Annotated in this window: 47 protein-coding genes; 29 read left to right on the forward strand and 18 right to left on the reverse strand. The window is 28.4% G+C overall.

All coding sequences use genetic code 11. The annotated features are described in order from the left end of the window. Positions 1 to 166 precede the first annotated feature (166 nt). Positions 167 to 547 (reverse strand): DUF6483 family protein, encoded by a 381-nt coding sequence (locus tag K0040_RS12845; protein WP_074916532.1) that lies wholly within the window; start codon positions 545 to 547, stop codon positions 167 to 169. Between the two features lie 191 nt (positions 548 to 738). Here K0040_RS12845 and uvsE point away from each other — a divergent pair, with 191 nt between their 5' ends. After that, complete coding sequence (uvsE, locus tag K0040_RS12850) at positions 739 to 1,698, forward strand: UV DNA damage repair endonuclease UvsE (protein WP_228109181.1); 960 nt, start codon at positions 739 to 741, stop codon at positions 1,696 to 1,698. A 292-nt stretch (positions 1,699 to 1,990) separates the two neighbouring features. On the opposite strand, the gene K0040_RS12855 is transcribed toward uvsE, so the two are convergent. Continuing rightward, the gene (locus tag K0040_RS12855; RefSeq protein WP_228109182.1) at positions 1,991 to 2,371 is read right to left on the reverse strand and encodes a DUF4363 family protein; all 381 of its coding nucleotides are present in this window, start codon (positions 2,369 to 2,371) and stop codon (positions 1,991 to 1,993) included. Between the two features lie 11 nt (positions 2,372 to 2,382). Continuing rightward, entirely contained in the window at positions 2,383 to 3,039 is a 657-nt protein-coding gene (locus tag K0040_RS12860; protein ID WP_228109183.1) for a DUF421 domain-containing protein, read from the reverse strand. A 107-nt stretch (positions 3,040 to 3,146) separates the two neighbouring features. On the opposite strand from K0040_RS12860, the gene K0040_RS12865 reads away from it, so the two are divergent. After that, positions 3,147 to 3,608 carry a C-GCAxxG-C-C family (seleno)protein gene (locus K0040_RS12865; RefSeq protein WP_228109184.1) on the forward strand — a complete coding sequence of 154 codons (462 nt, stop codon included), beginning with the start codon at positions 3,147 to 3,149 and terminating at the stop codon, positions 3,606 to 3,608. A 126-nt stretch (positions 3,609 to 3,734) separates the two neighbouring features. Continuing rightward, positions 3,735 to 5,171: a tRNA (N6-isopentenyl adenosine(37)-C2)-methylthiotransferase MiaB gene (gene miaB / locus K0040_RS12870; RefSeq protein ID WP_228109185.1), complete on the forward strand. Its 1,437-nt coding sequence runs from the start codon at positions 3,735 to 3,737 to the stop codon at positions 5,169 to 5,171. A 779-nt stretch (positions 5,172 to 5,950) separates the two neighbouring features. On the opposite strand, the gene K0040_RS12875 is transcribed toward miaB, so the two are convergent. Next, on the reverse strand, positions 5,951 to 6,562 hold the full coding sequence (locus tag K0040_RS12875; protein ID WP_148556744.1) for an NUDIX hydrolase: 612 nt from the start codon (positions 6,560 to 6,562) through the stop codon (positions 5,951 to 5,953). A gap of 123 nt (positions 6,563 to 6,685) precedes the next feature. Between K0040_RS12875 and K0040_RS12880 the strand changes: the two genes are divergently transcribed. From K0040_RS12880 to K0040_RS12935, 12 genes are all read left to right on the forward strand, one after another. After that, positions 6,686 to 7,957 carry a nickel pincer cofactor-dependent isomerase, group 22 gene (locus K0040_RS12880; RefSeq protein ID WP_228109186.1) on the forward strand — a complete coding sequence of 424 codons (1,272 nt, stop codon included), beginning with the start codon at positions 6,686 to 6,688 and terminating at the stop codon, positions 7,955 to 7,957. A 500-nt stretch (positions 7,958 to 8,457) separates the two neighbouring features. Then, positions 8,458 to 11,301, forward strand: a complete 2,844-nt coding sequence (gene mutS / locus K0040_RS12885) for a DNA mismatch repair protein MutS (RefSeq protein WP_228109187.1) — start codon at positions 8,458 to 8,460, stop codon at positions 11,299 to 11,301. A gap of 60 nt (positions 11,302 to 11,361) precedes the next feature. Then, positions 11,362 to 13,341 carry a DNA mismatch repair endonuclease MutL gene (gene mutL, locus K0040_RS12890; protein ID WP_228109188.1) on the forward strand — a complete coding sequence of 660 codons (1,980 nt, stop codon included), beginning with the start codon at positions 11,362 to 11,364 and terminating at the stop codon, positions 13,339 to 13,341. 12 nt (positions 13,342 to 13,353) lie between these two features. Then, positions 13,354 to 14,295, forward strand: a complete 942-nt coding sequence (gene miaA / locus K0040_RS12895) for a tRNA (adenosine(37)-N6)-dimethylallyltransferase MiaA (protein WP_228109189.1) — start codon at positions 13,354 to 13,356, stop codon at positions 14,293 to 14,295. Between the two features lie 67 nt (positions 14,296 to 14,362). Next, the gene (gene hfq, locus K0040_RS12900; RefSeq protein WP_074916554.1) at positions 14,363 to 14,611 is read left to right on the forward strand and encodes an RNA chaperone Hfq; all 249 of its coding nucleotides are present in this window, start codon (positions 14,363 to 14,365) and stop codon (positions 14,609 to 14,611) included. 150 nt (positions 14,612 to 14,761) lie between these two features. Next, positions 14,762 to 16,042: a methionine gamma-lyase family protein gene (locus tag K0040_RS12905; protein ID WP_228109190.1), complete on the forward strand. Its 1,281-nt coding sequence runs from the start codon at positions 14,762 to 14,764 to the stop codon at positions 16,040 to 16,042. A 207-nt stretch (positions 16,043 to 16,249) separates the two neighbouring features. Next, positions 16,250 to 17,347: an SIR2 family protein gene (locus tag K0040_RS12910; protein ID WP_228109191.1), complete on the forward strand. Its 1,098-nt coding sequence runs from the start codon at positions 16,250 to 16,252 to the stop codon at positions 17,345 to 17,347. Between the two features lie 26 nt (positions 17,348 to 17,373). After that, complete coding sequence (locus tag K0040_RS12915) at positions 17,374 to 18,075, forward strand: DUF554 domain-containing protein (protein ID WP_074916557.1); 702 nt, start codon at positions 17,374 to 17,376, stop codon at positions 18,073 to 18,075. Between the two features lie 104 nt (positions 18,076 to 18,179). Beyond that, positions 18,180 to 19,046: a kinase gene (locus K0040_RS12920; protein ID WP_074916558.1), complete on the forward strand. Its 867-nt coding sequence runs from the start codon at positions 18,180 to 18,182 to the stop codon at positions 19,044 to 19,046. Between the two features lie 600 nt (positions 19,047 to 19,646). After that, the gene (nuoE, locus tag K0040_RS12925; RefSeq protein WP_228109192.1) at positions 19,647 to 20,156 is read left to right on the forward strand and encodes an NADH-quinone oxidoreductase subunit NuoE; all 510 of its coding nucleotides are present in this window, start codon (positions 19,647 to 19,649) and stop codon (positions 20,154 to 20,156) included. A 14-nt stretch (positions 20,157 to 20,170) separates the two neighbouring features. Continuing rightward, positions 20,171 to 21,919 carry an NADH-quinone oxidoreductase subunit NuoF gene (locus tag K0040_RS12930; RefSeq protein WP_228109193.1) on the forward strand — a complete coding sequence of 583 codons (1,749 nt, stop codon included), beginning with the start codon at positions 20,171 to 20,173 and terminating at the stop codon, positions 21,917 to 21,919. Positions 21,920 to 21,936: 17 nt separating this feature from the next. Further along, positions 21,937 to 25,434 carry a molybdopterin-dependent oxidoreductase gene (locus K0040_RS12935; RefSeq protein ID WP_228109194.1) on the forward strand — a complete coding sequence of 1,166 codons (3,498 nt, stop codon included), beginning with the start codon at positions 21,937 to 21,939 and terminating at the stop codon, positions 25,432 to 25,434. A gap of 74 nt (positions 25,435 to 25,508) precedes the next feature. On the opposite strand, the gene K0040_RS12940 is transcribed toward K0040_RS12935, so the two are convergent. The 3 genes from K0040_RS12940 to K0040_RS12950 form a co-directional block, all read right to left on the reverse strand. Beyond that, positions 25,509 to 26,543 (reverse strand): ABC transporter substrate-binding protein, encoded by a 1,035-nt coding sequence (locus K0040_RS12940; RefSeq protein ID WP_228109195.1) that lies wholly within the window; start codon positions 26,541 to 26,543, stop codon positions 25,509 to 25,511. Between the two features lie 100 nt (positions 26,544 to 26,643). Continuing rightward, positions 26,644 to 27,621, reverse strand: coding sequence for an LCP family protein (locus tag K0040_RS12945; RefSeq protein ID WP_228109196.1), 978 nt, complete (start codon positions 27,619 to 27,621; stop codon positions 26,644 to 26,646). Between the two features lie 54 nt (positions 27,622 to 27,675). Further along, entirely contained in the window at positions 27,676 to 28,683 is a 1,008-nt protein-coding gene (locus K0040_RS12950; RefSeq protein WP_228109197.1) for an LCP family protein, read from the reverse strand. A 238-nt stretch (positions 28,684 to 28,921) separates the two neighbouring features. Between K0040_RS12950 and K0040_RS12955 the strand changes: the two genes are divergently transcribed. The 4 genes from K0040_RS12955 (at position 28,922) to K0040_RS12970 (ending at position 33,776) form a co-directional block, all read left to right on the forward strand. Beyond that, positions 28,922 to 30,001 (forward strand): BMP family lipoprotein, encoded by a 1,080-nt coding sequence (locus K0040_RS12955; protein WP_228109198.1) that lies wholly within the window; start codon positions 28,922 to 28,924, stop codon positions 29,999 to 30,001. Between the two features lie 130 nt (positions 30,002 to 30,131). Continuing rightward, complete coding sequence (locus K0040_RS12960; protein WP_228109199.1) at positions 30,132 to 31,676, forward strand: ABC transporter ATP-binding protein; 1,545 nt, start codon at positions 30,132 to 30,134, stop codon at positions 31,674 to 31,676. Next, positions 31,669 to 32,817: an ABC transporter permease gene (locus tag K0040_RS12965; protein WP_228109200.1), complete on the forward strand. Its 1,149-nt coding sequence runs from the start codon at positions 31,669 to 31,671 to the stop codon at positions 32,815 to 32,817. The genes K0040_RS12960 and K0040_RS12965 overlap by 8 nt, the downstream gene beginning before the upstream one ends. Further along, positions 32,817 to 33,776, forward strand: a complete 960-nt coding sequence (locus K0040_RS12970; RefSeq protein ID WP_228109201.1) for an ABC transporter permease — start codon at positions 32,817 to 32,819, stop codon at positions 33,774 to 33,776. Before K0040_RS12965 ends, K0040_RS12970 begins: the two co-directional genes overlap by 1 nt. Positions 33,777 to 33,813: 37 nt before the next feature. Here the strand turns inward: K0040_RS12970 and K0040_RS12975 are convergent, their stop codons facing one another. Both K0040_RS12975 and K0040_RS12980 read right to left on the reverse strand, forming a co-directional pair. Continuing rightward, the gene (locus tag K0040_RS12975; RefSeq protein ID WP_228109202.1) at positions 33,814 to 34,632 is read right to left on the reverse strand and encodes an ABC transporter permease; all 819 of its coding nucleotides are present in this window, start codon (positions 34,630 to 34,632) and stop codon (positions 33,814 to 33,816) included. Then, complete coding sequence (locus K0040_RS12980) at positions 34,622 to 35,371, reverse strand: ABC transporter ATP-binding protein (RefSeq protein ID WP_228109203.1); 750 nt, start codon at positions 35,369 to 35,371, stop codon at positions 34,622 to 34,624. Before K0040_RS12980 ends, K0040_RS12975 begins: the two co-directional genes overlap by 11 nt. A gap of 517 nt (positions 35,372 to 35,888) precedes the next feature. On the opposite strand from K0040_RS12980, the gene K0040_RS12985 reads away from it, so the two are divergent. The 3 genes from K0040_RS12985 to K0040_RS20710 all read left to right on the forward strand — a co-directional run bounded on the left by K0040_RS12985 (position 35,889) and on the right by K0040_RS20710 (position 37,297). Further along, on the forward strand, positions 35,889 to 36,386 hold the full coding sequence (locus K0040_RS12985) for a cupin domain-containing protein (RefSeq protein WP_228109204.1): 498 nt from the start codon (positions 35,889 to 35,891) through the stop codon (positions 36,384 to 36,386). Between the two features lie 491 nt (positions 36,387 to 36,877). Then, positions 36,878 to 37,069 (forward strand): iron chelate uptake ABC transporter family permease subunit, encoded by a 192-nt coding sequence (locus K0040_RS21495; RefSeq protein ID WP_369123730.1) that lies wholly within the window; start codon positions 36,878 to 36,880, stop codon positions 37,067 to 37,069. Between the two features lie 99 nt (positions 37,070 to 37,168). Then, the gene (locus tag K0040_RS20710) at positions 37,169 to 37,297 is read left to right on the forward strand and encodes a hypothetical protein (protein WP_265588880.1); all 129 of its coding nucleotides are present in this window, start codon (positions 37,169 to 37,171) and stop codon (positions 37,295 to 37,297) included. A gap of 101 nt (positions 37,298 to 37,398) precedes the next feature. On the opposite strand, the gene K0040_RS12995 is transcribed toward K0040_RS20710, so the two are convergent. Beyond that, the gene (locus K0040_RS12995) at positions 37,399 to 37,692 is read right to left on the reverse strand and encodes a DUF1540 domain-containing protein (protein WP_228109205.1); all 294 of its coding nucleotides are present in this window, start codon (positions 37,690 to 37,692) and stop codon (positions 37,399 to 37,401) included. Between the two features lie 197 nt (positions 37,693 to 37,889). On the opposite strand from K0040_RS12995, the gene K0040_RS13000 reads away from it, so the two are divergent. Next, a complete protein-coding gene (locus tag K0040_RS13000) occupies positions 37,890 to 38,177 on the forward strand; it encodes a phage holin family protein (protein WP_228109206.1) in 288 nt (95 codons plus the stop codon). A 142-nt stretch (positions 38,178 to 38,319) separates the two neighbouring features. After that, complete coding sequence (locus K0040_RS13005; RefSeq protein ID WP_228109207.1) at positions 38,320 to 39,231, forward strand: alpha/beta hydrolase; 912 nt, start codon at positions 38,320 to 38,322, stop codon at positions 39,229 to 39,231. Between the two features lie 58 nt (positions 39,232 to 39,289). Here the strand turns inward: K0040_RS13005 and K0040_RS13010 are convergent, their stop codons facing one another. Next, the gene (locus K0040_RS13010; protein ID WP_228109208.1) at positions 39,290 to 40,243 is read right to left on the reverse strand and encodes a glycosyltransferase family 2 protein; all 954 of its coding nucleotides are present in this window, start codon (positions 40,241 to 40,243) and stop codon (positions 39,290 to 39,292) included. Positions 40,244 to 40,393: 150 nt separating this feature from the next. On the opposite strand from K0040_RS13010, the gene K0040_RS13015 reads away from it, so the two are divergent. Next, positions 40,394 to 41,026, forward strand: coding sequence for a hypothetical protein (locus K0040_RS13015; protein ID WP_228109209.1), 633 nt, complete (start codon positions 40,394 to 40,396; stop codon positions 41,024 to 41,026). A gap of 150 nt (positions 41,027 to 41,176) precedes the next feature. Continuing rightward, positions 41,177 to 41,896, forward strand: coding sequence for a purine-nucleoside phosphorylase (gene deoD, locus K0040_RS13020; RefSeq protein ID WP_228109210.1), 720 nt, complete (start codon positions 41,177 to 41,179; stop codon positions 41,894 to 41,896). A gap of 47 nt (positions 41,897 to 41,943) precedes the next feature. On the opposite strand, the gene lexA is transcribed toward deoD, so the two are convergent. From lexA to K0040_RS13035, 3 genes are all read right to left on the reverse strand, one after another. After that, positions 41,944 to 42,576 (reverse strand): transcriptional repressor LexA, encoded by a 633-nt coding sequence (lexA, locus tag K0040_RS13025; RefSeq protein WP_228109217.1) that lies wholly within the window; start codon positions 42,574 to 42,576, stop codon positions 41,944 to 41,946. A gap of 106 nt (positions 42,577 to 42,682) precedes the next feature. Then, positions 42,683 to 43,846: a tyrosine-type recombinase/integrase gene (locus tag K0040_RS13030; protein ID WP_228109211.1), complete on the reverse strand. Its 1,164-nt coding sequence runs from the start codon at positions 43,844 to 43,846 to the stop codon at positions 42,683 to 42,685. A gap of 374 nt (positions 43,847 to 44,220) precedes the next feature. Beyond that, positions 44,221 to 44,481: a stage V sporulation protein S gene (locus K0040_RS13035; RefSeq protein WP_039677848.1), complete on the reverse strand. Its 261-nt coding sequence runs from the start codon at positions 44,479 to 44,481 to the stop codon at positions 44,221 to 44,223. Between the two features lie 272 nt (positions 44,482 to 44,753). Here K0040_RS13035 and K0040_RS13040 point away from each other — a divergent pair, with 272 nt between their 5' ends. Next, positions 44,754 to 45,083 (forward strand): PH domain-containing protein, encoded by a 330-nt coding sequence (locus tag K0040_RS13040; protein ID WP_228109212.1) that lies wholly within the window; start codon positions 44,754 to 44,756, stop codon positions 45,081 to 45,083. Between the two features lie 61 nt (positions 45,084 to 45,144). Here K0040_RS13040 and K0040_RS13045 read toward each other — a convergent pair whose 3' ends face one another. After that, positions 45,145 to 45,741: a hypothetical protein gene (locus tag K0040_RS13045; protein ID WP_228109213.1), complete on the reverse strand. Its 597-nt coding sequence runs from the start codon at positions 45,739 to 45,741 to the stop codon at positions 45,145 to 45,147. Between the two features lie 213 nt (positions 45,742 to 45,954). Here K0040_RS13045 and K0040_RS13050 point away from each other — a divergent pair, with 213 nt between their 5' ends. Continuing rightward, the gene (locus K0040_RS13050) at positions 45,955 to 46,221 is read left to right on the forward strand and encodes a hypothetical protein (RefSeq protein WP_018590962.1); all 267 of its coding nucleotides are present in this window, start codon (positions 45,955 to 45,957) and stop codon (positions 46,219 to 46,221) included. A gap of 22 nt (positions 46,222 to 46,243) precedes the next feature. Here the strand turns inward: K0040_RS13050 and K0040_RS13055 are convergent, their stop codons facing one another. From K0040_RS13055 to K0040_RS13065, 3 genes are all read right to left on the reverse strand, one after another. After that, complete coding sequence (locus tag K0040_RS13055) at positions 46,244 to 46,981, reverse strand: cadherin repeat domain-containing protein (RefSeq protein WP_228109214.1); 738 nt, start codon at positions 46,979 to 46,981, stop codon at positions 46,244 to 46,246. Positions 46,982 to 47,113: 132 nt separating this feature from the next. Continuing rightward, a complete protein-coding gene (trmB, locus tag K0040_RS13060) occupies positions 47,114 to 47,770 on the reverse strand; it encodes a tRNA (guanosine(46)-N7)-methyltransferase TrmB (protein ID WP_228109215.1) in 657 nt (218 codons plus the stop codon). A 67-nt stretch (positions 47,771 to 47,837) separates the two neighbouring features. Beyond that, positions 47,838 to 48,170 carry a hypothetical protein gene (locus K0040_RS13065; protein WP_018590959.1) on the reverse strand — a complete coding sequence of 111 codons (333 nt, stop codon included), beginning with the start codon at positions 48,168 to 48,170 and terminating at the stop codon, positions 47,838 to 47,840. A gap of 558 nt (positions 48,171 to 48,728) precedes the next feature. Here K0040_RS13065 and K0040_RS13070 point away from each other — a divergent pair. Further along, entirely contained in the window at positions 48,729 to 49,853 is a 1,125-nt protein-coding gene (locus K0040_RS13070; protein WP_228109216.1) for a tyrosine-type recombinase/integrase, read from the forward strand. Positions 49,854 to 50,587: the final 734 nt, after the last annotated feature.

Genomic DNA, 50,587 nt, shown 5'->3' on the forward strand with positions numbered 1-50,587 from the left:
GATATTTCTTTTTCCTTCGCTAAGCTTTTGTTTTCTTTTTCCCATAATAAAACAGCCTCCTATAATAATTAAATATTATCATAGAAAGCTGTTGAATTTTGTTATTTACAGAGTTTTTTTCACACACACTTTTTATAAAGAAAATTATATATGGTTATTTTGTAACTTAGAATAAAAACTCTACCATAGAGGACACTCCGTATTCTTTACAAATAGATTTTATTCCTTCAGAAATTTCGTCTCTAGAATAATCATTTGACTCTAAATAATCATCGCCAAAATCATTAAGATACAAATAAAATGACATTGCCATTTCAAATTGTTTCATATCAGAAGTATTTATTTCATCGAATAACATATCTTCAGCGTCATTTATCTTTCCTTGATTTACAAGTTCTAATAACCTCACATATAAATAATCTATTCTAGAATATTCGTCGTTTTCTGGTAGTTCGTATTCCATCTCACTTTTACCAAGCACAATATGAGCAATGGATTTAACTAAATCTTTTACCATTCTTAAAATATAATCCTTTTCAAGTTCCATACATTTCACTCCTATTTTTATATATAAATATTATTATTATCATTTTAAATAAAATTGTATCATAATAATAAAATTCACGCTATTTTATAAAATATTATACTCCTTTAGGAAAAATTATTAAAGTAAATATTTGAATACTATCTGTCTATAGTGAAAAAAATATAAGTAAACAAATTTTTGAGGAGAGAATTATGAGAATTAGATTAGGTTATGTGGCAATTGCATTAAATCTGAAAAATATTACATCTTCAAGCACAGTGACCTTTGCTAACTATAATAAATTAAAATGTGAAGATGAAAAGCTTAGAAAACTAAAAAGAGTAACATTTTCTAATATAGATGATTTGGAGACCATATTAAAATACAATATTGAAAACAATATACATTTTTATAGATTAACTTCAAAATTAATACCTTTATCTACACACCCAGAAGTAAGCTGGGATTATGAAAAGTATTTTAGCAAAGAATTAAGGACAATAGGAAATATAATTAAATCATCAAACATGAGATTAGATGCCCATCCAGATCAATTTAATGTGATAAATAGTGTTAAAGATAATGTGGTACAAGACACCATAAGAAATCTTAATCACGCAGTGGATTTATTTGAACTTATGAAGTATGATGCTGGAAAATTAGTAATTCATACAGGAAGTTCAGCTGGAGGAAAAGATGAGAGTATACATAGATTTATTTCAAACTATAAAGCTTTTCCCAAAAGAGTAAGAGAGCGTTTGATTTTAGAAAATGATGATAAAGTATTTACTGCTAAAGACGTGCTTGAAATTTGTGAGGAAATTAATGCACCTATGGTAGTAGATATACATCATCATAATTGCAATAATAATAAAGAAAGTATGGCACATTTACTTCCTCATATATTTTCTACATGGGATAGTGAAAGTCTGCCACCTAAAATTCATTTTTCTACCCCAAAAGAAGGAGAACTAGATAGAAAACACGCGGATTATATAGATGCTAATGATTTTTGTAGTTTTTTAGATTTAGCAAAAGAAAATGTAAATAGAGATTTTGATGTTATGATAGAGGCTAAAAAGAAAGATCAAGCCTTATTTAAATTGATGAATGATTTGAAAAAAATTAATTATCACTGCAAGTTTATAGATAATAGCACAATAGAAATATGATATTATTTCCTAGTAGGATATAATATAAATATATTATTAATAACAAAATCGTAAAACACTACCTATAAAGAAACTCGTTATTTTTGTAGATAGTGTTTTATATAATTTGTTTTAAAAGCTAAAATTCGCTACGCTCATAGCGTCAACGAGATATCCTTGCTTTCGCTTCGGATAACTCCGTTACTTAAAATTATTAGCTTAAAGTGCTTATAGTGTAAGATGGCAATACTTAAATTTAAAATTTTTATATTCACTACGAATAACTTAAAGTTTCCTTAAAAATTGTATGTATTTAAAAAATTCGATTAAGATTACAACACTCATCTTCCATTAGGTTTTCTAGAACCATTTTTATTTTTTCGATTTCTTGAAGACTTATCATTTTTTCCTCTAGACATATACTTTGATTAAGAACTTCTAGCGATGCAAATATTTCATTAAAATAACCATGATTTACTAGTTTATACCATACACTTTTTTCTTCATCTAAATTCATTTTAGTATCTTTTAAAATATATAACGCTTGTTCCCATTTATCTTCTTTTATTTTTTCTTCTATTACATTGACTTGATCTATATAATTTGAAGAAAACTCATTGATTTTCTCATGATTAAATAATCCTAATATGATGAACAATATTGTCCATGCAAGTACAAAATAAGAGGATTTCATAAAAATACACCTCACTCATATTTTTTTTGAATAAATATTTTGTCATATTCATCTAATACACAAATAAGAACATCTTTAACATCATTAATATGATGAGATTTAAGAATATTTAATAGCCATTCATCATCTTTATTAATTAGCTTTAAATTACTTTTAAGAGTTTTACCATCATGTATCAATGATATGGGTAGATGATTATACTCTCGACTTGGAGTAGTATTATAAGTTGTTGTTGGAACAACGCTCAAATTACCATCAGTTTCTAATATGGCATACTGAACATATTTAATATTAAAATATCCTTGTACACGAAGTTGTTCTAATAGTTCGTTAATAGTTATCTTTTCTTTTTTTAGTGCACTATAATCTATTTTACCTTTATTAATTAGTATAGAAGGTTTACCTGATACTAATCTCCCAATAAATTTTGATTTAAGTCCTAAAATAGAGATTAAAGTTTGCATAAAAACTAAACCTGTTAGAGCAGCTATTCCATAAAGCATGGGAATATCGTTGTTTTCCATAGGAGTTGAGGCTACTTCTGCTATTAGTAAAGTTATTACTAAATCAAAACAATTCATTTCAGCTATTTCACCTTTACCCATAATTCTTAGCGAAACTAAAACGGCAATATATAGTATTATACTTCTAATAAATACAACTAACATATTTTCTCCCTTCTTCCACAATATAATAACTTATTATTTGTAAAATTTAATCCTTTATGTATAATTTAGGTATATAGAATAAAAGTATGTATTAAGAGGGGGATAAAATGGTAGAAAGTATTAATATAAAAAATACTGTTGAGGATGCAAAACATATATTTAATAATGGTTTTGCATGCTCAGAATCTGTAATTTATGCTATTAGAAAAAATTTTAACCTAGATTTACCTGATGATGTAATTGCCATGTCATCAGGATTTCCTTGGGGACTTGGAAGAGCATATTGTATTTGTGGAGTTCTGGCTGGAGGTACAATGTGCCTTGGGTATTTTTTTGGAAGAAGGAATCCAAATGATCCTAAAATAAATAAATGTTTTGATTTAACAAAGGAATTTAGTGATGCATTTGTTGAGTTTGCAGGATATCAATGTTGTGGGAAAATAACAGAAGGACTAGATAGAGACAACAATGGACATAAAAGCAAATGCACTAATATAGTAGCTATGGCAACACAAAGAGTATGTGAAATTGTGTGTAGAGAGTTGGAAATAGAAATTATAGAAAACTAAATATAGTAAATTGGTCAAAAAATAGGGATAAAGCACTAGGATATATATCCTGGTGCTTTTTACTAGTATATTTAAGAAAAATTATGGTATAATTGAATTTGCATTATTTACTAAGGAGGAAGACAAATGGGAAAAAGAAAACAAGTTCAAGTTCCTGTGGAAAAGATAGAAGAGCAAAATAGATTTATTGAAGCAATAGGAGAAAAAAATAATAGATATTTTGCTATAAATAAAAGAAAACCTAAATATATGATCCAAACTTTTGGATGTCAAATGAATGAACACGACTCAGAAAATTTAGCAGGAATGTTAGAGGCTATGGGTTACGAAGCTACTTTAATGACTTCTGATTGTGATTTAATAATATATAACACTTGTGCAGTAAGAGAAAACGCTGAACTTAAAGTTTATGGTAACTTAGGTCACTTAAAATTAGCTAAAAGAAAAAATCCTGATTTAAAAATTGCTGTATGTGGATGTATGATGCAACAACCTCATGTTGTAAAAGAAATAAAAACTAAATATAAACATGTAGATTTAGTTTTTGGTACACACAACTTATATAAATTTCCTGAACTATTAACTCAGACTATGGATAGTCAAACTACACTAGTAGATGTTTGGGATGTAGATGGAGAAGTGGTTGAAGGACTTAGAAGTAGTAGAAAATTTGAGCTTAAAGCCTTTGTAAACATAATGTATGGATGTAATAACTTCTGTACTTATTGTATAGTGCCATACACTAGAGGAAGAGAAAGATCTAGAACCCCAGAAGACATAATAAATGAAATAAAAGAATTGGCAGCAAATGGGACTAAAGAAATAACACTACTTGGTCAAAATGTTGACTCTTATGGAAAAACTTTAGAAGAGCCTATAACATTTGCACAGTTACTTAGAATGACAAATGAAATAGAAGGATTAGAAAGAATAAGATTTATGACTTCTCATCCAAAGGACATATCTGATGAAGTTATATATGCCATGAGAGATTGTGATAAAGTATGTGAATTCTTACATTTACCAGTACAATGTGGTAGTACAGGTCTTCTTAAAAAGATGAACAGACACTACACTAAAGAAGACTATTTAAGAATAATAGAAAAAGCTAAAAGTGAAATACCAGGAATTGCTTTTTCTACTGATTTAATGATAGGATTCCCAGGAGAAACTGAAGAAGATTTATTAGATACTATAGATGTGGTTGAAAAGGTTAAATACGACAATGTATTCACATTTATATACTCTAAAAGAGAAGGTACTCCAGCAGCTAAAATGGAAGATCAAATTCCAGAAGACGTAAAACATGAAAGATTTAATAAAGTTTTAGCTAAAGTAAATGAAATACTAGTAGGTCTTAACAAAGAATATGTAGGCAAAACAGTTGAAGTTTTAATAGAAGGAAAAAGTAAAACTGATGATAGTAAATTTACAGGAAGAACTAGACAAAATAAATTAGTAAATTTCACAGTTAAAAATCCAGAAGAAAACTTAGTTGGAAAGTTGATGAACGTAAAAATAAGTTCAGCCACAACATTTTCATTAGTTGGGGAAGAAGCTTAATATAAAAAGGTGCAAAATTTAATAATTTTGCACCTTTTTATATTAAGCTTCTTTTAATTATAATTTTTAGGATGATTTTAATTTATAGTTAGATAATATTCAAGTCACAAATGCTTGCTCACTTGATCCAGATGGTAAAAATATAATATATATCAAAAGGTTTTATGAAAAAATTGCACCAGCTAGTACTGTAAAAACCATTATGGCTCTCACCATGTTAGACTATTGTAACATCAATAAAAAAGTGAATCTAGATGATTAGGTTAAATTTGTATTTAGTGATGACTTAAGGTCTGACTCAAAAGATGATATGTAGTAACTATAAAGGAATTACTAGAGGGTCTATTACTACCTTCGGCAATAATGCAGCCTACGTCTTGGTAAAATAAACAAATAAAAAAATATCTGCTAGTTAATTACCAATTGAAGAAAACATATCAAATTTCATACTAATAAGAAGGCAGTTCTAATTGGAGTTAAAAATTCAAATTTTATTAGACGGGGTTAAATTAAAGGATAAATATTCGGATGGTAATAAAGTTAGATATGAAAATGCAAATGAGCTAATAAATCCCTATAGTGAGTATTGCTATTTTAAGGTTTAAGGTTTAAAAGCAGAAAGTCCATTAGATGCTGGAACAAGTATATTTTCTGCTACAGTGATGAATGATAAAACTTATATTTGTGTTGTTATAAGATTAATAAATAAAGGAAGATGGTTAGATAGTTTATGTCTATATCAAATTATAAAATAAGGCCCACAATATAGTTATGAGGCCTTATTTGTTTTTTATAAAGTTTAAAAAATTTTCTAAAATCCTAGCAGTTATACCCCAAATAACATAATCCTTATATTCATAAAACCAAACAGGATATTCACCTATGGCAAACTCATATTTTTCTTTATTTGGTATTTTTTCATAAGGAAAATTTTCATTTGGAACTACTTTTACATCATTTGTATAAATATTTGCATCGTAATTTATTAAGTAATCAAGGGGAACTAAAAATATATGATCCACTTCATCTTTATTAATATCTAAGTTTTTTATGTCTTTAATTTCACCTAAATAAGGATGAATAATTAAATTTGCATGTGATACATAAATATCTAAAGGAGATATGATATTAATGTTATCTTCAGTTGTTCCTATCTCTTCACAAGTTTCTCTTATACAAGCCTCTTTTGGAGTTTCATTTTTTTCAATTCTTCCTCCAGGGAAGGAAATTTCCCCAGGCTGACGCCTCATTTTTCTTGATCTTAGTTCAAACAAAATAGAGTATTTTCCATTTTCTTTTACTAAAGGTATTAATACAGAAGCACGATTCATATTTTTATAGCCATTTATATAGGGCTGATAATTATTAAATTTGTCAATTATGTCTTTCAAAATAAAGCCTCCTAAAATTAAACATATTATTAATATAATACTATAATAACATTATAGAGTTAAAGATATTAAAAAAATTTATGTTATACTAAAATAATAATGATGAGCTAATGGGGGGATTTGATGGATAAAATTAATAACATACTAGAAGAAATAAAACTTCCTGAAGTTATAAAAGTAAAACAAATATTTAATAAAACAAGTATAAATAACGTGGAAGAAGAAATAAAAAGATTATTAAGTGAAGGAAACTTTAAAAACAAAATTAAAAAGGGAAAAACTGTAGCTATAACTGGGGGAAGTAGAGGAATTAGTAATTATAAAATTATAATGAAAACCATAGTTGATTTTGTAAAAGACCAAGGTGGCATTCCATTTATTGTTCCAGCAATGGGGAGTCATGGTGGAGGCGATGCAAAAGGACAAAAGTATATTCTTGAAAAACTAGGAATTACGCAGGAAAATATGGGATGTGAAATAAAGTCTTCCATGGAAGTTGTGGAAATAGGAAAAACAATCAAAGGCTTACCTGTTTATATAGATAAAAATGCTTTTGATGCCCATGGTATAATACTTGTTAACAGAATAAAAGCACATACTTCCTTTAGAGGGGAATATGAAAGCGGCCTTGTTAAAATGCTTGCAATAGGACTAGGAAAAAGAAAAGGAGCAGATATTACTCATTCCTTAAGATTTGAAAAAATGGCTGAAAATATTTTAGAGTCAGCTAAAGTATCACTATCTAAGCTAAATATATTATTTGGAGTTAGCACAGTAGAAGATGCCTATGACCATGTAGCTAATATAAATATATTAAATAAGGATGAAATTCTTACAAAAGAACCATTATTATTAGAAAAATCAAAAGATCTAATGGGAAAATTATATTTGGATAATATAGACGTGTTAATAGTAAAAGAAATTGGTAAAAATATAAGTGGTACAGGTATGGATACAAATATTATAGGAAGATATCATACTAAAGCTGCATCAGGAGGTCCAAATATAACAAAAATAGGTGTGCTAAGTTTAAATAGTAGTTCAAATGGAAATGCCAATGGAATGGGTTTGGCAGATTTTATAAGCAAAAAATTTTACAAGAATATTGAGTTTGAAAGTACATATTTAAATGCCATAACTTCTACAGAACCAAATAGTATTAAGCTTCCTATGGTTTTAGAAAATGATAAATATGTATTTAAAGCTTGCGCTAAAACCTGCGGTATTTTAAATTACAAAAATATTAAGTTAGTTATAATAGAGAATACTAAAAATTTAAATGAAATTTATATGAGCCAAGAGGCTTATGAAAGCATAAGTGAACAAAAAATGGTTGAAACTGAAGGAAGTTATTTTGAAATAAATTTTGATGAGAATGGTAATTTTATCATATAAAATGTTAAAAGAATATTAAAATATTAAATTATTGTAAAGTCTGTTAAGATGCTGTTAATTTGGGAAATATTAATCCGTGATGTAATATAATAAAATAAAAAGGAGTGGATAGTATGACTACTACGGCTTGGATATTTATGGCAACAGTATTTGTTATAATCGCAGGAGCAGCAGGTGTATCTCTTAATAAAATTTTAAAGAGTAACAAATAAGGTCTAATATTAACTTCATTACATCGTAGATCAAATGATATTCTAAGATTAATAATATTCATATTCAAATAGCTATTTATTTATAAAAAATAAATAGCTATTTATTTTTGTTAATATATTTACAAATTATCTTCTATTTCTAAAAATTTTTAGATCCAACTAAAATGGCAATAACTATATATATTTTTTCAAAACTTCCATAAAAATTTATAATAAATTATATGTTTTTATAGATAACATATAAATTGTGTTATATGATATAATAACAAAAGATGAGGAGGTAGAAATATGGAGATTGACAGAAATAAACTTACTCCTATGATGAGACAATATTTTGAATGTAAGGATAAATATCCTGATTGTATATTATTTTTCAGATTAGGGGATTTTTACGAAATGTTCTTTGAAGATGCTATCGTGGCATCAAAAGTACTAGAAATAGCATTAACAGGAAAATCTTGCGGTTTAGAAGAGAGAGCACCTATGTGTGGCATTCCCTTTCATGCTGCCGCTTCATATATATCAAAGTTAGTAGAAGCAGGATATAAAGTTGCAATTGGAGAGCAAATGGAAGATCCTCAAAGCGTAAAAGGTATAGTAAAAAGAGAAGTAATTCAAGTGGTTACACCAGGGACTGTGTTAGAAGGAAGTTTACTTGAAAACAAGAAGAATAACTACCTTATGTCTTTATATAAAGTAAATGATAAAATAGGACTTTCTTATGTGGATATAAGTACGGGAGAAACAAATGCAACTTGTATAGCAAAGGATAAAGTTATTGAAGAAATAGCAAAGGTTAGTCCTTCGGAAATAATATTAAATGATTTAAGCTTCAAAAATAATTTAAAAAATATTGCTATAATGGGTAATATTTATATAAATGAAAATTTTGATGAAAATTATTTAAATACAAATATATTAAGTGAATACTTCAGTGAAGATTATCTGAAAACTTTAAGGTTTGATAATGAGAATTTAATAAAAACTAGCTTATGCATACTACTTAATTATATATATAATACTCAAAAACAAATAACATCAAATATAAATGTAATAAATATATATAATCCTATGGAATATATGGTTCTTGATATGTTTACTAGAATAAATCTTGAGTTAACTCAAACAATTAGAGGTTCTAAGAAAAAAGGATCACTACTACATGTATTAGATAAAACGTCAACTGCCATGGGAGGTAGACTTCTTAGAAAGTATGTGGAGGAACCTTTAGTTAATAAAAATAAAATAGATGAAAGACTAGATGTTATTGAGGAAATAAAAGAAGATTTTTCATTAAGAGAAGACTTAATAGATATTTTAAAAAATGTCTACGACATAGAAAGAATTTGTGGAAAAATTGCCTTTGAAAAAGTAACCCCAAAAGAAATGATTAACTTAAAGAATTCCATAGAAAAGCTTCCGCTTTTAAGAGATAGAATAAACTCTTGTGATGGAGATACTATAAAAAAATATATATATAATATGGAAGACTTAAAAGACATTTATGAATTAATACATGAAGCTATCATAGAAGAACCTAGTATTACTATTAAGGACGGAAATATAATAAAATCCTCTTACAACGAAGAATTAAAGGAACTTAGAGATATTTCAAAAAATGGAGCTTTCATGATAAAAGATATAGAAAATCGTGAGAGAGAAAAAACAGGAGTTAAATCTCTTAAAATAGGATTTAATAAAGTTTTTGGTTACTATATAGAAATAACTAAAGTAAATCTTGCAAATTTAGATTTAGAAGGTAGATATATAAGAAAACAAACTTTAAGTAATGCAGAAAGATTTATAACTGAAGAATTAAAAGAAATAGAAGATAAAATCTTACATGCTGAGGAAAAAATAAAAGCATTAGAATATGAGATTTTTGTAAAAATTAGACAAACTATTTATAGCAACATTGATAGAATTCAAAATGTGGCTAAAATCATAGGTAATATAGATGTATTTACTTCATTTGCCACAGTGGCTCATATTAATAATTATGTTAAACCAAACATTAATAATGATAATAAACTGGATATAAAAAATGGACGTCATCCAGTTATTGAAAACATAGTTGGAGAAGAAAACTTTGTTCCAAATGATACTTATTTAAATAGTAACGAAAATATTATAAATATAATTACAGGACCTAATATGTCTGGTAAATCTACATATATGAGACAAACAGCCATAATCTGTTTAATGGCACATATGGGTTCATTTGTACCGGCTGATTACGCTAATATTCCAATTTGCGATAGGATATTTACTAGAGTAGGTGCCAGCGATGACTTATCACAAGGCCAATCGACATTTATGGTGGAAATGAGCGAAGTTTCCCATATATTAAAAAATGCCACAGACAAAAGTTTAGTTATACTAGATGAAATAGGTAGGGGTACATCAACTTATGATGGTATAAGTTTAGCTTGGTCCATAGTTGAATATATAGAAAAATATATTAAATGTAAGACTTTGTTTGCAACTCATTATCATGAACTAACTGAATTAGAAAATGAATTTGATGAAGTAAAAAACTACTCTATTGCTGTTAAAGACGATGGAGAAAATATAATATTCCTTAGAAAAATCATAGATCAGGCAGCCGATAAAAGTTATGGTATTTACGTTGCTAAACTTGCTAAGCTTCCAGATGAAGTTATTAATAGATCATCAGAAATTTTAAAGGATTTAGAAAAAAATCATATATACAACGGCTACGCCATAAATGGAGGAGCTAATAAGGAAGATGCTAATTTAGACACAAGGAACGAATGTTCGGGTGGCGGAAATTCAGCACCAAACTTAGAATTAGAACTAAAAAAACTTGAAGATAGCAATTTAAAAAATGAAAATGAGCATTTGAAATTAGAAAAAGAAAACTTAAATAAGACTTATAAAAAGCTAAAAAAAGATTATGAAAAGTTAAATAATGAATATGAAAGACTACAAAGAGAAAACATGGATAATGTAGTAAATAAAGAAGTAGCTGTAAGTGTGGACCAAATATCTTTTGATGTAGTTAAAGATGATGATATATCAGAGGAAATAAAAAATCTAGACATATTAAGTATGACACCACTAGATGCCATGAACGCACTTTTCAATCTTCAAAAGAAAGTAAAAAAGTAGCGCTCAAGCAGTGGCTTAAAGAAATAGGACACAGAAAAACAAATTCTTTGGAGGGATATTATGTCAAAGAAAATAAATATATTAGATGATATAACCATAAATAAAATAGCAGCAGGAGAAGTAGTCGAAAGACCTTCTTCTGTTACTAAAGAATTAATAGAAAACTCCATAGATGCTAATTCTACACAAATAGTTATAGATATAACTGATGGAGGAAAAAAACAAATAAGGATAACAGATAATGGTAGCGGAATTTTATCCAGTGAAGTAGACAAATCATTTTTAAGACACGCTACCAGTAAAATAAAAGAAATAGATGACTTATACGACTTATATTCTTTAGGTTTTAGAGGTGAAGCTTTAGCTTCCATAGCTTCAGTGTCTCGCTTGGAAATGATTACAAAAACCAAGGAAGAACCCATTGGAACAAAAGTTATTTTAGAAGGTGGAAAAGAAATTTTAAAAGAGCCTGTGGGAACAAAAAATGGAACGACTATTATTATAAAAGATTTATTCTTTAATACTCCTGTTAGACAGAAGTTCTTAAAATCTACACATGCAGAAACTATAAATATAAGTGATTTAATTAATAAGCTCGCCATAGGAAATACACATATACAATTTAAATATATAAACAATGGAAAGTTAATGCTAAATACTCCAGGAGATGGAAAGCTTCTTTCTGTTATTAGAAGTATCTATGGTAAAGAGATAGTTGAAAATTTAATTGAAATTGATGAAAAAGGTGAATGTTGCAGTCTTTCAGGATATATAGGAAATAATAATATTTATCGTTCAAATAAAAACTTGCAACATATTTACATAAATAATAGATTTGTAAAAAGTAAAATAATATTAGATGCTATAAATGAATCATACAAAAGCATTATACCCATAAATAAACATGGCGTATGTTTTTTAAATATTAATATTCATCCTACAAAAATAGATGTTAATATTCATCCTACAAAAATGGAAATTAAGTTTGAAAATGACAAAGATTTATATATAGAAATTAGAGATTTATTAAAAAGAAAGTTATTAAATACTGCTTTAATTGGTAAATATGAAAGCTATGATAGAAAACCTATTATAAGTGAAGGTAAAGACGACTATTTAGCAAAAAAAGAAGAAACTTCAAATACTGTAATTTCAAATAAAATAAATAAAACTACACCAATAGAAATACTAGATGATAACAATAAATTTATGTCTTTTGAAGAGGCTTTGAGTAAAGAAAATAATAAAAAGGATCATAAGGAAAGTTTAAATAGTGTTGATAAAGAAGAGATTAAGCTTCAACCTTTAGAAAGTAAAAAAGGCGAATATTTTATAGATGGTAATATCGATCTTAGTAAGTCATTTACTTTTGATGAACTAGAATATTTGAGTAATGTGGATAATAAAAGTAATGATGTTGAAATAATTAAGGAAGAAAATCCTATAAAAAATGAAAATAGATTTTCCATTACGGATTTTAGGGTTGTAGGAAGTATACTTAACACTTATATTGTACTTGAGAAAAATGATTCTATGTACTTATTAGACCAACATGCAGCTCACGAAAAAGTGCTTTATGAAGAATATATGAAAAAATTTAAAAACCACAAAATAGATATGCAAATGTTATTAGATCCTATAGTAGTTGAAATATCAAATGTAGATATGTTGAAGGTAGAATCAAATCTTGACTTGTTTTTAAAATTTGGTTTTGAAATTGAGCTATTTGGTAATAATCACATTATGATAAGAGGTGTACCTACTATTTTTGGGAACCCTGAAAGTGAGAAATTTATTCTTCAAATCATTGACAATATAGAGGATCTGAAAAATAGTTACGACTTAAAAGGAGATAAATTTGCCTCAATGGCATGTAGAGCAGCTATAAAAGCAAATGATAAGATTCATACTATGGAAATGAAAAAACTTTTGTCTCAAATGGAATTATGTGAAAATCCATTTACGTGTCCTCACGGTAGACCTACCATAGTTGAAATATCAAAAAAAGAAATAGAAAAAATGTTTAAAAGAATTATGTAAGAAAGGATTGTTATGAAGAAAATACCACTTATCATCTTAACGGGACCTACGGCCGTTGGTAAAACGGCTTTATCAATAGAGTTAGCAAAGGACTTAAATGCAGAGATTATATCAGCTGATTCTATGCAAATATATGAATATATGGATATAGGAAGTGCAAAAGTTACAAAAGAAGAAATGGATGGTGTAACACATTATATGATAGATGAAGTTAAACCAGATTTTCCTTTTTCTGTTTCAGAGTTTCAATATAGAGCAAATAATTATATAAAAGAAGTAGCAAATAAAGGTAAAAACGTGTTAGTAACAGGTGGCACAGGTTTATACCTTAATTCATTAATTTACAATATGGATTTTGCAAAGTCTAATAGTAATTCTAAAATAAGAGAAGAATTAGAAAAAGAACTTAAGGAAAAAGGCATAAATTATATGCATGACAAGTTAAAATTGCTAGACAGTGAAGCTGCTTTTAGAATACATAAAAACAACACGAAAAGAGTTATAAGAGCTTTAGAGGTATGTTTAGATGGGAAAAAAATGCAAGACTTCTCCAATGACTTAAGATACAATGAAGAATACTTGCCAATAATAATAGTACTAAACCGTGATAGAGAGATTCTTTACAATAGAATAAACAAAAGAGTAGATATTATGATGGAATCAGGATTAATTGAAGAAGTTAAAAAATTGCTAAGTATGGGATATGATAAGAACTTGATTTCTATGCAAGGAATAGGATATAAAGAAATAGTAAGATATCTAGAAGGTGAATACACTTTAGATGAAGCTGTAGAAATAATTAAAAGAGATTCAAGAAGGTATGCGAAAAGACAAATAACATGGTTTAAAAGATATAAAGATAGTGAGTGGTTTGACTTAGAGAAGTATGACAATATGGAATTACTTAAAGAAGATATTATGAACTTTATTGAAAATATAACTAAAAATGTATAATATTATAATATGATTGTTTATAGATAAAGAGTTAATTTAATATAATTTAGTCGGGAGGATATTGTTAATGAAAAATACTGCTTTAAATTTACAAGATTTATTTTTAAATAATGCTAGAAAAGAAAGAATACCTGTAACAATATATTTAATGAATGGTGTTCAAGTTAAAGGTTATGTAAAGGGATTTGATAGTTATATAGTATTAATAGAGGGTGAAAATAAACAACAAAACCTAATTTATAAACATGCAGTTTCTACAATAGTACCAGGCAAAAGCATAAACATACAAAACACAAACCCAAATAATACAAAGTAATTTAAATATAAAAGGTACTTATACTAACCTACAAAAATTATAGGTTAATATAAGTGCCTTTTTTAATTATTTTCCTTTAAATCTTGAACTTAAATTTTTACTATGATAAAATTTTTAAAGTGACAAATAAAAGAAAATAGGTGAAATTAAGTGCTTAAAGAGACAAGTGAATTATTAAAAGAATATTACGGATTAGATGATGAAACTTTTGATTTATCTAATGAAGTAATGGAAGATATAAACGATCAATTTGAAAAAATAAAACAAATAAGGGAATTTAACCAATATAAAGTATTAAGAGCTATGCAAAGAGCTCATTTAAGTGATAACCATTTTAACTGGACAACAGGATATGGATATAATGATATTGGTCGTGAAAAAATAGAAGAAATATTTGCAGATGTATTTAAAGCAGAAGATGCTTTGGTTAGGCCAATAATAGTAAACGGAACTCATGCTTTAAGTTTATGTATCCAAGGTATAGTTAGGCCAGGGGATGAGATATTATCAATTACAGAAAAGCCTTATGATACTCTACAAGGTGTAATAGGAATAAGAGAAGAAAAAGGATCTCTTAAAGAATTTGGTGTTACATATAAAGACGTTGACTTCTTGCCAGATGGGAATATCGACTTAGAAGGTGTTAAGAAAAAAATAAATGAAAAAACTAAATTAGTAATGATACAAAGATCAAAAGGATATTCTTGGAGAAAATCTTTATCAATTGAAGATATAAAAGAAGCTATAGAAGTGGTTAAATCAGTTAATAAAGACTTAATAGTTATGGTAGATAACTGTTATGGTGAATTTTTAGATACAAAAGAACCTACTGAAGTAGGAGCTGATATTATGGCTGGTTCTTTAATCAAAAATCCAGGTGGTGGACTAGCTTTAACAGGTGGCTACATAGCAGGTAGAAAAGATTTAGTTGAAATGATATCTTACAGATTGACTACACCAGGTATAGGAAAAGAATGTGGTTTAACATTTGGAACTACAAGAAATGTACTACAAGGATTTTTCATGGCGCCATATGTTACATCACAAGCTGTAATGGGTGCAATATACTGTGCTAGAATGTTTGAAAAATTAGGATACGATGTACTTCCAAAATATGATGATCTAAGAAGTGATATTATACAAGTTGTAAGACTTAAAAATGCAGAGGAAGTTATAGCCTTTTGTCAAGGTGTACAAGCTGCAGCTCCCGTTGATTCTTATGTAAAACCAGAACCATGGGCAATGCCAGGATATGAAGATGAAGTAATAATGGCAGCAGGCGCATTTATTCAAGGCTCATCAATAGAACTTAGTGCTGATGCCCCAATAAGACCACCATACAATGTTTATTTCCAAGGTGGGCTTACATTTGATCACTCCAAAATGGGAACATTAAAAGCAGTAGAATATATTAAAAAAATAAATAAATAGAATAATAATTTAAAAAAGTCTTAATATATAATTGTATTAAGACTTTTTTACATGTTAGGAAATTATAGTTCCATTTACGCTGTTGATATACTCTTAAATTAAGTTATATCAACTCATTTAGAAAATGTATTTTTGAGCAAAGTCGTTGCCTGAAGCAGTAGTGAAGCGAATTTTTTATATATTAAGGGATAGAGGGTGTTTAATCATATGGAAATATGTGTTTTTTTAGGAGCGGGAGCTTCTGCAGCAGAAAATTTACCTATACAAAATGAATTATTTTCTAATTATTTTAAGAACAGTCTTCCTTTGCATCCATATAGCAAAATGAATACAAATCTTAGAGAGTTTTTTAAAGAAATTTTTAATATTGACGTTTTACTTGATGATATAGATAAGGTTAACTTTCCAACGTTTGAAGAAGTGATTGGTATTTTGGATATGGCAGAACAAAGAAGAGAATCGTTTAAAAACTTTGGAACAGATACTTATAACAATAGAAGTGGCTCAATTAATATTTTACGACAATACTTAGTATTATTAACTGCAAATTCAATTAACAATGCGGCAAAATCAAGCAATAAATATCATGAATTATTATTAAATAATTTATTGGAAAAAGATCAATTGCTAAATACTACTTTTATAAGTGCAAATTATGATATTCATATAGATAATACAATTTCTAAATTGTATAATAAAGAAAAGATGCCTGCAATGCTAGATTATGGAGTAGATTTTGCTAATTTTAATTTTAAGAATAGCTCTTGGAAAAGACCTTGTGGAAAAACTATAAAATTGTATAAGATACATGGTTCGCTAAATTGGTTATACTGTCCCATATGTTCAAGTTTAACACTTACTCCATATGAAGGTGGTGTAATGAGGATTTTAAATAACCAAGATGAAGCTACTTGCTTGAATTGCAATGAGCGTACAATTCCAATAATAGTTCCACCTACATATTTTAAGAACATGTCTAATGTTTATTTAAGTAGTGTATGGAACAAAGCAGAAGCTTCATTAAGAAAAGCTGATTTGATTATCTTTTGTGGATATTCCTTTCCAGAGGCGGATATTCATATTAAATATATGTTAAAAAGAGTTCAGACTAGTAGAAATAAAAAGCCTTTAAAGATAATTGTATTTAATAATCATGAAAATAAATTAACTTCAGCATTAAAAAAAGAAGAAATGAGATATAAAAGATTTTTGGGTGAAGATATTATTTTTACTAATGATTCCTTTCAGGATTTTGCCATGAATCCTAATAAATATATAAGTCTTATAAAAAATAATGAAATGTAGTATTAAAAATATTAGGGGGAAAAGGGATGTTTGGAGTAATAGTAAATAGTTTAGCCATAGTTTTTGGAGGATTACTAGGTTTAATAATAAATAAAGGAATACCTAAGCGATTAGACAAATCTATAATGGATGGATTAGCACTTGTAGTTATATATATGGGCATTTCTGGGGCATTAAAAGGAGATAATCCATTATATGTAATAATTTCTATGACTATTGGTATAATCATAGGTGAATTAATTGATATAGACAATTTGTTGAATAAATTAGGTTCATATCTAAATGAAAAATTTTCTAAAAAAAATATATCGGATTCAAGTGAGGAGAATAAAATATCAAAAGGCTTTGTTTCTTCTAGTTTGTTATTTTGTGTAGGAGCTATGGCGGTAGTTGGTTCTATACAAAGCGGACTTTCAAATGACAATTCTGTTTTATTAGCAAAATCTGTACTAGATGGAATTTCTTCCATATTCTTTGCTGCATCAATGGGTGTAGGAGTATTATTATCAAGTATAGCTGTTTTTTTATATGAAGGAATAATTACAATAGGAGCTTCTGGCTTATCAAATATACTAAGTACCAGTGTTATAACATATATGACCTGTGTAGGTAGTTTGTTAATTATGGCTATGGGATTAAACATGATTAAAGCATGTGATATAAAAGTTGCAAATATGCTACCAGCTATGTTTATTCCTATAATTATGGGGATTTTCAACATTATTTAGAAGAAGTTTTAGACAAATTATTTATTTGGAAGGAATATAACTCTTAAAATCAAATATTTAGTAATAAAATGAATTAATATTTGATTTTTAGGAGGGGGAACTAAATGATAACTTTTGATATAAACGGAGCAATAATAAAATTTGATGAAAAAAGAGATGAGTATAACACAATTAGAAAAAATTTTAAATTGTATGGAGATGAGTGTTCTAAACAATTTATGGATTACTGTTTGGACAGTGTAACAAATACTAGACACATAAGTGAAAAGCACTTAGAATATGGTCAAAATTTAGTTTGTGAGGTAATAAGAAAGGGTGTAGAAACTCTTGTTGGATATAATATTATAACAATTGATTTTAATTTGTTTAAAGAGTTATATTGTAATAAGTATTTAGATTTTCAAAGACTTTTTAATAACGTAACTAGAGATTTATCAAATTCTAAAAATAAAAAAAATATAAAGCTATTTGATATTAAACCAGTAATATCTAAACTTTGCGGATATCTTTATGAAGATTGTTTTAGTGTACATCTTGCTGTTTTAGATGCTCTAATAGATAATGGTGTAACAGAAGTTAATTCTTATATAGACAAAAAATCTATTAGACAATCCAATGCTCTTTTTAATAACTATAAAGATGGATTTATTAGCAAGTTAGATGGATGTAAGGTAGTACAAAAGATTATAATGTCAAATCCATATAGAAAAGAAGTTTATGAGTTTCTTATCAAAGAAGATGGTGATTTTTCAGGAGAAATAGAAAGTCTAGCAACATACTTAGGATTTGATTTAAAAGAATATAAAAGTTTTTTAATGGACATGTACATAAAAGAATTGATGGATGTAGGTGTGGTTGATATTGACACTGCAAAAGAAAAAGTTAAAAAGTATGCAAAATATATAGGCTGTAAAGATGATAGTATATTTATAACTAGAATTGATGCTATATATACTTTTGAAAATGCATAGAAAAAAGCTTCTACTTATTAAGTAGAAGCTTTTTGTATATTTAAAAAATTCAAAAAACTTTTGTAAATTAGGTTAATATTTTATTTAGTTAATTTATTTAATAAATACATATGCAAGATAGTTTTATTGTTAAAATTAATAATATTTACTTTGATTAATATGCTACTTATACTGACGTATATAATTATTTATAATAATTACTAAAAGTGAGAATTTTATTTAATAAAATAATATTTAAAGTAAAAATGATTAATATACAAATAAAATAAAAGTAAATATAGTATTATTGTTTATTTTTATTAAATTTCCCTATAAAGTAGTAATATTATTGATTAAAATAATTAATTACTAAATAGAATAATATTGTTAATTCTTATTATAAAATATGCGTTAATTAAACTATTATTTTTACAAAAAATTCTGATAATAAAGCATAATAAAAAAATACTTGAAGAAAAGATATAAAAACCTAAAAAACGGTTAAATAAATAACAAAATTACAAGTTTTATGTTTGCTATAATTTCCTTTTTTTGCTAATATTATTATTAGTAGTACATATACCTAATAAAGATACAATTTTTAAATAGGGGGTAAATTAAATGAGTGAAAAATGCTGTTGCGGGACTGATAAATGTCAAGACTTCAAAGAGCTTGATCCCGTATTAGACAAATATGCCAAAGTACCTGGAAGTTTGATAACTATTTTACAAAAAACTCAAGATATCTATGGATATATTTCAATTGATGCCATGAATTATATTTCAGAGGCGACAGGTATAAAAACTGCCAAAATATATGGTGTTGCCACATTCTATGCGCAATTTAGATTGCAACCAATAGGAAAGTATTTAATAATGTTATGTCAAGGAACTGCATGCCATGTAAATGGATCTGAAATGATTGAAGAAGCTGTTTGTGAATTTTTAAATATTCAAGACGGCCAAACGACAGAAGATGGATTATTTACTTTAAATAATGTTGCATGTTTAGGATGTTGTTCATTAGCACCTGTTATGATGGTTAAAAGTGCAGATGGTGATGAAACTTATGGAAACTTAACTAAAGATTCTGTTAAAGAAATATTAACAGAAATTAGAGAAAGATCATAGGGGGGTGAATAGTAATGAAAGTTATAATCGGTCAAGGTAGTTGCGGTGTTGCAACTGGAGCAAAAAAGACAGCAGCAGAATTTGAGAGACTTATAAAAGAAAAAAACCTAGATGTTAAGGTTGATATTACTGGTTGTGTAGGTACTTGTTATCTAGAGCCAATTGTAGATGTATATGACGATGATGAAGTAATGACAAGATATGTAAAGGTAAAACCAGAATGCGTTTTAGAAATAATAGAAAAACATATTGTTAATGGGGAAATAGCTACTGATTTAGCAATATCAGATGAGGATAAATTATTTATAGAAAAACAACAAAGAGTTGTACTTAGAAACTGTGGTTTAATAAATCCTGAAAAAATAGAAGAATACGTTGCAGTAGGTGGATATGAAGCTACTAAAAAAGTAGTAACTTCAATGACACAAGAAGATGTAATAGAAGAAATAAAAGTTTCAGGACTTAGAGGTAGAGGCGGAGCAGGATTCCCTACTTGGTTTAAGTGGAATGCAGCCTTACAAAATAAAGCAGATCAAAAATACATAGTGTGTAATGCAGACGAAGGTGACCCAGGTGCATTTATGGATAGATCTGTTCTAGAAGGTGACCCTCATTCACTTATAGAAGGTATGATAATTGGTGGATATGCAATGGGGGCTACTGAAGGTGTTATATATGTTAGAGCTGAGTACCCTCTTGCTATACATAGACTTGAAATAGCTATGGCACAAGCTAGAGAAAAAGGTTTTCTTGGCAAAAACATATTTGGATCAGGATTTGATTTTGATTTAAGAATAAAAGCAGGTGCTGGAGCATTCGTTTGTGGTGAAGAGACTGCACTTATAGCTTCTCTTGAAGGTGAGAGAGGTATGCCAAGACTTAAGCCACCATTCCCAGCACAAAAAGGATATTGGCAAAAACCTACAAATATAAATAACGTTGAAACTTATGCTAACGTTGCCTGGATAATAGTAAATGGTGGAGTTGCATTTGGTTCAATGGGAACTGAAAAGAGCAAGGGGACAAAAGTATTTGCTCTTGCTGGTAAAATTAAAAAAGGTGGACTAGTTGAAGTGCCTATGGGTCTTCCACTAAAAGATGTTATATTTGGAATAGGTGGAGGAATTAAAAAAGATAAAGCATTTAAGGCAGTTCAAATGGGTGGACCATCTGGTGGATGTATACCATCTGCTTTAATAGAAACTCCTGTTGATTATGAAAATATTAATAAAACTGGGGCTATAGTTGGTTCTGGTGGTATGATTGTAATGGACGAAACTACATGTATGGTTGACATGGCAAGATATTTCCTTGATTTTACTAGAAAAGAATCTTGCGGTAAATGTAACTACTGTAGAGTTGGTACTAAGAGAATGCTTGAAATATTAGAGAGAATCACTAAAGGTAAAGGTAAGGATGGAGATATAGAGCTTCTTGAAGAATTGGCAGTAAAAATAAAAGATGGTTCTATGTGTGGTCTAGGTCAAACTGCTCCTAACCCAGTTCTTACAACTATTAAATATTTTAGAAATGAGTATGAAGATCATATTTACAATAAAAAATGTACAGCTAAATCATGTAAAGCTTTAATTACATTTAATATAACTGAAGATTGTAAAGGATGTAGGGCTTGTGCTAAAAAATGTCCAGTTGAAGCTATATCAGGTGAAAAGAAAGAAATGCATGTAATAGATCACGATAAATGTATAAAATGTGGTAAGTGCGAAGAAACTTGTAAATTCGGCGCAATAGTTAGAGACTAGGGGAGGAGGATGATAATATGAATAAATTCAGATTAAATATAGACGGAAAAGAAGTATTTGGATTACCAGGTCAAACAATTCTTGAAGTTGCAAGAGAAAATGATGTTTTCATTCCTACTCTATGCTACGATGAAAGAACTAAAATATATGGTTCATGTGGTTTATGTGTAGTTGAAATAGAAGGAATGCCAAAAATGGTAAAGGCTTGTGCTACTGAAATATCACCTAATATGATAATAAAAACTAACACAAGCAGAGTTATAGAATCAAGAAAAACAAATTTAGAGTTATTACTATCTAATCACGTGGGAGATTGTAGACCTCCATGTGCTCTAGCATGTCCTGCAGGCACTGATTGCCAAGGATACGTGGGTTTAATAGCAAATGGAGAATATGACGCAGCTATTGAATTAATAAAAAATAAGATTCCACTACCAGCAGCTATTGGTAGAGTATGTCCTCATCCATGTGAAGAAAACTGTAGAAGAAAACTTGTGGAAGAACCAGTGTCTATAGCTTGGTTAAAAAGATTTGCTGCTGATAAAGATTTAGAAAGTGAAAATCCATTTATACCAGAAATAGCAGAAGAAACTGGTAAGAATGTTGCCATCATAGGTGGTGGACCAATGGGGCTATCTGCTGCATATTTCTTAAGACAAATGGGTCATAGTGTAACTATAATTGAATCAATGCCTAAACTTGGTGGTATGCTTCGTTATGGTATACCAGAGTACAGACTTCCAAAGGCTGTACTAGATGAAGAAATAGCATTAATAGAAAGTATGGGTGTTAAAATGATACCTAATACTAAAGTTGGTGTTGATATACCATTTGAAACTATAAAAGCAGATTATGACGCTGTACTTCTTGGAATAGGTGCTTGGGTATCTACTGGTGTTAGATGCAAAGGTGAAGATAGTGAAGGTGTTATAGGTGGTATAGATTTCCTTAGAAAAGTTGTTAGAAATGAAGAAATAAAACTTGGTGAAAATGTAGCTATAGTTGGTGGTGGTAATACTGCAATGGATGCTTGTAGAACTGCTGTAAGACTAGGAGCTAAAAAAGTTTATAATATATATAGAAGAACTAAAAATGAAATGCCAGCTGACATGGTAGAAATAGTTGAAGCTGAGGAAGAAGGAGTAATCTTCAAAAACTTAACTAATCCTATAGAAGTTATTGCAGACGAGAATGGAAAAGTTAAACAAGTAGTACTTCAAGTTATGGAGTTAGGTGAAGCTGATGCATCAGGCAGAAGAAAACCAGTGCCAGTAGAAGGAAAAACTGAAACTATAGATATAGATACTATGATACTAGCTATAGGTCAAGCAGTAGATGCTTCTAAATTTGAAGGTATGGATAAGACTAGAAAAAATGCTATAGCTTATGATAAAGATACATTTATGACGTCACAGGAAGGTGTATTTGCTGGTGGTGACTGTGGTAATGATAAGATATCAATAGCTGTAGAAGCCATAGCAGATGCGAAAAAAGTATCAGAATCTATAGATGCTTATTTAAACGGAGAAGTATTAAAATATGAGAAACCATTTGTTGTTGAAAGATTTGATATAACTGAAAAAACATTTGAAGATAGGGAAAGAATGTGTAGACCAGTTATGGATCAATTAGAAGCTGAAGAGCGAAAAGATAACTTTACTGAAGTAGTATTTGGATATGACGAAGAACAAGCAGTAAAAGATGCTTCTAGATGTTTAGAGTGTGGTTGTCATGATTACTTCGAATGTAAGTTAATAGATTACGCTAATGAATATGATGTTCATCCAGAAAGATTAGCTGGAGATAAAAATGTAATAGAATTTGAAGATGATCATCCATTTATCGTAAGAGACCCTAACAAATGTATACTTTGCGGACTTTGTGTAAGAGTTTGTGATGAAGTTATGGGTGTTGGAGCTCTAGGACTTGTTGATAGAGGATTTGATACTGTTGTTAAACCATCACTTGAAAAACCTTTAGCTGAGTCTGGGTGTATGTCTTGTGGTCAGTGTGTAAGTGTTTGTCCAACAGGAGCACTTCAAGAAAGACAAAGTGTGGTAAAAGAAGTTCCTCTTGCAACAGATGTTACTGATACAACATGTTCATTCTGTTCAGTAGGATGTTCTCTACATTTAGAATCATATGGAGACATGCTAATTAAATCTAATCCAGATAAAAATGGTCCTGTAAATAGAGGCCTTCTATGTGGTAAGGGTAAATGGGGATTTGATTGTTCAGTATTAGAAGGAAAATTAGCTAATCCACTTATAAAATGTGAAGATGGATTTAGAGAAGCTGATTATCATGAAGCACTAGTACTTACTGCTAAGAAAGCGGAGAGTATAGCAGCTAAATATGGTAAAGATGCTGTTGCAGTTGCCATATCAGATAGATTTACAAATGAAGAAGCCTATGTAATGAAAAAATTAGCAGACACTATGGGAGCGAAAACGCTTTGCTTCAATAATGTTGAAAGCGGATTAGAAAAAGTATTAGGATTAGATGCTTCACCTAATACAATGGATGAATTATTAGCTACAAATGTAATAGTTACTTTCGGATTTGTAATGGAAAATAATCCAGTTATTCAACTTAAGTTAAAACAAGCAGCTGAGCAAGGAGCAAAAGTATATGTTATAAATCCTAAAGGATATGAAGTAAATAACTTTGATTTTGCTACAAAAGTTGTATATGTAGAAAATGATTTAAGTGTTGTTAAAGAAATGGCCAAGGCATTAATAGAAATGGGTAAAGTTTCTTCAATGGATAACTTTGAACAATTCAAAGCTTCACTAGAGAATATTTCTGTAAGTGATGAAATAAAAGAAATAGCAAATGCTTATGCTACAGCTAAAAAAGCAATGCTTGTATTCCAACAAAATGTAGTTTCAGTTGAAGTTGCTACTATGATAGGAAATATTGCCCTACTTTCAGGACATATAGGATCACCTAGAGATGGTGTACTTCAAATAAAAGCTAAAAACAATTCTCAAGGATTGATTGATATGGGAATAAAAGCTGGAGCAGAGGCTATGGAAGGTGTTAAAGGACTTCTATGCTTTGGAGAAAATCCTCATGTTAATTTATCTAATTTAGAATTCTTAATGGTTTTAGATACTCATATGACTGAAACTTGTGATATAGCTGATGTTATTATACCAGGTACTGGTTTTGCGTCAGTAAATGGAACATTTACTAACACAGAAAGAAGAATACAAAACGTAAATGCAGCAATAGATGAAAATGTATTATCTAATTATGAAGTTGCAGCTGAAATAGCTCATGTATACGAAGTAGACTTTAACTATAGAGATACTGCTGATATAAGTGTTGAAATGGAAGATGTTTTACCAAAATATAAATACGCAAAACTTGGGGAAATATACGGAAATGTATTATCGCCAGTTGATGCTAAATTTGTAGTGGTAGATGATGGTGAATTTGTAAATGTTCATAATTGTACAGATAATTTAATGAATGTTATAAATGAAAGATTACCTAAACAAGTAAAATAATATGGCGTATTCTATATAAATAATGGAGCCACCCTTTAATAGGGTGGCTCTTGTATTATAGAAATTAAATTGGATTATTTTACATTTTTAATAGATTTTTCAGCATAAGTTGTAGTTACTACTGAATCATATGGTACTTTCTCGTTTAATTCTCCACCTTCGATCATAACATCCATTAATCTGTTTAAGCTGTCTGCCTTTAGAAGAGGATCAGATGACCATGCATCAATTTCTTTATACTTTTGTGCTACAACTATTAGATCTTCTAAAGAAGTGTCTTCAAAGAATGGTTGCATAGCTTTAGCTACTTCTTCATCAGAAGCTTGTTGGACCCATTTTTGACCTTTATATAGGGCATTAGTAAATCTTTGTATTAAGTCTGAATTCTTATCCATATAGGATTTAGTAGCACTGTAACAAGTAAAAGGTATTTCACCAGCATCTTTGCCAACAGATGCTACAATATATCCTGCACCTTCTTTTACTAGCTGAGTTGCTGTAGGTTCAAATGCAGTGGTATAATCAGCTTCACCAGCAGCAAATGCTCCTGCCATTACGCCAAACTGAATATCTGTTCTAACATTAACTTGGTCTTTTGATGTTTTTTCGCCAATAGTTAAACCTTCATTTTTTAACAAATATTCCAATGTCATTAAAGGAACTCCACCAGCTCTTCCACCTAGAATTTCTTTTCCTGCTAAATCTTTATAAGTAAAATTATCATTTTTTTCTCTAGACACTATGAAACTTCCGTCTCTCTTTGTTAATTGCGCAAAGTTAATAGCATAATCATCGCTACTTTGTTTATACACGTATATAGAAGCTTCAGGACCCATAAGACCAATATCAGCTTCTCCAGAAATTAAAGCTGCCATAGTTTTGTCAGCACCTTGTGCATCTATTAAATCTATTTCAATTCCTTCTTCTTCAAAAAATCCTTGTGTAATTGCTGCGTATTGAGGTGCATAGAAAACAGAGTGTGTTACTTCTGCTACAGTAACCTTATCTAACTTTTTATCCTTTGTAGATTGGTTATTTGAAGCACAGCCAGTAAGACAGCACGCGCCTAAAGAAAGAGCACTTGCCAGAGCAATAATCTTTTTATGCATATATATATCCCCCTATAAATTAACGATAATATATTATATTTAATAGGTGATCTTTATGTTACAAAAAAGAGAACATATATTATATATGTTCTCTAAAAATTTAATTATTTAGTTCTATTTTATTTTTTTCACTTAAATATTTATTGTTTTCCATTGGTATATCATCAAAAATAAATTGTTTTAAAACTACTACTGAATTTTTATCATATAACCAAACCCAGCCAGCATTTTTGTATTTTCCACCTTTAGAGTGTACTTCATCTATAATAGGGAATTGTCCCTGTTTAATTGTACTATCTTTAGATAAAATATTATAAGCTGATGTTCCAAGATTTAATAATTCAATAGATCCCATATTAGTACTTACACAAGGAAGTAAAGATTTTATTAATTTTGGATATTCAGATAAAGAAAGACTTTTTAATTTTGATGCTACCCCCATAATAACTTTTCTTTGTCTGCCATCTCTGTAAATGGCACTGTCTATATCTCTAATTCTACAATAAGATATAGCTTGATAACCAGTTAATGTTTGTACACCAGAACCTGAAATTAATTTCATTTCACCCTTATCAGGATTGTTATAAGATTCATATGTGGAAGGTATTAATTTATTTACAGCCTTCATTTCTTTTTTAGAAATATCTACTTCCACTCCTCCAAGTTTTGTTATTACATCCATCAACCCTTCAAAGTCAATTTGGATAAATTTATCAATCTCTATTCCAAATTCATTTTTTATGGTTTTAAACAATAACTGTTCTTTACCCCAAAAGTATGATGCATTAAGCTTGCCCATACCTTCTCCAGGTATTTCAACATATGTATCACGGGCTAAAGAAGTTAACTTTACACTTTTATGTGTATTATCAATAGTAAGTATCATCATGCAGTCAGATCTATAGGCGCTTTCATTTTCTCTACCATCAGTTCCCAGTAATAATATGTTGGTAACTCCATCGACTTGTTCATTAGTATCTATATTATTTATTTTGTAATAAAGAAACCCAAAAACAGCCATGGGCAATAATAAAAGTACTAAAACTAAAGCTATGACAATTTTTTTCCCACGAGACATATTTACACTCCTTTTAAATATTCAAAGTTTCAAATAGAATTTGAATATAAAATTTTAATAATTTAAAGAGATGTTATCATTGTTAAGTAAATATTCATTATCTTTCATGTCTATGTTTTTGTATATAAAATCTCTTAATACACATGTGGAATTAGTATCATATACCCATACCCAACCTGATTTGCCATATATTCCACCTTTTGAATGTATTTCATCTGTAATAGGGAATTCCCCTTCTCTTAAAGTTTCTTTAAGTGATTTTCCAGTTAAAATATTGTGTCCTGTAAGTGCAAGACTAGTAATGTCGTTAGATGTTAAATTTGTTTTAATATATGGTGTTAGAGCATCTATTAGTTGTGGATATTTTGTAAAAGATACATCTTGGTATTTTTTCATAATGGCATTAATAACTTTTCTTTGTCTACCATCTCTAAGTATAGCACTATCGGCTTTTCTAATACGGCTGTAAGATAAAGCTTGATAACCATTTAATGTTTGTTTACCTGATGATTCTATTAGTTTCATTTCTCCCTTATTAGGATTTTCACAGAACTTATAGCACTCAGGAATAAATTTATTAATTTCCTTTATTTCTGACTCTTTAACATCTAATTCTACTCCATCTAGAGCATAAATAATGTCCATTAAAGAAGTAAAGTCCACAATTACATATTTATCTAGACCTATACCAAATTCATTTTCAATTGTTTCAAACAAAAGATTTTCTTTTCCCCAAAAATATGCAGCATTCAATTTACCTTTATCTCTACCTGGTATATTGACATAAGTATCTCTTGCTAAAGAAGTAAGTTTAATATTTTTATTGTTATTATCAAGAGTAAGAATAATCATAGAATCTGTTCTAAAAGCAGTTTCATCTTTTCTACCATCTGTTCCAAGTAATAAAATATTAGTTATACCATCAACTTCTTTAATTTTAGATTTGTAAGTTGATGATACTGTTACATCTTTCAGTTTGTATTGTAAATATCCATATACTGACACTGGTATTATGACAATAAGGGATATTATACAAATAATAATTTTTTTGTATTTTGACATTTCCATCACCCAATCTGATTATATTTATTTATAGTAAGAATTATACCAATACAAGTATATTAGGGCAAGAAATAATTGAATTTTTTTCCAATAGATTACTTTTTTATACCTTTTAAATTTTAATTATATTAATTAAAGTTATTTAATAAAATATTCGTAACCCCTTTCTAAATGGTAAAAAATGGAATATAATTATATTGACTATAAGTCAAAAAAATAAGAGGGGGTAATTTAAGGAATGAAAAAGATCTTATCTATTTTACTATCTTGTGTCCTAGGACTTGGTTTAGTTGCGTGTAGTTCATCATCAAATGAAACTAGTAGTGAGGGTAAAGAAATAGCAATGATAACTGATATAGGAACAATTGATGACAAGTCATTTAACCAAGGTACTTGGGAGGGAATAGAAGCTTATGCTAAAGAACATAATATTTCTCATGAGTATTATAAACCAACAGAACAATCTACAGATGCATATTTAGCAGCTATAGAGTTAGCTGTTAAGGGCGGTGCAAAAGTAGTAGTTACTCCAGGATTTTTATTTGAAGAGCCTATATACATAGCTCAAGACAAATACCCAGATGTACACTTTATACTAATAGATGGTAATCCACATGATAAAGATATGAAAGATTACAAAACAAATAATAATACTGTAGGTATAGTATTTGCAGAAGAGCAATCTGGTTATTTGGCAGGTTATGCAGCTGTTAAAGAAGGTTATACAAAACTTGGATTTATGGGTGGAATGGCAGTACCTGCTGTAACTCGTTTTGGATACGGTTTTGTACAAGGTGCTGACGCTGCTGCAAAAGAGTTAAAATTAGATAAAGTAGATATTAAATACCATTATACTGGTGGATTTGATGCTACACCAGAAGTACAAACATTAGCTTCATCTTGGTATACTGATGGAACTGAAGTAATATTTGCAGCTGGTGGTGCTGTAGGAAACTCTGTAATGTCAGCAGCTGAATCAATAGAAGGCAAGAAAGTTATAGGTGTTGACGTTGACCAAAGTAGTGAGTCTGATACAGTAATAACTTCTGCAATGAAAGGTTTATCATCAGCTGTTGAACAAACATTAGATGCATATTATAATAACAAGTTCCCAGGAGGGCAATCTTTAGTTCTTGGTGCAGACAAGGATGGCGTTATGCTTCCTATGGAAACTTCTAAGTTTGAAAAATTCACTAAAGCAGATTATGATAAAGTTTACAAAAATTTAGCAGATGGCAAAATAAAACTTCAAAAAGACGATATTCAAAAAGCAACAGATTTAAATGTTGGTGTTGTATCTGTAAAAGTTGTAAAATAAATTTATTTTATAAATAAGTAAAAAATCAGTTCTTAGGAACTGATTTTTTAATGAATAATTTCCATAAATTGTAAATAAACTTTTTTTCTTGTATAATTATAATAAACAAATAATTAGTAAGGAGATATCTATGGAACATATAATAGAAATGCTAAATATAACTAAAGAATTTCCTGGAATAATAGCTAATGACAATATTACTTTACAACTAAAAAAAGGAGAAATACATGCTTTATTGGGTGAAAATGGAGCAGGAAAATCTACGCTAATGAGTGTACTGTTCGGTTTATACCAACCAGAAAAAGGTGTAATAAAAAAAAATGGAGAGGTTGTAAATATTAAGGATCCAAACGATGCAAATGAACTAGGCATTGGAATGGTTCACCAACACTTTAAGTTAGTTCATAATTTTACTGTATTACAAAATATAATTCTAGGGGTAGAAACTACTAGTCATGGGATGTTAAAAATGGAGGATGCTAGAAAAAGGGTTATAGACTTATCACAAAAATATGGGCTGATGGTTGAGCCAGATGCCATTATAGAGGACATAACAGTAGGAATGCAACAACGTGTAGAAATATTAAAAATGTTATATAGAGATAATGAAATTTTGATATTTGATGAACCAACGGCAGTGCTTACTCCTCAAGAGATAGAAGAATTAATGAAAATAATGAAAAGCTTGGCTAAGGAAGGAAAATCCATTTTATTTATTACTCATAAATTAAATGAAATAAAAGCAGTATCAGATAGATGTACAGTTCTTAGAAAAGGAAAGTATATCGATACAGTTAAAGTTAGTGAAGTTACAAAAGAAGAGCTTTCTGAAATGATGGTAGGGCGTAAGGTAAATTTAGAAATAGAAAAAAGTATGCCACAAATTGGTGAAACTGCGTTGGAAGTAAAAAACTTATCAGTTAATTCAAAAGGTAATAGTAAGATGTTGGTTGACAATGTGTCCTTTAATGTTAAAAAAGGAGAGATAGTTTGCATTGCAGGAATTGATGGAAATGGTCAATCTGAATTAGTATATGCTTTAACAGGACTTGGTCCCATAAGTAGTGGATGCGTTTATTTAAATGGAAGTGATATCACTAATGAAAGTGTTAGAAAAAGAAATATTAAAGGAATGGCACATATACCGGAAGATAGACATAAAGATGGGCTAGTTTTAGAGTATTCCTTAGGTGAAAATCTTATGTTAAAAAGATATTTTACGAAAGACTATCAAAATAAAGGATTTATAAATTTTAGAAGTGTTGATGAATATACAAATAAATTAATAAATCAATATGATATAAGAAGTGGTAAAGGTAACAAAACTACTACGAGAAGCATGTCTGGAGGTAACCAACAAAAGGCAATTATAGCTAGAGAAGTTGATTTAGATCCAGAAATATTAATTGCAGTACAGCCTACTAGAGGGCTGGACGTTGGAGCAATAGAGTATATACATAATCAGCTAATCGAAGAAAGAGACAAAGGAAAAGCGATTTTACTTGTATCTCTTGAACTTGATGAAGTTATGAATTTAAGTGATAGAATACTAGTAATTTATGAAGGTAAAATTGTTGCAGACTTAAAACCTGAAGAAGTAACAGTTCAAGAATTAGGTTTATATATGGCTGGATCTAAAACACAAATTACAAGTGAGGTGAGCGCCCATGAATAAGTTAAATAAACTAATACGAAGTGATGGGTTCAATAGTGCAATGTCTTCTATATTTGCCATATTAATAGGACTTGCTTTTGGATTTATTGTTTTATTAATAAGTAATCCATCACAAGCTGTAAGAGGATTTGGCATAATTTTGGAAGGTGGATTTAGTACAGGAGCAAAAGGTGTTGGACAAGTTCTTTATTTTGCCACACCATTAATACTAACTGGTCTTTCAGTAGGATTTGCATTTAAAACAGGACTATTTAACATAGGTGCCCCAGGGCAATTTATAATGGGCGCGTTTGCAGCAGTGCTTGTAGGTGTTAAGTGTACTTTTTTACCAGTACCTTTTCATTGGATAGTAGCACTGCTGGCTGCAGCAGTTGTAGGAGGACTTTGGGCATTGATTCCTGGTATATTAAAAGCTTATTATAATGTGCATGAAGTCATTTCAACTATTATGATGAATTATATTGGGATGTATTTATGTAATATGTTAGTTAAACTTTATATATATGATTCTAACAAGTCCATGTCTCAAAATTGTTTAGAAAGTGCGGATTTACCCAAATGGGGGTTAGACAATGTATTTGTCAACGTTACAGGCACCTACAAAGATATTTCTACAGTAAATGGAGGAATCCTAATTGCTATTATTGTGGCTATTTTAATTTATGTTATCTTAAATAAGACTATATTTGGATATGAGTTAAAGGCTTGTGGATTTAATTCAAGTGCAAGTAAATATGCGGGAATAAATGAAAAGAGAAACATTATTTTATCTATGGTAATATCAGGAGCTTTATCAGGACTTGGCGGAGGATTGCTTTATTTATCAGGAGCAAACGGCAGACATATTAAAGTTGTAGATGTTTTAGCTATAGAAGGATTTAATGGAATACCAGTTGCCTTACTTGCTTTATCAAATCCTATAGGTATAATATTTTCTGCAATATTTATTTCTTACTTAACTTTAGGTGGAAACTACCTGCAAACACTTAACTTTATGCCGGAAGTAATTGATATAATTATAGCTTGTATTATTTACTTTAGTGCTTTTGCATTATTTTTCAAATCCATATTACCTAAAATATTGAAAAAGAAAGATTTAAAAAAAGAAATTATAGAAGCTGCTGAAGGGAGTGAAGAGTAATGGATATACTATTTTTAATAGTACAACAAACAATGTTCTTTTCCATACCTTTATTAATAGTTGCACTTGGAGGAGTATTTACTGAACGAGGTGGAGTTACAAATATAGCCTTAGATGGAATTATGATTATGGGTGCTTTCACAAGTATTTTATTTATAAATAAAATGCAAGATAAAATGAGTGGTCAATTACTATTAATAATGGCAATACTTATTGCAATAATAACAGGTATGATATTTTCACTGTTACTTGCTTACTCAGCAATAAATATGAAAGCAGACCAAATTATAGGTGGAACGGCTTTAAATATGTTTGCTCCAGCTTTTGCTATTTATGCAGCTAGAATGATTCAAACAAATGGAGTACAACAAATTACATTTGATAATACTTTTAGAATTCCTTCAGTTCCTATATTAGGAGATATACCAATACTAGGAGATTTGTTCTTTAAGAATTGCTATATAACTACATATATCGGTTTATCAATTTTAGTAATAGCGATTATAGTATTATATAAAACGAAATTTGGACTTAGACTTAGAGCTTGTGGAGAGCATCCTCAAGCAGCTGATTCAGTAGGGATTAATGTTTATAAAATGCGTTATGCAGGAGTAGTAATCTCTGGTGCCCTTGCAGGACTTGGAGGTTTAGTATTTGTAATACCAACTTCTACGAATTTTAATGCTACAGTTTCTGGATATGGCTTCTTAGCTTTGGCTGTTATGATTTTTGGTCAATGGAAACCTTTAAGAGTATTATTTGCAGCATTTTTCTTTGGTTTAATGAAGACTATCGCATCAGCATATTCAGTTATACCTTTACTATCAAGTTTAAATATACCTAGTGATGTATATAAAATGATTCCTTTTATGGCAACTTTAATAGTACTAGCTTTCACGTCAAAATCATCACAAGCACCAAGGGCAGTGGCAAAGCCTTATGATAAGGGAAGTAGATAGATAAAGAAAAAGTATTGCTTAAAAAGCAATACTTTTTCTATCCTTTAATTTTTCTTTGTCTATAATAATAAAACTTTTCTATTAGATTAACAATTTCATACATACCCCAAGCACAAACTGCAAGTACAAATACACCCATCATTACTACATCTAACTTAAATACTTGGCTTCCATAGACAATTAAATAACCTATACCATATCTTGATACTAAAAATTCGCCGACTATAACACCTACCCAAGCCATACCAATATTTATTTTAGTTAGATTTATTAAATTTCCTATATTACCAGGTAAAATAAGCTTAAAAAGAATTTGACTCTTTGTAGCCCCAAAACTTTTTAACATTTTAATTTTTTCTTCGTCCATATTTTTAAAATAATTATATGCAGATAATATAGTAATAACAATGGAAATAGCAACAGCTGTAACTACGATACCCCCAACTCCTGCGCCTACCCATACAATTATAATAGGAGCAAGGGCTGTTTTAGGTAATGCATTAAGAACTACTAAGAATGGGTCTAATATTTTAGCTAGAGTATCTGACCACCATAGCATAATGGCTATAATTATACCTAAAGTACTACCAATAACTAAACCGAGAACTGTTTCATAAACTGATATACCTATATGTTTAATTAATAATCCGTTCGAAACATAAGATATAAATAGATTATAAATATCAGAAGGTTTACTAAATAAAAAAGTACTAATAATATTATTGTTAGCTAATACTTCCCAAATAATAAAGAAACCTATTAGTAAAACAATTTGTATTACTAATATTTTAATTTTTCTGATTTTAACATCTTTTAAATATTTTTCGTATTCGACTGATTTATCTTTAAATCTCATTATTATCTAGCTCCTTCCATAATAAGTCAAAGTAAGTTTGAAATTTAGGAACTTTACGACACTCAAATGGTGTTCTAGATTCTCCAAGTCCTAAGTCTATGTCACATTCACTTTTAATAGTAGAAGGACGCTTTGATAGTACTGCTACCTTATCTCCCATAGCTATAGCTTCACTTATATCATGAGTTACTAAAATAGCAGATTTGTTTTCATTTTTTATTATTCTATAAACATCATCACTTACAAGCAATCTTGTTTGATAATCTAGTGCGGAAAATGCTTCATCAAGTAAAAGAACATCAGGGTCAACTGACAATGTACGAATAAGTGCCACTCTTTGTCTCATACCTCCTGATAATTCTTTAGGATACATATTTCTAAAATCCCACAAATCATAAGTTTTTAATAATTTTTCAACTCTTTCGATTGCTTTAGGGTCTTTGTTTTTTTGTACTTCAAGACCTATGGTAATGTTATCCATGATGCTACGCCATTCTAAGAGATGATCTCTTTGGAACATATAACCAATGGTTCCATTAATAACAACATCACCACTTGTTGGTTGTAAAAGTTTCGTAAGAATATTTAGTATTGTTGATTTTCCAGAGCCAGATGGCCCTAGTAGTGACAAAATTTCTCCTTGTTGAAGAGAGAAGTTAATATTTTGAAGAACTTGAAGTTCTCCTTCTTTTGAATAAAAATTTTTACAGAGGTCAGTAACTTTGATAATCTCCTCCATTTAAGTCACCCCCATGAAGTTTAAAGACTATACATTATAGTATTAATTGGGGTTAGTATTTGTACCAAAATTTAGAGAATTAATAATCACTTAACTATACACTAACAGAAATAAAATAGTCTGGATATTTGTAGTGATATTAAGTTGCTCAAGATATAAGTATGTTCAAATTGTATTTAATCAAAAGGTAAGAACATTTATAGATTTGTACATCGTAGGTATTCAATGTATTTACTCAGTTACATACATGATTTAAATTCTCAAAAAGATTATGATTACAAATTTATGCTTATAATATATATACAAACGTAGTCAAGTAGTGCATAATATTGTTAGTAAAGATTTAACATATGAAAATATAATTAGAATATACAGCCAATAATTGGTATAATTAATCAAAGTTATCCCTAGTATTATAATAGAAATTATACATACACCAATTTTATATATAATCATAAAAATTTATAATTGAATTTACACATTAATACAAAAGAGAAGATTAAAAGGAGTTTGAAAAATGTATACAGCAGATTATTTTATTGAAAAATTAAATATGAATTCTCACCCAGAAGGTGGATTTTACAAAGAAACATTTGTTTCTGAACAAACTATTACAGATAATGACTTAGATGTGAACTTTAAAGGCGTTAGAAAATTATGGTCGAGTATTTACTTTTTATTAAGAGATGGAGAAGTTTCAAATTTTCATAGACTTAAATCTGATGAAATGTGGTATTACCAAGCAGGTTCTCCATTAACAATATATATGATTTCTCCTGAAGGTGAACTTACAGAAGAAAAGCTTGGACTAGATATTGAAAATGGAGAAAAGCCTCAAGTTTTAGTTCGTAAAAACTATATATTTGGTTCTGCCATGAATAATCCAGGATATGCTCTTGTTGGATGTATGGTTTCCCCTGGATTTCAATTTGAAGACTTTGAGTTATTTGAAAGAGAATATCTTTTAAATAAATACCCTCAACATAAAGATGCTATTATTAAATTAACAAGATAGTAATTAATAAAGGTGATTCTTTAAGAGTCATCTCAAAACTGTTCACAGAATTATAAAGATCTTTTTACGTATATTTTAAAGATAAATTTCACTTCAAGAAGTTTTAAAAGAGTCAAGAGAATAAAGTAATGTAAAAATAGCCTAGGTCTGAAAAACAGACCTAGGCTATTTTTTTTATAAATAACTTGAAGTTCTCATTCTGTTGAATAAAAGTTTTACAGAAATTAGTTACAATAAACATTACGAAAGGCGATGAACAGTAACATGCTTACGTTAAAAGGATAAAAAATATATGAAAAATTTAAGAGGTATTACTTGAAAAATATTAAGAAGTTATACAAATGGGGGTGATAAATAAAATATATACTGTTATGAAAATAGTAATAAGTAAAGGGGGCCAAAATAAGTGAATAAAAGTATTAAACGTAGCAAGGTAATTATATTTTCTTTAATACCAATACCTCCTACTTTGTATTAGTTGGCAAGTAAACATATTAACAGTTGGAGAAGACGAAGCTAGAACAATGGGTATAAACACCAAGCTCATACGATTTATAACTATTATATGTGCAACGCTTTTAACTTCTGCCAGTGTAGCAGTAAGTGGAATGATCGGTTGGATTGATCTTGTGATACCACATTTATCTAAAAAATTAGTTGGAAATAATTTTGTTTATTTGTAGCATCATTTTTATTTTTGGTAGATAATGTGTCTAAAAATTTATGGATTAGTGAAATACTTATAGGAATATTAACTTAATTTATTGGTGTACCATTTGGGAATGATCTTGTTATCTGAAACTCTTTATCCAGAAGAATTTAATTACGATTTAAAAGAAAAAACAAAAGAGTTCTATAAATTATTCTATTATGCTGACTTAAGTGATGAACAATATAAAAAAATTAACTGAAAATGCTATTAAATAATTTTTTAAAACATCAGATAAATATTCTATCTGATGTTTTTTAGTGAAAAATTATTAATATGTAAGTGTTACGTTTATCTTATATATTAATAAGAAATGAAAGTATCACAATTTGTATTGTTATAGTTAATCTGTACACTAGAAGCTGTACAAGTTTCCATACTGTTATATTTACACTTTTTAGCTTTACATTTTATATCTGTAGATGTTGTGAGCGAATTACTTGTGCAGCTCATAAGGTCGCTTTTGTTTGGATTAAAAGTTCCACACTTAGTTCCTGTTGAAGTTGCTGCTCCAGATCCTAAAACGTCGATATTTCCAGCATAACATATCCCTGAATTATTATAAATACAATTGTCAGCATAGCAATTTAATGTCATTGTATTTTCCCTCCATTTATCTTTTTATTATTATTTACAAATGTTTGATTTTCATTCTATATATGTAAAATTTTAGATATTTTGTATATTTAATTCCTGAGATCATAGCACATTTTCTTACTTTTTAGAATAATTTATACAAATGATATATTTTAACCTGTTGGAATATGTCTAGGTAGAAGTAAGGAGGGGATATAATGGATTTAAGTTTTTTGGCAAGTTTTGAAGTTCCTGTTATTATTGGAATTTGTTTTTGTGTAGGATATGTAATAAAATCTAGTTTGGATTTTATACCAAACAAATATATACCATTGATAATGGCTGTATTAGGTCTTGTAGTTAATGTATTGATGAATAAGGGGATAGATGCTAATATTGCACTAGCAGGTATGGTTAGCGGTTTATCAAGTACAGGATTACATCAAGCATTTAAAAATCTAATACAAGGAAATAATAGTGCTGAAGAAGACAATAGTGATAAATAGAATAGTTAAAATAACAAATTAGCTAATATAAACGAGTGTGATATTAATTTGCATTCGTTTATATTTTAATATTAATCTGATATAATGCTATTATATTATTTTTAATGTAAAGTTAAGAAGAGAAAGGAATTTGTATATAGTTATGTTTATATTTATATTAGTTTTATTAATAATTGTGCTAGTAATATTAATTTGTATTGCTTATAAATTATATAATTATGCATTAAATCCAAATAGTTCAAAAAAAGGAATATTTAATAGTAATAATAAAAATGAACTTAGAAAAGAAGATCTTTGGATTGAGGATTTTAATTATAAAAAAAATGTCTACATAAATTCATTTGATCACTTAAGACTTCATGCATATGAAATAAAGGAAAGTAAAAGTAACAAATGGGCTATTACAGTTCATGGATATACAGCAAATGCAGAGTCTATGAGCAGCATAGCCTGTAAGTATTACACTTTAGGATATAATCTCATTGTGCCAGACTTAAGAGGTCATGGAAAAAGTGAAGGTCATTATATAGGCATGGGTTGGCATGACAGGTTGGATATTATAAAATGGATAGAATATATTTTAAATGAAGACGAAAATGCTCAAATTTTATTACATGGAATTTCTATGGGTGCAGCAACAGTTATGATGGTTAGTGGGGAAGAGTTGCCTAAAAACGTAAAGGTTATTATTGAAGACTGCGGATACACATGTGCAAAAGAACAACTTGCATATAAGTTAAAAAACATGTTTAAATTGCCATCATTTCCTTTACTAAATATATGTAGTATAATAACAAAAATAAAAGCAAAATATTTTATAAGTGAAGCTTCAGCTATTGATCAAATAAAAAAATCAAAAACACCTATACTATTTATACATGGAGATAAAGATAAGTTTGTTCCATTTTATATGTTAGAGGAATTATATAATGGGTGTAATGCTTATAAAGATAAGTTAATAATCAATAGTGCAGGTCATGCAAAATGTGAAAAAGTTGATAGTGACTTGTATTGGGAGAAAGTAATTACTTTTATATCTAAATTTATTAAATAAAAAATTACTAATTCATAAGAAAGCACAGAATAAAAACCTATTCTGTGCTTTTTGTTGTTTAATTTGAAGATTGTAAAACTTCTAAATTCATTATTTGCTCCATTGAGTAATTGTAATCTGATGAATTAGCGCAAGAAATAAAATTATAAAATGAGTCAAAATTTTCAAAAGTAATTTTTAAACTTTTATATTCACTAATCAAAAATATATTAATGAAAAACATTACAAAAAATACTTTTATTGATAATAAAGCAAATGAAAATTTAAACTTATCATATATATTTTTTTCTTTTAAAAATAATCTTATAAAGCCATATGCCTTAACGTAATCATTTTGAGTGCTAATAGAATAGTTTCTTACAATACTTGTTTTTCTGATTCTATAATAGTAGAGTCTATCAGAAATTATAGATATTTTTTTTGCCTTATAAAATAAATCACACATTATTGAAATATCTTCATATTTTATGCTTGGAAACTCTATATTATCAAATAGTTCTTTTTTCCATAGTTTATTCCACAAGTATGAGTGAATAAGGTTATCTGGTATTAAAGATTTTAAAATATGGTAATTAGAGTATATCCCAGAACTTTTTTTACAAACTACTGGCAATTTTAATTTTGAATTATCATAATATCTATAAAAATTGCAAATTACTACATCTGCATTTGTATTACAACTCTCATTATAAAGCCTTTCTAAGTAATTGTATTCAATAAAGTCATCGCTATCAATAAATACTATGTAGTCACCATTTACATTTCTTAACCCCTCATTACGAGCACTGGCAACTCCTTGATTACTTTGGTGAATTACCTTACAGTTTGTGATTATCTTTTCGTATTTTTTTAATATTTCGTAAGAATTATCCAAAGAACCATCATCAACACAAATAAGCTCATAGTTTTTAAAACTTTGGTTATGTATAGAGTTTAAACATTCCTCTAGATAAGAACTTGTATTATGCACAGGTAGTATAATACTGATAGTTGGTTTAGCTTGCTTGAACATAATTAAATCCACCTTTCGCAAGAATCACTAATTAGAAGTATATCATATAATTAATAAGAATAATTAGTTAAAATGTATAAAAAAACATATATTTTCATAATAATTATAATAGTTTAAATTTATTAATTTTATACATAAGGAGGTTTTTTAATGGCAAAAGAAGAGAGTAGAACTTGTAAGAATGTTCAAGATTGGGAGGAGAAGATTATAAAGATTTTCCCAACTGCTATTCCAAATGAGTGTACATGGTTAGATGAGATAGATATTTTAAATGTATTATTTACATTGTGTAGCAACAAGGTGGCAAATATTTTTTACCCAGAAGGTAAAAAACTAGGTATATATGGAGTTGATTTTTCTACTGAAGATAAATGCATAGAATTGATTACAGAAAATACTATTGATATAGTAAGTCCCCTAAAGCTTTCTTTTCACTATTATGAAGAAGCTTTAGAATGGAGTTATTTTAGATTGGAAACAGATGATTTAAAACAAATAAGTAAAACTAAAAATGAATTACATAAAGAAGCACTAATATCTTTTGATGATGGAAATTACTTGGATGTGATGTCAGGAGTAGAGAAGTATGGAGATAAAGATAAGCTAGAGAGCTTATTAATTGAAGATGCAAAATTAGTTAACAGATATATAAAAAAATCATCTTTTTTAATCTTTGCGAGAAGCTCATACTTTAAAGAGTTTTATGATAAATCCTTTAATTCCTTTTCTGATGAAGAATTATCAGAGATGATTGAAAGCTTAATCTTAAATGGTAATGTCTAAATAAACTTATGTTTGTTTATATTAAAAGATTAGAGTGTTTGTACGATTGCCCAAATTAGTTATATGTTTTCTTTAAATTGGGTGTATAATATAATAAAGAAGAATATTATATACTTATGATAAGTATGTAACATAATAGGAGGAAACACTATGACTAAATCACCAGTTCCAACTCCTCATATAGGGGCGAAAGTTGGAGATATAGCTGAAACAGTTTTATTACCAGGAGATCCGCTAAGAGCTAAATTTATAGCTGAAAACTTCTTAGAAGATGTGACAGAGTACAATACTGTAAGAGGAATGTATGGCTATACAGGATACTATAAAGGAAAAAGAATATCAGTTCAAGGTTCAGGAATGGGGATACCATCAATAGGTATATACTCATTTGAATTAATCCATTTTTATGGAGTAAAAAATTTAATAAGAATAGGTTCAGCTGGAGCAATAAGTGATAAGCTAGACCTTTATGACATAGTTATAGGAATGGGAGCTTGTACAGATTCAAATTTTGCATCGCAATATAATCTACCAGGTACATATACACCTACAGCTAGTTATGAATTACTTTCTAAAGCTGTAGAAGTTGCAAAAGAACAAGGTAAAGAAGTTCATGTAGGAAACATTTTATCAAGTGATGTATTCTACGGAGATGAAGGTTTAGAAAGTTTAAGAAAATGGGCCAAAATGGGAGTTATGTGTGTAGAAATGGAAGCTGCAGGACTTTATATGAATGCTGCTAGAGCAGGAGTTAATGCACTTGCTATACTTACTATTTCAGACTGTCCTCTTGAAGGCAAAGCTACTACTTCTCATGAAAGACAAGTAGCATTTACTAAAATGATGGAAATAGCATTAAGCTTAGCATAATTAGCGTATTATAAAAGAAAAAGTCTTCTACTTTTAGTAGAAGACTTTTATAATGTCCTGAAAACACCTTTTACGATACCTACAATTTCTATGTTTCTTTCATCCAAAATAATTGAATCCATAAATTCATTTTCTGGTTGTAACCTAACTAATCTATCTTCTTTAAAAAATCTCTTTACAGTAGCATATTCGCCATTTATTAAAGCAACTACTATTTGTGAGTTAGAAGCATGATTATTTCTATCAACTATTACATAGTCCTTGTCTAATATACCTGCGCCTATCATACTTTCACCCTTAACTTTCAATATAAAGTTATCTTTACCTTGTATTAAGTTTGAAGGTAGGGGAATGTATTCTTCTATGTTTTGTTCAGCTAATATAGGCTCTCCAGCTGTGATTTGACCAACAACGGGAATAGGAATAATTTCTTGATTCATACCTGTAACATCGCCTAAAGAATTACCATTTAGTATTTCAATTGCTCTTGGTTTTGTAGGGTCTCGCCTTATATAACCTAATTTTTCTAATTTATTAAGGTGTGAATGAACAGTTGATGTAGATTTTAAGCCAACTGCAGAACAAATTTCTCTTACTGAAGGTGGATAACCTTTAGATAATTGTTGCTCTTTTATAAATTCAAAGATCATTGCCTGTTTGTTTGTTAAATCCATATACATAAAATCACTCATTTCTTATTAATATGTAATAATTATCTTAAATAACTATATATTTATATTGTATCATATACAAGCTGATGACACAAACGTTTGTTCTCGAATTTGTTTATAAGTTATCACTATTTTCATCAATATCTTCTAATTCATCACTATTCTCGTCTATCCATTCAAAATTATTGACAATATCTCGTTTTATATTCTTTTTATGTGCAGCATATAGTTGTGTAGTAGTGACGTTATCGTGGTCTAACAATGTTTTAACATCATAAATTGAAAATCCAGACTGAATAAGAGAAGTAGCAGCTGTTGCTCTTAGCTTATGAGGACTATATCCGTTTTCTCTACTAGTATTCATGCAGATAGATGTATATTTCTTCACCAATTGTCTAATTGACTTTGGAGTGAGACGTTTTTTTTGTAAAGATAAAAATAGAGCATCCTTAACTTCCTCGTCTAGTAACTCGTTGTTTGGTCTTTCATTATAAATATAGTCTTTTACCACATATTCACATGTTTTGTTTATTGGCATTAGAACTTCTTTTCCTCTTTTTCTATAAATCTTAAACTCACCTCTAGAAAAGTTAAAGGAAGATATATTTAATTCTCGAAGCTCATTTAATCTTAAACCATATGTAACAAATAAAGCTAATATAGCCTTATCTCTTAGTTTTGTTTTCTCCCAATAAATTAATTCCTTATCTGTTAGCCCTTGGCCGCTTTCTACTGAGTCTAACATCCTCGCAACCTCATCTATATCAAGTCTTTTTATGGCGTCTGGTTGAGGCTTAGGAAGCTTTATAGGGTTAAATCCATCTGTAATATTGTTATCCAACTGTTCATTTCTATATAAAAATTTAAATAGAGTAGAGATGGATGATTTTTTTCTGGCTAAAGCACGATTATTGTTCTCATATATTAATGTAGTATTATTTCTATCTCTATAATATCTAGGGCAATAATCTCCTAAAAATAAGTTAACATCTCTAGCTTTAATGCTGTTAAACTCTTCTAGTGTAATTTCTTCTGTTGATTGAGCGCTTGATATGTCAGTTTCACTTATTATGTAATCACAGAAAAAGCAAATATCTTCTAAATAAGCAGATCTTGTAGAAACAGCTACAGAACCTTTTAAGTATATAAAATAATCTTTCATAAAAGGTGGGAGCTTATTTTCGAAAGAGATGCTTTTTTCTATAAGTTCGTGTTCCTTTATAACAATGTTATCTGGCTTATCTGATTTATTATTAATTTTTAACGTTTTTTTACTCATATAAAATACCACCTTAAAAACAATTTTCATTAATGAAAATACCATAAATACAGTGTAGTTACAATAAAAAGTAATGAAATAGTGATAAAAACTAAAGAAATATGAATTATAAGAAATATAGCAAAAAGGGTACCTATTGTACTATATTATAAGTAACTATTCCCTAAATATACATTTAGAAACTAATTGTTTGTATCACTCTTTTGATCTTAATTCTTAATAATGATTATATTAGTATAATTTATAAATATTATAACATTTTATATTATCTTTTTTGGTCTCTCTACAAATATGTAAAAAAATAATCTCTACAAATATGTAAAAAAATAATCATGCAGCTAATCTACATGATTATTTTAAATAACAATTCTATACTATCTAGGCTCTATAATTAACTTTATAGCAGTTTTTTGTTCACCATCAATTTCTATATCAGTAAATGCAGGAACACAGATTAAATCTAGGCCACTTGGTGCAACAAAACCTCTTGCAATAGCAATTGATTTTATTGCTTGATTTAGGGCCCCTGCACCAATTGCTTGTATTTCTGCACTTCCCTTTTCCCTTAGTACTCCTGCTAGAGCTCCAGCTACAGAATTAGGATTAGACTTTGATGAAACTTTTAATACTTCCATTTCAATATCCTCCTTGATTTGTTTTAAAACAATTTTTAATTTCAATTTTACATAAGTATTTTTACATAAGTATAATGATTTAAGTAATAATTCAAAGTACTAAATAATCTAACTTAGTATTTATTTCTATATTCATAATAATAATACCTTTATTTATAATAAAATAGTTTTTATTAATCATGTACTTAATTATTGATGCAAGATATAAATATAAAATATAATATATTATAAAGGGGTTATAAAAATATATTTAATATTTGAGGAGGAACTAAATGAAGCTTTGTCGTTTTAATTATTTTCTAAAAGAAAATGAGAAATTAACATTTTTTACTGAATGTAGATTAAAAAGTATTACTGCATTTGATATACTTGATACAGAGGGCCTATTATTAGCTTCGGATAGAAGATTAATATTTTGTAAATTGATAGGTGATCACCCGCACTTACTACAATCCTATGAATACAAGTATATAACATCTTGTAATATTAAAGATAATGAAGATGCTACATACTTATATATGAAATATAATGGAGATCCTGTAAAAATAATGGGGCTAGATAAACCTATATATGAGGATATACTTAATTATATTTCTCAATAGATTATATGAATTAAAAAGTATAACAAATATAGTATGAAAATTATTTTAAGTGATTTTTATACTATTTTTTTGTTAGGTCTACTCTTTTTAAATTTGAGATAAAGTCTTCTGATAAACCTGTTACCTCTGCTATAAAGTTGATATTTGCATTTTTATTTAAAAGATTAACTGCCATTTCTGTCTTTGTAGCTAGAAGTTGCTCCCTTGTATCATTTAATTCTTGATTATCTTGCTCAGTGTTGTTAATTTTAATTGTTGATGTTTGTTTATTGTTAATTTTCGATACGCAGTATTTAAACGAATACATGAATTCTTTTATTAGTAGTAATAAGGCTGGAATTATAAAATAAACATTGCAGCCTAGTATGCCAACGAGTGTAGTTAAGTAGATTAGAAAAGAATTAATTTTTTTTATTTCAACGTTCAATATTTTTTTATGGTTTGTGTTTGGTAATGCCATAACTATTGCCATAATAAAAGTTAAAAAACATAATGGGTATAATATGTAACTTGCTAATATGCCGTTAAAGCTAATTATATCAAAATTGCCACTTAAGTTAGAATAGATTAACAAATCCCCTCTTAAATAGCAATAGATACAAGATGCTATTCCTAAAATGCTTCCACAGGCTTGAGAATACCATTGATAAAATTTCATCTACCTATCCCCTTCTTAAAAATTATTAAATTATTATAAATATATAAATCTGTATATTAATATATTAATTATAAAAGTATATGAAAGAATAATTAAAAATATCTTTATATTTAACGTAAAAAGTTATATAATCTTTATTGCTTGCGTTTTTTATTAAACTAAATACTACTTAGTTAATGTGCTATATTACTAAGTAGAGGGGAGATTAGAAGAATGAATAATATGGAATTTATTTTCAAAGTTTTATTTCTTGTGTTTTCAGTTATGTGGGCAGGTAATATATTATTATTTAGATCTGAAAGACAAATAATAATTAATCCTGTTTTGATTATTATTGCTTCTATTCTAGTAGTCTTGCCTGATACTAAAGAAATCTTTAGTATAGATGTTGAAGAAGCTAAATCGACTTTATATATAACTTACTGTCTAGTAGTTGTATGGGGATTAATAATAACTAGAAGAAAAACTGATCTATTCTAAAATAAAAAGGCGTATAGCCTTTTTATTTTACGATAGCTTTGATGACAACTGTTGAAGATGTGTATTTATTAGTGTTTAAACTTACAACTACATAATATATGCCATCTTTGGTAAATGAAATATTACTATCATTTGATATGGATGTTAGGGCAGGATTATTTGTCTGTATATATAGCTTACAATCCTTTGGTATATCTTTTGAAGGCTCCCAGTAGTTTGGGTAGTTGTTTATTGATTTATACAATAAGCTTCTTATATTTATTTTTTCGTTTTTTTCTAGAGTTATTTTAGTTTTATTGCTACATAACTCATATTGTGACTTTTCAGATTGAATAAAATTTAAATCATGATCCACGTCTACGTTTTTCTTTTCCAACAAATCAATTACTTTATTTTCTGTTAGATAGTTATTTTCTAAATTTATGTGTTTTACATTTTCTAGATTTAAAATTTCATTAGGTAATGTTTTAATGTGGTTGTTCCAAAATATAAAAGTATCTATATTTTCTAATGTTGATATACCAGTTAAATCTTCTATACCTTCGTTACTGGCATAAAATTCTCCATCTAAAGATTTTAACTTTAATAAAGTTATTTCTTCGTTGGGGAAGTAGTCGTATATTACATCACGAAAATCACTATCTGGAAATAAATCAGTTAATTCTTGTTTAGTAAGAGGTATGTTTTCGTTTTTTAGTGGAACTAAACCCATAGATAGTGTTAATAATATAAACAATGAACATAATTTTAAAATTTTCATTTAATAAAAAACCTCCCATAGAATAATAGTATATTACTAAATTTCTATGGAAGGTTTTTATTCCCTTGTACTTCATGTCTACTTTCGTACAATATATTAATGTATTTTTCTACTTGTTTTTATGTTTTAACTTTATTTTAATGGATTTACTACTTTTTGTGCTTCACATCTATATATTTTTAATCCTTGAGATATAAATTTATCTTCATATTCTGTTGTTATGTTTTCTATATCTTCGTTATTTGCTAAGTCTAATGAAATATTTTTCATTTTCCAGGGATTATTACAAAATTCATTTAAGGTAAATTCGAATAATTTCTCGTTATCTGATTTAAAATGTACCTCTCCATCATCTTTTAAAATGTGGTAATATTTTTGTAAAAAGTTTGTATGTGTTAATCTTCTCTTTGCCCATCTTTTCTTTGGCCATGGATCACAGAAATTTATATACACTCTTGATAATTCGTTTTTATTAAAGTAATCTTCGATGCTATTAACGTCGCCCCAAATGAAAGTTATATTTGTTAAATTATCATTGGCAGCTTTTTCTACGGCTTTTAATAATACCTCTTCTTTAATCTCCATTGCAATATAATTTATATTGGGATTTAGTTTTGCTAATGTAGTGATAAATTTACCTCTACCCGTTCCAAATTCCGCGTGTATTTCGTTGTCATTACCAAATACTTTACTCCACTGTCCTTTTAAACTTTCTATGTCTTCGTTTTTAACATAATTTTCGTAGCTTAATAATTTTAGGTCTGAACCTTTTTTCTTTCTTCTTCTCACTTGTCTCTACTCCTTTAGTACAAAATAATAGAGTACTAGATAATTTACTAGTACTCTATATAAATAATTAACAGTCGCAACCGCCTGAACAACCAGAGCAACCTCCGCCACCGTTAGAAGGCATATTTTCAACCATAACAACAAATCCTCTGTTTGGCATTTCTTGAATGATTACATTTCCGTATGTTAAGAATTCGTCTTGGTTCATTATAAAGTGAATTCCTTCTACGTCGCAAGATACATCTTCACCTTCTATTTCGCTATCTAGAGCTAAAGCAAAGTTTGGACCTGAGCAAGCAAAACCTGCAAAGTATACTCTTACATTATTTGGTTTATCTTGGTTATCTGCTATTATTTCTTTTAAAGCATTTATAGCTGATTCTGGTGCAAATACTTTCATATTTAATCCACCTTTCTGATTTTAGTTTGATCATCTTATATAAGTATACAATAAAATCCAAACTATTTAAATAAGAAGCTTTCAAATATTTAAATATATATGTAAATTTTATGTAACTACGTATAGTATTCGATTTATATTTTTGACAAAATCCTTTGATAATATAATCTAATATTGTTTTTATTTTTAAGTTTATTTTGTCTTTTATATCAGCAATTATAGATTATTATTTTGTAAAATTATACATTGATTGTGATAAAGATAGATATGCTTTTAATTGTAGAACGCTCTATATGTGTATGATTTGTGTAGCAAGTAGTATTATAAATCAAGGGTTATTTTTAGTTTTTGGTAATAAGTTATATTTATTTGAAATATTAAAGACATAAAATATATACTTTTATGCTAAAATTATAATATTGTTGAAATTGCAGTGATTTAGCAAGGTATATGTAAGTGCATGTCAGTAGTATGCCAGTAAAATATTTACTTTTTTTCTGGAATTTATGGTAATATATATTTATAAATATTTAGAAATTATAAATAGGGAGATTAATAATGAGTACAGCTTTTATAAGAAAAAGAAGCAAAAACTATATAGTTTATTTAGAGTATTTTGATAAAAAAACCAATAAAAAGAAGCAGAAAAATATGGGCTCTTATCCACTAAAAAGAGATGCAAGTAAGAGATTAAATGAAGTAAAAGAAGATATATATAAAGATGAATTGTTAGTTCCAAATGAAATGATTTTAGAAGATTACATATTGGACTTTCTAGAAAAATATAAGATAAATTTATCCATCACCACTTATAATATTTATACTAGAATATGCAAAAAATATATAATTCCTCTACTTGGGGATATGAAATTATGCGAAATAAAACCAATACATGTACAAAATTACGTGGACGATTTGCTTGATTTACTAACACCGCAGACTATAAAAGTGCACTTAAATGTACTTAATTTAGCACTAAAAAGAGCTTATAGATTGAAGCTTATTAAAGAAAATCCAGTGCAATTTGTAGAGGTACCTAAGAACAGAAAATATAAAAATGAGATTTATAATGCACAAGATATGCAAAAACTGTTAGAAAAATCCCAAGGAACTTCTATGGAATTGCCTATTGTACTGGCTGGAGGATTAGGACTAAGAATATCAGAAATACTAGGTCTTACATGGAACAATGTGGATTTTAATAACTTTACTATTACAATAGATAAAATAACAGTTAGAAATAATGGCCAAGTTATACTTAAAGATCCTAAAACTGAGTCGTCTATAAGAACTATTTCAGCTCCAAAAGAGGTAATTCTAATGTTAAAACAGCTGAAAAAAGATAGATTGGCAGCTAAATTAAGAGGCGAAAAGTCACATAGAGAGCTTATATTCTATGATAAAAATTTAAATCCTATAGCCCCGGATGTTTTGAGCAAGAAATTTAGAATATTTTTGAAAGAGAATAATTTGAAACACATAAGATTTCATGATTTACGTCACTCCCATGTCACTTTATTAATTGATGCAAGGGTACCTATAAAAGTTATTTCTGAAAGAGTTGGTCATTCTAATATTAATACTACTCTTAATATATATTCTCACGCTCTTAAAGAAATGGATCAAGAAGCTTCTGATAAAATTTCTAGCACTTTATTTAATAAAGATAGAAAAATGAGTTAGTTTCGTTTTATATTGAATGAATTTTCCTTACTTAATAAAAAGTAAGAAAACAAAGTTTTTATAATGGATTTTAAGGCACATATAATGCTTTTGTAATATCAACGGTTAATTATAGGCAGTTGTTTCCTTAAAATGTCATACGCGGCTTTGTATAACGAATATTAGAAAATGAATAGAATATGATTTTTAAAAAGTTACCATAACAATATTATGGTAACTTTTCTTTTGTGACGCGAAAAATAATAGTAAGACTTATTAAATTAAAAAAACATATATGAATAAATATTTCTATAAAATTGTAAATTTCCTGAAGTAAAATATCGATGGAAACAATTCCTTATAGATGTCTATTTTTTTATAATAAGAAAATGCATTACAAGATATTTGTTTACATAATTATATTATGTAAACAATCTGGGAATTAACTTTAATTACACAAAAAACTAACATTTTTAATGGTAATTTAAGGCGGTATCAAAGGAGGTGCAATGTATTTGTATGGAAAAATATAAAATTGTCTTAAAATCAATCCTGTGGCTTTATGAGGTGTTTTCGTGAAAAAAGAAAAATTATGTTAAATTTGCCAGAATAAAAGTTACCATAATATTTAAAATGGACCCTATAAAGTGGATACTAGAAAAAGTGTTTACTTGTATAGGGTTTATTTTTGTGTAAAATATTCATTAAGGAGTTGAGTAATTATGAACAAAAAACTATTTTCTAAAGAAGAGATT

The sequence above is a fragment of the Terrisporobacter petrolearius genome (assembly GCF_020748185.1).
Taxonomy (GTDB): domain Bacteria; phylum Bacillota; class Clostridia; order Peptostreptococcales; family Peptostreptococcaceae; genus Terrisporobacter; species Terrisporobacter petrolearius.

Bases quoted from the DNA above. Each gene is read 5' to 3' on its own strand.
- miaB (WP_228109185.1), top strand. From the start codon at position 3,735: ATGGGAAAAAGAAAACAAGTTCAAGTTCCTGTGGAAAAGATAGAAGAG.
- K0040_RS12845 (WP_074916532.1), bottom strand. From the start codon at position 547: ATGGAACTTGAAAAGGATTATATTTTAAGAATGGTAAAAGATTTAGTT.
- K0040_RS12930 (WP_228109193.1), top strand. From the start codon at position 20,171: ATGAAAGTTATAATCGGTCAAGGTAGTTGCGGTGTTGCAACTGGAGCA.
- K0040_RS12945 (WP_228109196.1), bottom strand. From the start codon at position 27,621: ATGTCTCGTGGGAAAAAAATTGTCATAGCTTTAGTTTTAGTACTTTTA.
- K0040_RS12880 (WP_228109186.1), top strand. From the start codon at position 6,686: ATGGATAAAATTAATAACATACTAGAAGAAATAAAACTTCCTGAAGTT.
- K0040_RS13010 (WP_228109208.1), bottom strand. From the start codon at position 40,243: ATGTTCAAGCAAGCTAAACCAACTATCAGTATTATACTACCTGTGCAT.
- K0040_RS12995 (WP_228109205.1), bottom strand. From the start codon at position 37,692: ATGACATTAAATTGCTATGCTGACAATTGTATTTATAATAATTCAGGG.
- hfq (WP_074916554.1), top strand. From the start codon at position 14,363: ATGAAAAATACTGCTTTAAATTTACAAGATTTATTTTTAAATAATGCT.
- K0040_RS13035 (WP_039677848.1), bottom strand. From the start codon at position 44,481: ATGGAAGTATTAAAAGTTTCATCAAAGTCTAATCCTAATTCTGTAGCT.
- K0040_RS12855 (WP_228109182.1), bottom strand. From the start codon at position 2,371: ATGAAATCCTCTTATTTTGTACTTGCATGGACAATATTGTTCATCATA.
- K0040_RS13015 (WP_228109209.1), top strand. From the start codon at position 40,394: ATGGCAAAAGAAGAGAGTAGAACTTGTAAGAATGTTCAAGATTGGGAG.
- mutL (WP_228109188.1), top strand. From the start codon at position 11,362: ATGTCAAAGAAAATAAATATATTAGATGATATAACCATAAATAAAATA.
- K0040_RS13000 (WP_228109206.1), top strand. From the start codon at position 37,890: ATGGATTTAAGTTTTTTGGCAAGTTTTGAAGTTCCTGTTATTATTGGA.
- K0040_RS13005 (WP_228109207.1), top strand. From the start codon at position 38,320: ATGTTTATATTTATATTAGTTTTATTAATAATTGTGCTAGTAATATTA.
- lexA (WP_228109217.1), bottom strand. From the start codon at position 42,576: ATGTATATGGATTTAACAAACAAACAGGCAATGATCTTTGAATTTATA.
- K0040_RS13040 (WP_228109212.1), top strand. From the start codon at position 44,754: ATGAAGCTTTGTCGTTTTAATTATTTTCTAAAAGAAAATGAGAAATTA.
- nuoE (WP_228109192.1), top strand. From the start codon at position 19,647: ATGAGTGAAAAATGCTGTTGCGGGACTGATAAATGTCAAGACTTCAAA.
- K0040_RS12970 (WP_228109201.1), top strand. From the start codon at position 32,817: ATGGATATACTATTTTTAATAGTACAACAAACAATGTTCTTTTCCATA.
- K0040_RS13055 (WP_228109214.1), bottom strand. From the start codon at position 46,981: ATGAAAATTTTAAAATTATGTTCATTGTTTATATTATTAACACTATCT.
- K0040_RS12950 (WP_228109197.1), bottom strand. From the start codon at position 28,683: ATGTCAAAATACAAAAAAATTATTATTTGTATAATATCCCTTATTGTC.
- K0040_RS13050 (WP_018590962.1), top strand. From the start codon at position 45,955: ATGAATAATATGGAATTTATTTTCAAAGTTTTATTTCTTGTGTTTTCA.
- uvsE (WP_228109181.1), top strand. From the start codon at position 739: ATGAGAATTAGATTAGGTTATGTGGCAATTGCATTAAATCTGAAAAAT.
- K0040_RS12860 (WP_228109183.1), bottom strand. From the start codon at position 3,039: ATGTTAGTTGTATTTATTAGAAGTATAATACTATATATTGCCGTTTTA.
- K0040_RS12940 (WP_228109195.1), bottom strand. From the start codon at position 26,543: ATGCATAAAAAGATTATTGCTCTGGCAAGTGCTCTTTCTTTAGGCGCG.
- miaA (WP_228109189.1), top strand. From the start codon at position 13,354: ATGAAGAAAATACCACTTATCATCTTAACGGGACCTACGGCCGTTGGT.
- K0040_RS12980 (WP_228109203.1), bottom strand. From the start codon at position 35,371: ATGGAGGAGATTATCAAAGTTACTGACCTCTGTAAAAATTTTTATTCA.
- K0040_RS13045 (WP_228109213.1), bottom strand. From the start codon at position 45,741: ATGAAATTTTATCAATGGTATTCTCAAGCCTGTGGAAGCATTTTAGGA.
- K0040_RS13030 (WP_228109211.1), bottom strand. From the start codon at position 43,846: ATGAGTAAAAAAACGTTAAAAATTAATAATAAATCAGATAAGCCAGAT.
- K0040_RS13065 (WP_018590959.1), bottom strand. From the start codon at position 48,170: ATGAAAGTATTTGCACCAGAATCAGCTATAAATGCTTTAAAAGAAATA.
- K0040_RS12935 (WP_228109194.1), top strand. From the start codon at position 21,937: ATGAATAAATTCAGATTAAATATAGACGGAAAAGAAGTATTTGGATTA.
- K0040_RS12955 (WP_228109198.1), top strand. From the start codon at position 28,922: ATGAAAAAGATCTTATCTATTTTACTATCTTGTGTCCTAGGACTTGGT.
- K0040_RS12985 (WP_228109204.1), top strand. From the start codon at position 35,889: ATGTATACAGCAGATTATTTTATTGAAAAATTAAATATGAATTCTCAC.
- mutS (WP_228109187.1), top strand. From the start codon at position 8,458: ATGGAGATTGACAGAAATAAACTTACTCCTATGATGAGACAATATTTT.
- K0040_RS12865 (WP_228109184.1), top strand. From the start codon at position 3,147: ATGGTAGAAAGTATTAATATAAAAAATACTGTTGAGGATGCAAAACAT.
- K0040_RS12910 (WP_228109191.1), top strand. From the start codon at position 16,250: ATGGAAATATGTGTTTTTTTAGGAGCGGGAGCTTCTGCAGCAGAAAAT.
- K0040_RS13070 (WP_228109216.1), top strand. From the start codon at position 48,729: ATGAGTACAGCTTTTATAAGAAAAAGAAGCAAAAACTATATAGTTTAT.
- K0040_RS12975 (WP_228109202.1), bottom strand. From the start codon at position 34,632: ATGAGATTTAAAGATAAATCAGTCGAATACGAAAAATATTTAAAAGAT.
- deoD (WP_228109210.1), top strand. From the start codon at position 41,177: ATGACTAAATCACCAGTTCCAACTCCTCATATAGGGGCGAAAGTTGGA.
- K0040_RS20710 (WP_265588880.1), top strand. From the start codon at position 37,169: ATGATCTTGTTATCTGAAACTCTTTATCCAGAAGAATTTAATTACGAT.
- K0040_RS12915 (WP_074916557.1), top strand. From the start codon at position 17,374: ATGTTTGGAGTAATAGTAAATAGTTTAGCCATAGTTTTTGGAGGATTA.
- K0040_RS12960 (WP_228109199.1), top strand. From the start codon at position 30,132: ATGGAACATATAATAGAAATGCTAAATATAACTAAAGAATTTCCTGGA.
- K0040_RS12920 (WP_074916558.1), top strand. From the start codon at position 18,180: ATGATAACTTTTGATATAAACGGAGCAATAATAAAATTTGATGAAAAA.
- K0040_RS12965 (WP_228109200.1), top strand. From the start codon at position 31,669: ATGAATAAGTTAAATAAACTAATACGAAGTGATGGGTTCAATAGTGCA.